Origin of the sequence: Nocardia amamiensis NBRC 102102, assembly GCF_001612745.1 — a bacterium.
In the GTDB taxonomy this organism is placed as follows: Bacteria; Actinomycetota; Actinomycetes; order Mycobacteriales; family Mycobacteriaceae; genus Nocardia; species Nocardia amamiensis.
Genome location: NZ_BDBA01000078.1, coordinates 1 through 57,337, shown reverse-complemented (window position 1 = coordinate 57,337; position 57,337 = coordinate 1). Strand labels below are relative to the sequence as shown.

Sequence of the window (57,337 nt, the reverse complement as noted above, 5' to 3'; positions counted from 1 at the left end):
TTCCTGCGGTGAGCCCGGCCTAGAAGACCAGACGCAGCACGTGGTCGTGGTGCGTCCGGTTGCCGACCGTGAACGTCCTGGTACCGACGACGGTGAAACCGTGTTTGGCGTAGAAGCGCTGCGCACGGACGTTTTCCTGGTTGACGCCCAGCCATACCCCCGGATAGCCCTCGGCCCGCGCCCACTCCAGCGCCGCCTGCATGAGCGCGGTGGACACCCCGGTGCCGTGATGGCCCGGCAGCACGTACATCTTGCTGATCTCGACCGCCGGACGCAGGCCGACCGCGCCGGCCACCGCCGCGTCCGCGGGATATCTCGCCACCAGCATCGCGTAGCCCACGATGTCGTCGCCTGCGAGAGCCTTCAGTACGATCCGCGCCGGATCGCTGAGGTATTCGCCGAAACGTTCGCCCGACAGCACGTCGGTGACGAAGATCTCGATGTCATCGGGCGTCGCGTCCGGGGGGCACGCGAGCGGAAAGGTCGCGGCCGCAACATCACTGAGGGCCTCCGCGTCCCACAGCCCGGCCCGGTCGACGATGACTGGGAACTTGCTCATGCCTTCATCAGAGCACACCCGCCGCAGATCCACGCTGCCGGCGGCGATCGACCACGACGATCGTACGGATGGCCCGGACGCGAGGGCTGGCCCCGCAGCGGTGACCGGTGTCACCATCGAAGGGCCGCACCGACATCGCGAATGCAGGGGAACCGATCGCATGAGAGAACTGCCAGCGGATTTCTTTCGCACGCCGTACGCCTTCTATGAGCAGTTGCGTGCCGAAGGCCCGGTTCACCTGATCCGGTTGCGCACCGGAGTACGTGCCTGGCTCGTGGTCGATTACGCCGCCGCCAAGGACGTCCTGCGCCATCCCGACGTGCGCAAGGACCCGCACACCGCGGCGGGCGCCCACGCGCGGCAGGCGGCGGCGGGCAGGAGCGGGGTCACCGCGGCCAACCAGCGTCTGAGCCACCATCTGCTCAACGCCGACCCGCCGCAGCATTCGCGGCTGCGCAAACTGGTCACTCCCGCCTTCGCGCCCGCGCGGATGGAGGCTCTCGTCCCTCGGGTCGCGGCGATCGCGGATGATTTGCTCGACGCGATCGATCGCGCCGCGGGCGCCACCGGGGAGGTGGACCTGCTGGCGGAATATGCGTTTCCGCTGCCGGTCACGGTGATCTGCGAACTGCTCGGCGTGCCCGTCGAGGACCGCGCACGGTTCCGGGAGTGGTCGGCGGCCGTGGTGGACACTCCGATGTCCACACCGGAAGGGATGCGCCGCGCCACCGACGCCATCGTCGACTACTTCGACGGCTTGGTCGCCCGGCGCCGCGCGGAGGGGCTGGGCGAGGATCTGATCTCGCAGTTGCTCCTGGCCAGCGACGCAGGAGACCGCCTCAGCCATGACGAGCTGATCTCCATGGCGTTCCTCATCCTGATCGCGGGCCACGAGACCACGGTGAACCTGATCGGCAATACCGTGCTCGAACTGCTGACCGATCCGTCCCGCTACCGCGCTCTGCACGACGACCCGGCGGGCGTCCCGGCGTTGGTGGAGGAGATGCTGCGCTACAACGGACCGGTCAACATGGCGACCCTGCGCTACACCACCGCCCCGGTCACGCTCGGCGGCCGCGTGATCCCCGAAGGGGAGTTGGTGCTCGTCGCGGTGTCCTCGGCGAACCGCGACGAACGGCACTTCACCGCGCCCGCGACGTTCGACCCGGATCGCGCGGCGAACGGCCATCTCGCCTTCGGTCACGGCATCCACTACTGCCTCGGCGCGGGACTGGCCAGGCTGGAGGCCCGCATCGCGCTGACCCGGCTGGTGCGCAGGTATCCGCTGCTGCGCCTGGCCGCTGCCGACGCGGATCCGCGGTGGCGGGAGAGCATCCTGATCCGCGGTCTGCTCGAGCTTCCCGTCGTTCCGGCGAGTGCGCCGGCAATACGCTGAAGAGCGGTTTCGGCCGGCCGACTTTGCTGTGCGGCGCTGGCGACGTAGTCTCCTGCGCATGACAAGCGGAAGCCGCATCGGGATCGTCGGTGCGGGTATCGCAGGTCTCGCCTGCGCGAAAGTGCTGAACCAGAGGGGTTTTTCGGTCGAGGTCTTCGACCGCGCACCCGATGTCGGTGGCGTGTGGAGCGCGACCCGGCGATACCCGGGGCTGCGGACGCAGAACTCCAAGGACACGTATCACTTCTCCGACTTCCCGATGCCCGCGGACTACCCGCGCATCCTCGACGGTCAGCAGATGCAGGCCTACCTGGCCGCCTACGCCGCGCACTTCGGGCTGACCGGGAATCTGCGGTTGCGGACCGAGGTCGTCGCCGCCGATCCGGTGGACAGCGGGTGGTTGCTGGAAATTCGCGACGAGAGTGGTGTGCATCGGACCTCGTGCGACCATCTGGTGATCGCCAACGGCGTGTTCAGCGAACCCGCGATGCCGGATTACCGCGGCGCCGACTGGTTCCGCGCGGCGGGCGGCCGGCTGTGCCACTCCTCGGAGTTCCTCGATCTGGAATCGGTGCGCGGCAAGTCGGTCGTCGTGGTCGGCTACGGCAAGTCCGCCTGCGACATCGCCACCGCGGTGAGCGAGGTCGCGGCATCCACCTCGGTGGTGGCCCGGCGGGTGTTCTGGAAGATGCCGCGCAAGCCGGCCCCGGTGATCGACTACGAACGGCTGATGCTGACCCGTTTCGGCGAGGCGCACTTCCACCATCTGCGGCCGGGCTGGATGGACCGGTTCCTGGACGGGCCGGGCGAATCGGTGCGGATCAGCAACTTCGATCTGATCCAGGAACTGGCCACCAAACGCCTACGCCTGCGCGAACTCGGCCTGGTGCCGAGCGGTCGATTCGAGGAGATCGCCGACAGCACCATCAGCCTCGCCACCGAGGGTTTCTTCGAGCAAGTTGCGGGCGGTCGCATCGTGGTGCACCGCGACACGACGATCACCGAGCTGGGTGGCGGCCCCAAGGCCGCGCCCGCGGTGCGGCTGTCCACCGGCCAGGTGTTGCACGCCGATGTCGTGGTGTGCGCCACCGGTTTCCATCAGCGCGTGCCGTTCCTGACGCCGTACGTGCAGCGCCGGTTGACCGACGAGCACGGCAACTTCCGCCTGCACCGGCAGGTCCTGCCGCTGGAGGTCCCCAATCTGACCTTCGCGGGCTACAACTCGTCGGTGATCAGCACGGTCGGCGCCGAAGTCGGGGCGCACTGGACCGCCGCGTTGCTCACCGGCCGGCTGAACCTGCCACCGGCCGAGACGATGAACGAGCAGATCGACGCCCGGTTGCGCTGGATGGAGGACCGCACGCACGGCCGTCACGCGCACGGCACCGCGGTCATCCCGTACTCCATCCGGAACATCGATGAGATGCTCGCCGACCTGAAGTTCCGCCTGCCGCTGCGCACCCGCGCGAGCCAGTGGTTCCGCCGGATCAAGCCTGAGTCCTACCGCGGCCTCGCGACCAGGCGAAAGCCCAGCGCCGGACCCGCGATTCCGCCCGCGGCCCCGATCGATGCGGAACTGCTTCCGTACGAGGGCGACAGCGGCCGGGTCAGCCACTAGGTGACCGACCTCAGAGGTTGGCACGCAGCGGGCAGTTGAGCGCGGCGTGAGACTGCTGCTGCGGCTCCGCCTGGGCGCCTCCGGTATCGGACGTCGTGCCCGGCGAGGTGATCTCGCGGCGTTTCGTGCACCGAGTGCAGGAATGATGTGACTCTTGCAGTCCGGAAGTCGCGCACGGCCGGTGCCCGGGCAACCAGACATCGAGAGCGGGCATCCGCGGCGTCCTCGATGACAGGGGATTGCCCCGCCGGTCAATGTCGAGGGGCAGTCCTTGCCTTGGCGATAATCCAAGGGTGGAAGCGCTGGACATGAACCTGCTCGTCGCCCTCGACGCCCTGCTGGACACCAACAGCGTCACGCTCGCCGCACAGCGCCTACACACCTCGCCGCCTGCGATGAGCCGGACGCTGGCTCGGCTGCGTATGGTGCTCGATGATCCATTGCTCGTGCGGGCGGGCCGCACGCTGGTGCCGACACCACGCGCACTGGAATTGCGCTACGAAGTCAGCACTCTGGTCGAACAGGGGCGCGCGCTGCTCACCGCGCGCGACGACCTCGATCCGGCGGCGCTGCGCCGGACCTTCGCGATACAGGCCGGCGACCTGGTGGTCACCGAACTGGCCGCGCCGCTGCTGGCGGCGGCGCGAGCACAGGCGCCGGGCGTGACGCTGCGCTTCGTGTCCGACACTCTCGAGGGCGCCGCCGCGCTGCGCGACGGACGCGTCGATCTCCAGGTCGGCGTGATCGACCACACCGATCCGGAGACCACGGTGCGCCGGGTGCTCGCCGACCGGGTGATCGGCGTGGCCGCCGCGGACCATCCCCTGGTCACCGACCGCGTCACCGTCGCGGCATACGCGGCCGCCCGGCATCTGACCATTTCACGCGACGGACGCGCGCACGGCCCGATCGACGACCGGCTCGCCTTGCACGGCCGTACCCGGCGTGTGGTGGCTACCGTCCCGACGCTGACCAGCGCCCTTTTCGCGGTGCGTGGCAGCGATCTGGTCTGCTCGGCGCCCGCCTTGCTGAGCGCCGCCACACTGCCCGCGATCGGATTGGGCGCCTTCGAGATTCCGCTGCCGCTGCCGGAGATCGCCGTCGGGCTGGCCTGGCATCCGCGCAACACCGCCGAGCGTGGGCATCGGTGGCTTCGCGATCTGGTCCAGGAAATCCTGCTGCGCTCGGCGGCCGCGGCGCATCCGCCGAAACGGCGGAGCAAGACCGCTCAGGACGTCGGAGGTGGAGTGGACAGCCGGTAGTCGGTCGGCCTGCGCTGCGCGTCGCCGCGGTCGGACTGATATCCGTTCGCGGTCGAATCACCCGCTGGTGGACCGAAGATGTCGGAGCGCCCGAGCGGAGCCGCCGCCGTGCGCTTGAGTTCGTCGAGCATCGCCTGCAGCTTGTCGACGTGGTTGTGCTCGACCGGCGTGTGCTCTTCCTCGGTGGCGTGGCGTGCGCCGGTGAGACCCGTGACGGGGGTGTCGGGCGCCGTCCCGTTCCGGGAACCGCTGCGGTCCGCGCCCGGATCGGCGCTGGTGGGAGACGCGACAATGCTTTCGTACGCGGCGTTTTCGTGCTGCGAATATGAGGACGACGACCTGCTGGGGCCCGCGGTCGGCGCGGTGAAGGATGCGGGTTCCCGCGACACCGGTGTGGTGAACCGCGAGGCCAGCTCCTGTGCGGGGGGCGCGGTGAAGTTCGATGTCTGCTCGCGCGGCGCGGGCGGGGTGAAGTCCTGCCCGGACGTGTCCTTCGGTTCCAGCGCGGTCATGACGGGTTCCCGGGGCGGCGTGAAACCCGTCTGTGCCGAGGCGTACGGCTCCGGGGCGGCGTGCACCGGTTCCCGGGGCACTTCCGGTAACCGCGTGCCGTTTCGGGAACCGGCGAGGGCCCGGGAATCGCTCTTCCGCGTAGCGGGTTCCGGTTCACCGGCCTCGCGCTCCGGCCGGCGTGCGTTCGACCGTCTCGCACCGCCCAGGGCCGGGCGGTCGGGCGCGGCCGGGTCATTCGCGGCCGGGGCGTCGCCGGACTCCAGTCGTTCCACCCGAGTGTCGATGCCGGAAATATCCCGCCTGGCCTGGGCAGCCCATGCCTCCAGTGCGGCCAACCGAGCCTCGATGGTCTGTTCGTCGGGAACGGCCGACGTGCCGTCGATCCGGGCCGCTACCGCGTCCAGCTTCTCGCTGACCTCTCGGAGAGTCGACGCGATACTCGACAACATCGCGCCGATCGACTCGCCGGTCTGCTGACCGTGCTCCATGCAGTACCCACTTCCCCGTATCGGCCCAGCTCGCACTCGGCCGGACGATTCTATCCGCCCAGTTGGACATCCGCGGCTCGCGAAGAACCGGCGATACGCCGATCCGTTGACCTGATCGAATCAGCGTAGGCCCACGGTGTTACGTCCACGCACGCGGAGTACGCGCCGATCCTGTTTGTCCGGAAGCGAATCGACCGATCCCAGGTGTGGCGCACCCGAGCGCGGGGTACACGGGACTGGCAAGGTAGGCCAGTCTGACGCACTCTTGATCTATGGCGTGGGTCGCCAGGCCTGCGGTGGTTCGTGCAGGGGAGTGGTCGCGTGAGAACGAAGCAGCGGGCGGAGATCGCCTGCGGGCGCCGAGCGCTTCTCGCCGAGTTGGGTATCGGGGACAGCTCCGGCCGGGTGCGCGGGTCGTCGAAGGGCTACGCCTGCGGGTGTCCGGACTGTTCCGCCGCGCAATGGGATATGCAGCGGTTGAAGTACTGGCTGTGTGGCAGGTTGCTGGCCTACGGGGCCGACGAGGCGGAAGTGGATCGGCGCATCGGAACATTGCCCGTGGACGTCCACTGGCGCAAGGGCGATCGTGTATATGCGATCGAGATCCGCAGCGGACCGTTGGAGCGCGCACTCGCTCAGGAGCACACCGCACGGTTGCGCGCCGCCGGCTGCACGGACGTGCTCTGGCTGTGCCCGCCCGGTTACTGGGTACCGTATCTGCACGCGCTGGGGATCGCGGACTTCGCTCCCGCCACCTGCGATTACCGCGCGGTCACCGGTGTGCTGGACACCGAGCACGCGATGGCGGCGCCACGGCGCGAGCCGGTCGAGCTGCGTGAGTTCATCGCGGGCTGGGTGCGCGGCGAGTTCGTCTGGGGCTATCGGGACGAGAGGACAGGAGGCTGGGCCACCGTGACCGACTGGGAACACCACACGAGGACACAGGCAACGGTGATCGCCCGGCAGCGCCAAGAGCTGGTCAATCAGCGCACCACGCTGGCAATGGCCCGGAAGGCATTGCGGGACAAGCAGAAACACGTGGTGAAGCTCACCACGCGACTGGAACGCGCGGAGTCGGCGGTGCAGGATCAGGCCGACACCTTGGCCGCCGCCCAGCGCACGCTCGCCGACCATGACCGGCTGGACAAAGCGCTGCGCAACACCATCGCCAACCTCGAGCAGTCCATCGAACGCTGGCAGCTGATCACGGTCTGCGCGATGCTGCTGATCGTCACGTTCCTGGCCGCGGCGATGGTGGTGCGCTGAGCCGGAAGGGCGCTCGATCCCATCGCCATTCGTTGCGCAGCACCAGCGCGAGGAAGTCCAGCAGGTCCAAGCCGGTCTTCGCGCGCACCTCGCGCAACCCGGCCCAGTGCACCGGCCCACGCTCGACCAGGTCACGCAGCATCCGTTCGGTCGCCGCCTCGACCGGACGCGCGCGCAGTTCCGGGACGCCGATGCGGCTGCCCGTCCAGACCAGCCAGCCCCAGCCGTTGGCGTGCGCGTACGCGCGGCTCGCGGCCGCCTTCCGCAGGTTGACGTGGAATCCGAGGTGGCCGAGGGGCTCGACGTCGACGAGGACCGTCCGGCCGTCGGTCAGCCGGGCGACGATGCTGGGATGGTGCGACCGCTCGGCGCCGTCGAACTCGTAGCTGACCGCCGCTGGATGTTCCCGGAACGTCTCGACCAGGTCGCTCGCGTTGAGAATCCATAGCAACCTGGCTTCCAGGCCGGAGTCGAACGGCACGTCGCGGCCGACCTTGTCCAAGTAGAAGCGACCGCGCCCGTCGTCGTCGCTGTCCACGGTGCGCGCGGAGGCCGCGGGGATCGCGGCCGAGGACCCGGGACCGGGCCACTCGACCTGATCCAACCAGGGATTCAGCTGACTGGTCGCGCGCGGCTGCGCGTCCTGCAGCTTGGCCAGGCGCCGGTTGGTCTTCTTCTGCCAGGCCGCGATGCGCTGGGTGACGAATCCGGCGATGCGCTTCGCGTCCTCGGCCGCGTGCCCAGCCAGCCGCAGCTTCACGTATGACAGTTCGGTGGCGGCGATGTCGGTGTCGGTCGCGTACGTCTCCACCAGCAGCGCGCGCACCAGTTGCCGGTCGCGCGCGTCGAGTGGATACCGCGCGCCCAGCACGGCCGCGGCGCGGTGCCCGGACTGCTGGGCCATCCGGATCATCTGGCCCACCGCTTTGGTGTGCAGTTGCCGCACCCGGTCGCGGGACAGGTCGTAGCGGGCGCCGATGCGCGCCAGCGTTTCCGGCCGCTCGCCGCCGATCCCGAGCCGAGCCGTCAGCAGTTCGCCGTCCTTGGCCTTGCGATCGGCTCGCAGCGCGATCAACTCGGCGAGCACCTCGTTGACCTCTTCGAGTTCGAAGGAGATGTCGTCGCGCAGGTCGAGCGACTCGGGATCAGCGTCGTCATCCGGCGTGACCGCCACGCTGATCGTCACGCGACAACCCCCTGACTCGGCTCCGGCACTGTGCGCCACAGCGTATCCCCACCCACCGACAACCGGCCTCCGCCGCGGCGGGTACTCGATGTACATCAGGTCCTGCTCGGCAGAGCCGGGGAGCCCTGCGCAGCACGCGGACGGCGCAGAAACAAGAAAACCCCGGTAAAAACCGGGGCTGACCTGCTATTTCGGTGGTGCGCGATACTGGGATTGAACCAGTGACCTCTTCCGTGTCAGGGAAGCGCTCTCCCGCTGAGCTAATCGCGCGAGGTGGAGACGGGAATCGAACCCGTGTGCACGGCTTTGCAGGCCGTTGCCTCACCACTCGGCCACTCCACCGCGCAAGGGGGACGGCGTAATGTTGCCTGGCCCTACCTCTCGAGCGGATGACGGGATTCGAACCCGCGACCCTCACCTTGGCAAGGTGATGCGCTACCAGCTGCGCTACATCCGCATTTCACATCCCGGCGGCTCGTTTCCGGCCTCCGTGGTGCGAGACAGAACATTAGCCGACGCCAGGTGAAAGGTACAAATCCGCTGGTAGAACGCAGGAAATCGAGAACGTTGCGTGCTGTGACGGCGGTGGCCCATGTGGTTGGTGGGGGAAGGGAGGTTTCTGTATGCCATCGTCGGTCCGGCTGGCTCCCGGTCTGCGGCGCGGGACTGTCTGCGGTGGGGCGCCGGCGCATCTCCCGATTGCTCGTCTGCGCGCACGAGCCCCTCCTGTCCCGGTGGCGATTTGGTGAACCGCCGGTGGCGCGTGCTAATGTTTCGTCTCGTCCGGAGGGCATCCCCGCACCACCAGACGCAGGTCAGGTCTCATAGCTCAGCGGGAGAGCGTCCGCCTCACACGCGGAAGGTCGCTGGTTCGATCCCAGCTGGGACCACTCGATTGGCGAGACCGGTGCAGTGCATGACCGGTCTTCTCTCTTTCTCCGGGCCTTCGGCGGCCATGGGCGCCGAGGTCGAGTGGTAGCCATGTGCGGTCCGTCAGCCTTACACTTTCGCTGTGACGCAGGTCACATTTTGATAGCAGTTGCGATCAGTGCGACCGGAAACCTTTCCAGGTGCTTTGCGAAGTCTTTACTATCAGTCCGAGCTCTGCGTCACGGGTCGCGTCTGCTGAACCGAGGACCGTCCCGAGCTTCGCCCGCTGCTCGATTTCGATGCCAAGAACATGTTTGACCGATGAACCGGGTGTGGACCCGGCGAAGGAGAGAATATGTCCACCGACACCGATCCCGCACGACGGACGTCGCCGTACGCAGGCACGGTCGATCGACCGGCTGGAAGCGGCCGTGCCGATCCATCCGTCTCCGTTGTGATTCCTCGTGTCGCCCTACCGGTTTCGCTGAGAACCGTTGGTGCCGCGTGTCACCGTCGTAGTCCACATCGTCGCCGGACCGATCGGTGGTTTCATGCCCCAGGTCGGCGGACCGTGCCCGAGCTGTACCACGGTCGCCGCCGAGAGTCGCGTATCGCTTCGACTGAGCCGCAACCTCTTTCGCTGTCCACAATGGTGACGTGCCCAATGTGTGCAAACCCGTCGGCATCGGCATGTCGCGAAAACCGTTCATCATCAGGGATATTCAGCGGCGGTCAGCGGATCTGGGGCGGTGGACCCGGCGGGCGTGGTCAACGTCGAGTGTGGCTGGAGACGCCGCGCGCACATCCCCTCGTCGGTCCGAGGATTCAGGATGACACCAGCCGTCGATCTCGCGGTAGTGCTCGTGATCGAGGTCGTGGTGTGCGGAATCTCGCGGGCCCCAGCGCTTCTCGGGCCATGATCCGCGTCACGTTCTGTGCGGTGGATCACTGTCATGTCGACCATCGAACAGTGGGAAGCAACACACAATCTACCCACTTTCTCAGCCTTTGCTAAGTCTTTACTAATACACTTGTCCTCGTTTACATCTCGACTCATCGCTGTGTCGGGACTGCTTCACCGCGAGATGCCGGTTCGCGGTCTTGTGCCCTGCTGGACATGTTGATCGTCAACCGACCTCGGCGAGACAGCCGAGTCGGCGAAGGAGAGTCATGGCTATCGATCAGGATGTGGCCCCGCCACCGTCACCGCCCGTAGCGACGGGCCCCGACCCGAAGTCCGGACCATTACCCGACCGCGTCACGGACATCCTGCGCCACGATCTGCCTGCCTCGATCGTGGTCTTCCTTGTCGCGCTGCCGCTTTCGCTCGGCATCGCGGTCGCCTCCGGAGCCCCGGTCGCCGCGGGGCTGATCGCCGCCGTGATCGGCGGCATCGTGGCCGGGCTGCTCGGCGGCTCGGTCCTACAGGTGAGCGGCCCCGCCGCGGGCCTCACCGTGGTGGTAGCCGAGACCATCAACCAATTCGGCTGGCGAACAACATGTTTCATCGTCCTCGCCGCCGGTGTGCTGCAAATCCTCTTGGGGCTCAGCCGCGTCGCCAGGGCCGCACTGGCGGTGGCGCCGGTCGTGGTGCACGCGATGCTCGCCGGTATCGGCATCACCATCGCGCTCCAGCAGGTCCATGTGCTGCTCGGCGGTTCCTCGCACAGCTCCGCCTGGCGCAACATCGTCGAGCTGCCTGGGCAGCTGACCTCGCTGCACGGCGGCGGTGCGCTCATCGGCGCGGTCGTGATCGCGATCATGGTCGGCTGGAAGTACATGCCCGCCAAGGTCCGCCTGGTTCCGGGCCCCTTGGTCGCGGTCCTCGCGGGCACCGCGCTCTCCCTGGCGCTGCCGACCGACGCCGAGCGCCTCGTGCTGAACGGCTCGCTGTTCGACGCGATCGGCCTGCCCGCGATGCCGAGCGGCAACTGGTCGGCCCTTGCGCTGGCCATCCTCACCATCGCGCTGATCGCCAGCGTGGAGAGCCTGCTGTCCGCGGTGGCCGTGGACAAGATGCACACGCGCAAGCGCACCAACTTCGACCGCGAGCTGATCGGCCAGGGCTCGGCCAACGTGCTCTCCGGCCTGCTCGGCGGCCTGCCGGTCACCGGCGTGATCGTGCGCAGTGCGACGAACGTGCAGGCGGGCGCGCACAGCAGGGCGTCCGCGGTGCTGCACGGCGCCTGGGTTCTGGTGTTCTCGGTGGCGCTGGTGTCCGTGGTGGAGCAGATTCCGAAGGCCGCGCTGGCCGGTCTGCTCATCGTGATCGGCACCCAGCTGGTCAAGCTGGCCCATATCAAACTGGCCCGGCGTACCGGTGATCTGCTCGTGTACGCGGTCACGGTGCTCGGTGTGGTGTTCTTGAACCTGCTCGAGGGCGTCCTGATCGGTCTCGGGCTCGCCTTCGGCCTGCTGCTGTGGCGGGTGGTCCGGGTGGCGATCAAGGCGGAGCCGGTCGCAGGCACGGGACGCTGGCTGGTCACCATCGACGGCTCGGCCACCTTCCTCGCGCTGCCGAAGCTGTCGGCGCAGTTCGCCAAGATCCCCGCGGGAGCCGACGTCACAGTGGAGATGACAGTCGACTTCCTCGATCACGCCGCCTTCGAGGCCATCGAGGAATTCGCACGGCAGCAGGAGAACCAGGGCGGCAGCGTCGATTTCGTGGAGATCGGCGGCGCCAGGATGATGCACGCCACGGCGAAGCCGCCCGCGCGGAGCTTCGCCCGATCGGTCTGGGACGACGTCCTCGGTCCATGGCGCCACGGCAAGGAGCACGAGAACCCGGTCGCGGCGGGCGTCGCGGCCTATCACCGCAGCCACGCGCACGTCGTCCGGCCGCACCTGGACGAGCTGCGCGACAAGCAGGACCCGGATTCGTTCTTCCTGACCTGTGCGGATTCGCGGATCGTGCCGAACATCATCACCAACAGCGGGCCCGGCGACCTGTTCACGGTGCGCAACGTGGGCAACCTCGCGCCCGCCGAAGGTGACGCGTCGGTCGAGGCCGCGCTCGTGTTCGCGCTGGAGAAGCTGAACGTCCGATCGGTTGTGGTGTGCGGGCACTCCTCGTGTGGGGCCATGGCCGCGCTGCACTCCGGGGCCGAGGTCCCTGGAGTGGACGCCTGGCTCACGCATGCCCAGCCCAGCCTGGAGCGGTTCCACGCGGGCCATCCGGTGGCGCTCGCGGCACAGGAGGCCGGGTTCGGAGACGTCGACCAGCTCGGCATGGTGAACGTCGCGGTGCAGTTGGAGACGCTGGAGCGGCACCCTGCGGTGCGCAAGGCGATCAACGAGCGCGGCATCACGGTGACGGGCCTGTTCTTCGATATCGCCAGCGCCCGGGTCGTCGAGGTGACCGTGAACGGGATCGCGCACATCGATGACGCGGGACGCCGGCCCGCGGCCGAACTCGTGTGACCGATCAGACGAGTGATCCCGCCCGGGCGCGCCACCCGGGCGGGATCGCCGTGTCCGGACAGGTGGGAGCGGAATTCCGGGGACCGGATTGCTCGTACCCTGGGGACGTGACCGCAGATCTGGAAACGAGCTCGACCGATCGGCCGACCGGCTGGCGTGCCTTCCGTGCCGGGCTCGGGCGACGACCTACGCTGTATCTCGCCTACCGGATCGGGGTCGCGGTGGTCGGTGTCGCCGTGCTCGCGGTCGGCCTCCTCGCGATCCCGTATCCCGGCCCCGGCTGGGCGATCGTGTTCGCCGGGCTCGGCATCCTCGCCACGGAATTCGCTTGGGCGCGTAGAGCGTTGGGGTGGTTGCGGGACCGGTACCGGCAGGGTATGGCCTGGTATTCCGCCCGTGGTCCGGCGATGCGGGTGTTCGCCGCGGCCGGCACCGCCGCATTGGTCGTCGCGACGCTGTGGGTATTGGGAACGTTCGGGCTTGTGGGTAGTTGGATCGGAGTCGAATGGGAATGGCTGCGCAGCCCCCTGCAACGGTGACCACCGTCGCGGGGCGCATGCTCACCCAGCCGGAGTGGCTGGCCGCGCGTATCGCGGAAATGGGTCACTCGTGGGGGACCACGTCGCCGCGCATCGCGGGCACGCTGTGGTGGTGCATGGTCGCGTCCGCGCTGGTGGAGCAGATCGCGCGGGCGTACGCGCACGACGAACCCGCCCCCGAAGCCGCGTTGGACCGGCTGGATTGCGAAGTGCGACCGGACGGCGGCATCGAGCGGGTGCGCATCCTCGCGGCCGGCGGCGCGCAGGCCGATTGCGCGGCGACCCTGCGCGACACCCTCGCCGCCGTGATCCCGCCGGTCGCCGAGGTGTCCGGGGCGGGCATTCCCTCGCTATGGGCGATTGCCACCGACGCGATCGGCAATCGTGCGCTGGACGCCGGTTCACCGGACGCGGGCGCACGGCTGGCCGCCGAGATCGGCGGCAAACTCCCGGCACCGCGGTTCGTCGAGATCGGCGGACGCACGTTCGTCCGGCGGATGTCCTGCTGTCTGGTATTCGAGGTCCCCGGCTGCCAGATGTGCACCAGCTGTCCCAAACGACCAGCCGCCGAACGCACCGCGCTACTCGCGAAACTCGCCGCCGAAACCTGAGGGGACCGGTACGGCCTGAAGACCCGCGGAGGCGGCACAGCACTCGACACAGAATCCGAACGGGAATCCCGCGCCCCTCAACCGGTACGGCCTGAATATCCGGCACGGCGGGGAGCGAGGCGGGGGAGCAGCGCGCAGCGGCGGGACAGTAGCATGGTCGCGCCGGAGCGAACACGCGATCGGCCACCATTCAGCGGGGACCCGCCCGCCCACGAGAACGCCAAGGAGAGCGCAGCCGTGACCACTTCAGCGCCCATCAGCCCAGTCGCCCTCGTCCGGGTGCCGGCCGGGACGACGGCGGGTGCCGCGGTGCGCGAGGCGGGTCTGCCGACCAAGGGGCCGGACACCGTCGTCGTCGTCCGGCTGGACGGCGAGTTGAAGGACCTGTCCTGGACCCCGGACACCGATGTCGACGTGCAGCCGGTGGCCGCGAACACCGAGGACGGCCGCAACGTCATCCGGCACTCCACCGCGCACGTCTTGGCCCAAGCCGTGCAACAGGAGTTTCCCGAGGCCAAGCTGGGCATCGGTCCTTACATCAAGGACGGCTTCTACTACGACTTCCGGGTCGAGCGGCCGTTCACCCCGGAGGACCTGGCCAAGCTGGAATCCCGGATGAAGAAGATCGTCAAAGGCGCGCAGCGGTTCTCGCGCCGGGTGGTCGAGGTCGAGGACGCCAGGGTCGAGCTGGCCAAGGAGCCGTTCAAGCTGGAGCTGATCAGCGACAAGTCCGGCATCGATGACCCGGAGGTCATGGAGGTCGGCGGCGCAGAGCTGACCATCTACGACAACCTGGACCCGCGCACCGGCGAGAAGATCTGGGGCGATCTGTGCCGCGGCCCGCACATCCCGACCACCAAGTTCATCCCGGCCTTCAAGCTGACCCGCAGCTCCGCCGCGTACTGGCGCGGCGACCAGAACCGCGAGGATCTGCAGCGCATCTACGGCACCGCGTGGGAGTCGCAGGAGGCGCTCGACGAGCACCTGCACCTGCTCGCCGAGGCCGAGCGCCGAGACCACCGCAAGCTCGGCCTGGAACTGGACCTGTTCAGCTTCCCCGACGAGCTCGGTTCCGGCCTTCCGGTCTTCCACCCCAAGGGCGGCATCATCCGCAAGGAGCTGGAGGAGTATTCGCGCCGCAGGCATGTGGCGGCCGGTTACGAGTTCGTCAACACCCCGCATATCACCAAGGGCCACCTCTTCGAGGTCTCCGGGCACTTGGACTGGTACCGCGACGGGATGTTCCCCCCGATGCACCTCGACGCGGAGCTCAATGAGGACGGGACCGTCCGCAAGCCAGGCCAGGACTACTACGTCAAGCCGATGAACTGCCCGATGCACAACCTGATCTTCCGCGCCCGCGGCCGGTCGTATCGGGAGCTGCCGCTGCGGCTGTTCGAGTTCGGCTCGGTGTACCGCTACGAGAAGTCCGGCGTGGTGCACGGCCTGACCAGGGTGCGCGGCATGACCCAGGACGACGCGCACATCTACTGCACCAAAGAGCAGATGCACAGCGAACTCACCGATACGCTGCGGTTCGTGCTGGACCTGCTGAAGGATTACGGCCTCGACGACTTCTACCTCGAACTGTCCACCAAGGACCCGAAGAAGTTCGTCGGTTCCGAGGAGATCTGGGAGGAGGCCACCGAGACCCTGTCCAAGGTCGCCTCCGCCTCCGGGCTGGAGCTGGTGCCCGATCCGGGCGGCGCCGCGTTCTACGGCCCGAAGATCTCGGTGCAGGCCAAGGACGCGCTCGGCCGTACCTGGCAGATGTCGACCATCCAGCTGGACTTCAACCTGCCGGAACGGTTCAACCTGGAATACACCGCCTCCGACGGCACCAAGCAGCGGCCGGTGATGATCCACCGTGCGCTGTTCGGCTCGATCGAGCGCTTCTTCGGCGTGCTCACCGAGCATTACGCGGGTGCCTTCCCGGCGTGGCTGTCGCCGGTGCAGGTCGTCGGCATCCCGGTGGCGGAAACGTTTGTGCCGCATCTGGATCGGGTGATCGAGCAACTGCGGGACGAGGGCGTCCGCGCGCAAGTGGATCGCAGCGACGACCGGATGCAAAAGAAGATCTTCAACAACAACGCGCAGAAGGTGCCGTTCATGCTGCTCGCCGGTGAGCGCGACGTGAACGCGAACGCCGTGAGCTTCCGGTTCCGGGACGGCACCCAGCTCAACACCGTGCCGGTGGAGGACGCGGTGGCCACCGTCGTCGCCTGGATCGCGCATCGGGAGAACGCGTCGCCGACGGCCGAGGGTTTCGAGATCCGGTCCGGGAACAAGGGCGGGGCATGAGCGAGCGCAGCGAGCGAACAAACGACACAGCCGAGCACTCGGTCGTGCCGGAGCCGAGCGCCAGCGAGGCGCAGGCATGACCGAGCGCAGCGAGCGAACAAACGACACAGCCGAGCACTCGGTCGTGCCGGAGCCGAGCGCCAGCGAGGCGCAGGCATGACCGAGCGCACGGTGCCGGACGGGCTCGCGGATCTGGACGAGACCGCGACCTCGGCCGACCAGAGAGCCATCGTGGACGCCGGCGCGGGTGAACCGGATCGGCTGCTTCGACTGTGGACGCCCTACCGCATGTCCTACATCGCGGAGGCGGCCACCGGTCCCAAGGATTCGACGGGTCATCCGTTCACGGACATCCCGAAGATGGCCGACGAGGACGGATTGGTGGTCGCCAGGGGCGAGTTGGTGTACGCGGTGCTCAACCTGTACCCGTACAACCCCGGGCACATGATGGTGGTGCCGTACCGCAAGGTGGCCGACTTGGAGGACCTCACCGAGGCCGAGAGCGCCGAACTGATGGCCTTCACCCAGCAGGCGATCCGGGTGATGAAGAAGGTCTCCCGGCCGCACGGCTTCAACGTCGGATTGAACCTCGGCGCAGTGGCCGGCGGTTCGCTGGCCGACCACCTGCACCAGCACATCGTGCCGCGCTGGGGCGGTGACGCGAACTTCATCACCGTGGTCGGCGGGGTGAAGGTGATGCCGCAATTGCTGCGGGAGACCAGGGCGCTGCTCGCGGCGGCCTGGAAGGAGGCATAGATGAGCGACCGGGCGGATCGGCCGTGCTGAGTTTCTTCGGCCGCGAGGCGTTCGCCAAGGCGACGGCGCCGCTGGGCCGGGCGCTGGTCGGCACCGGCCTCACACCCGATGCCGTGACGCTCATCGGTACCACCGCGTCCATCGTCGCCGCCGTCACGCTGTTCCCGACCGGACACCTGTTCTGGGGAACCATGGTGATCTGGTTGTTCGTCATGTTCGACATGCTCGACGGGGCCATGGCCAGGGCGCGCGGCGGCGGGACGAAATACGGCGCCGTGCTGGACGCCACCTGTGACCGCCTCGCCGACGGAGCCATCTTCGGTGGCCTCGCGTGGTGGGCGGTCTTCCACGAGCAGCACAAACCGCTGTTCGTCGCGACGCTCGTCGTCCTGGTGACCTCGCAGGTGATCTCCTACGCCAAGGCGCGCGCCGAAGCCAGCGGGCTGTCCGCGGACGGCGGTCTCATCGAACGGCCGGACCGCCTGGTCATCGTGCTGGTCGGGGCCGGATTCACCGGTATCGGCGGGTACTGGGGCATCGAATGGCTCACCTACGCGGTCCACGTGGCCATGTGGATTCTCGCGGTGCTCAGCATCGTCACCGTTGTCCAGCGGGTGCTGGCCGTGCGCAATTCGCCGGGGGCGCGAACCGTGATACCGGCCGCGCAGCCGCGGAATTCGAGCACGGGTACCGCCGACGCCACGGGGCTCCCGTCGTGACTCACTTGGTGCCGGACGCCGACCTGTCGACGGTGGCGTCCGGAGCATCCGTGCTGATGGATCGCGGACGAGGAGCGGGGAAGTGCGCATGAGTGGTCAAGCTCGGAGGCGGCAGCGCAGCGTGACCGTGGAGAGCTCCGCTCATGCACGAGAGGACACAGCATGAGCATCGGGGAGCAGCTCGGTGCCGCCGGATACGCGGCGGGCTGGCGGCTGGTGCGCGCGCTGCCGGAATCGACGGCCCGGCGTTTGTTCGACTGGGGCGGCGACCGGGTGGCCCGGCGCGCCAATCGGGAGTTCCACGCGGGTGGCGCGCCGAACCAATTGCGGCGCAACCTGGCCCGCGTGCTCGGCGTGCTTCCTGCCGACGTGCCGGACGAGCTGATTCGCGCCAGCATGCGGTCCTACGCCCGGTACTGGCGCGAGGCGTTCCGGCTGCCGGCGATGGATCATTCCGCGGTCGACTATTACGTCGAGGGATTGCCATTCCTCGACGCCGCCCTCGCCGAGGGCCGCGGCGTGATCTTCGTGCTGCCGCATTCCGGCAACTGGGATATGGCCGGTGTCTGGCTGATACAGCACTACGGCAATCTGACCACCGTGGCCGAGCGGCTGAAGCCGGAATCGCTGTTCGAGCGGTTCGTCGCCTACCGGGAGAGCCTCGGCTTCGAAGTGTTCCCGTTGACCGGCGGTGAGCAGCCGCCGTTCGGCCGGCTTGCGGCGCGCCTGCGACAGAACAAGATCGTGTGCCTGATGGGCGAACGCGACCTCACCGGCAAAGGCGTTCCCGTTCAGTTCTTCGGCGAGCGCACCTGGATGCCCGCGGGTGCGGCGAAGCTGGCCATCGAGACCGGCGCCGCGTTGATTCCGGTGCACGCGTGGTTCGAGGTCGATGCCGACGGGCGCGAGGACTGGGGCCTGAAAACCGAGGCGCCGCTGGACGTTTCCGGTGGTGTGGCCGTGGCTACCCAGCAATTGGCAGACCGCTTCGCGGCGAATATCGCCGAGCACCCGGCGGATTGGCACATGCTGCAACCGCTGTGGGAGAGCGACCTGTCGCCGCAGCGGCGCGCCATGATCGCCGCCACGCAGGCGAGCATCCAGGCCGAGCAGGGGGACGTCACGACATGAAGATCGGCATGGTCTGCCCCTATTCGTTCGACGTGCCGGGTGGAGTGCAGGCGCATGTCGTCGAGCTGGCGCGGGTGTTCATCGAACGCGGGCACAAGGTGAGCGTGCTGGCGCCCGCGTCGGACGGCACGCCGCTGCCGGAGTTCGTGGTGTCGGCGGGCCGCGCGGTCGCCATCCCGTACAACGGGTCGGTGGCGCGATTGTCGTTCGGGCCGATGTCCTACACCAGGATTCGCCGATGGATCGACGGCAACGATTTCGACGTGCTGCACATCCACGAGCCCAACGCGCCCAGTCTGTCGATGCTCGCGCTGAAGATCGCCGAGGGGCCGATCGTCGCCACCTTCCACACCTCGACGACGAAGTCATTGGTGCTGAGCACTTTCCAGGGCGTGTTGCGGCCGTATCACGAGAAGATCGCCGGCCGCATCGCGGTCTCGGAACTGGCGCGGCGCTGGCAGGTGGAGGCGTTGGGCTCGGACGCGGTGGAGATCCCCAACGGCGTCGATGTTCCCGCGTTCGCCAGGGCGCCGATGCTGCCCGGCTATCCCCGCGCCGGGGGGACGGTGCTGTTCCTGGGCCGTTACGACGAGCCGCGCAAGGGGATGGAGGTCTTGCTCGGCGCGCTGCCCGATCTGGTGCGCCGCCACCCCGATGTCGAGATCCTCATCGTGGGCCGGGGCGACGAAGACCGGCTGCGCCGTGAGGCGGGTGGGCTGTCCGGGCACCTGCGCTTTCTCGGGCAGGTGTCCGACGAGGAGAAGGCTTCGGCGATGCGGAGCGCGGACGTCTACGTCGCGCCCAACCTGGGTGGCGAGAGCTTCGGCATCATCCTGATCGAGGCGATGGCCGCGGGCACCCCCGTGGTGGCCAGCGAACTGGACGCGTTCCGCCGGGTCCTGCGCGACGGCACGGCAGGCATGCTCGTCCCGGTCGGTGACTCGGCGGCACTGGCCGCCGCACTGCACACCGTGCTCACCGACGAGGTGCGCAGGGAGGCCCTGGTGCACACCGCGGCGCAGGTGGTGAGCGAGTACGACTGGCCGGTGGTAGCCGAACAGATCCTGCGCGTGTACGAGACCGTGACCGTGGGCGACATCAGGGTGCGGGCCGCCGGATGATCACCTTCTCCGCGACGACCGTCCTCGTTCTCGCGCTGATCGCCGCGGTGGTCATCGCGATCGGGCTGTGGGCGTACTCCACCGCCAATCGGCTCGACCGGCTGCATGTGCGCTCCGATTTGTCCTGGCAGGCTCTCGACTCGGCGTTGGCGCGGCGCGCGGTGGTGGCCAGGGCGGTGGCGATGGCCATCGCGGGCCCGGTGTCCGATCCGAGGCTGGCGGAGCAGGCCCGGCAGCTGTCGGCGCTGGCGGACCGGGCCGAGCGGGCCGGTCGCGCCGACCGGGAGACGGTGGAGAACCAGCTGTCGTCGGCGCTGTCGGGCGTCGACATCGACATGCTGCGTCCGCAACTGGTCGCCGAGCTGGCCGACGCCGAGGCGAGGGTGCTGATCGCCCGCCGCTTCCACAACGACGCCGTGCGCGATACGCTCGCGCTGCGCACCCGCCGCCCGGTCCGCATCCTGCACCTCGGCGGCACCGCCCCGCTGCCGTCCTATTTCGAGATCACCGAACGGGCCACGCCCGCCGCGTCCACGGGCCTGGCGGTCGACACCATCCGCACCACCGCGCGCGTGGTTCTGTTCGACGAGCACGACCGGACTTTGCTGATGCGCGGCAACGACCCCAAGACGCCGGAGGTGTCGTTCTGGTTCACCGTCGGCGGCGGGGTGGAACCGGGGGAAAGCCTGCGCGTCGCGGCGGTGCGGGAGCTCTACGAGGAAACCGGGTACCGCGCCGACCCGGACGCTCTGCGCGGCCCGATCTGGCGGCGGGTGGCGGTATTCCCCTTCAACGGTGAGCTGATCCGTTCCGAAGAGCTGTTCTTCGCCCTGCGCGTGCGCGGTTTCGAACCGCACGCCGCGAACCAGACCGCGATCGAACGCCGCTCCATCACCGGTAACAAATGGTGCACGGCCGCCGACATCGTCGCGCTGGACCGCGGCTGTGAAACCGTGTACCCGTATCACCTGGATGAACTGCTCGCCGAAGCCGCCGAAGCCGCGTCGGGAACGACCGACCCCGAAGTCCGCTCCATCCGCTGACCGGATGTGTTGTGTTTCACGATCGTGATACCGTCGCGATGAATCAGGGCGCCGGAGGGTAGTGCTGTCGATGGACGCAGAGGAATTCGGCGTCGTGGTCCCGACAAGCGGGGCCGTTCCTGCTCGGTTGTGGAGGTAGTTGGTTCATGTCGTATCTGCTGTTCGATTTCCTGTTGCCGCTGCTCGGCCCCGCCGCCGCGGAGTACTGGGCGCAGTTGCTGGTGGTCGGCCCGCTGTGAGAAACGCCGCGCCGGGACGGCACGCTCGCCGAGCCCTCCCGGCGTAGGTCGCCGTCTGGCTGGATCACACCAGGCCAGTGCACTCCGACTGGCTATCAAGTGGCCTTTCGCGGCCGCCTAGAATCGTGGCGTTCGATTCCGAGCAACCAATTGGCGCACATGCCTGGAGGAGTTTGCCGTGACCACGCCCGAGACCACCCAGACCGTCGGCACCGCCCGCGTGAAGCGCGGCATGGCCGAGATGCTCAAGGGCGGGGTGATCATGGATGTCGTCACGCCGGAGCAGGCCAAGATCGCCGAGGACGCCGGAGCGGTCGCGGTGATGGCACTGGAGCGCGTTCCGGCCGACATCCGTGCGCAGGGCGGCGTGTCCCGGATGAGCGATCCGGACATGATCGAGGGCATCATCTCCGCGGTCTCCATCCCGGTCATGGCGAAGGCCCGCATCGGTCACTTCGTCGAGGCGCAGATCCTGCAGAGCCTCGGCGTCGACTACATCGACGAGTCCGAGGTGCTCACCCCCGCCGACTACGCCAACCACATCGACAAGTGGAACTTCACCGTGCCGTTCGTCTGCGGCGCGACGAATCTGGGTGAGGCGTTGCGCCGAATCACCGAGGGCGCGGCCATGATTCGCTCGAAGGGCGAGGCGGGCACCGGTGACGTGTCCAACGCGACCACGCATATGCGCCAGATCCGCCAGGAGATCCGCAGGCTGTCCTCGCTGCCCGAGGACGAGCTGTTCGTCGCGGCCAAGGAACTGCAGGCGCCGTACGAGCTGGTGCGCGAGATCGCCGGGACCGGCAAACTGCCGGTCGTGCTGTTCACCGCGGGCGGCATCGCGACCCCGGCCGACGCCGCGATGATGATGCAGCTCGGTGCCGAGGGCGTGTTCGTCGGTTCGGGCATCTTCAAGTCCGGCAACCCGGCGCAGCGCGCCGCCGCGATCGTCAAGGCCACCACGTTCTACGACGATCCGGACGTGCTGGCGAAGGTGTCGCGCGGCCTGGGCGAGGCCATGGTCGGCATCAACGTCGAGGAGATCGCGCAGCCGCACCGGTTGGCCGAGCGCGGCTGGTGATCGCGGGCCGGTAGCGTCTGCCGCGTGGAATTGCGGCAGCTGCGGTACTTCGTGGTGTTGGCGGAGGAGTTGCACTTCCGCCGCGCCGCGCAGCGATTGTTCATTTCGACACCCACACTCAGTCAGCAGATCAAGGTGCTGGAGCGGGGCGCGGTGGCCTAGCGAGCGGCCGCGTGCCATCCCGCGGTGCCGGGGTTGGTCGCCGCGCTGGCGGCGGAACTGTCCCCGGCGTAGCGCAACCCGCGTGTCGGAGCCGTCCGTCCAACTCTCACGGCGGCCAGAAAGTAGTCTCAGGGTTCCCACAAACATGCTCAGTAGCTTCGCCATTCGATTGCCCATGGCCGTTTCGTGTCCCCGCACCGCCGGGGATCCTCCGAACGCAAAGGACGAACAGTTGAAGCTTCGTAAGACCGGACGTATTGCCGTCGCGGGGTTGGCTATGGCTGCCGCCCTCAGCCTGGCTGCCTGCGGCAACGACGAATCGAGCGAGTCGGGTAAGCCGACGCGCACCACAACCGGCGTCGCGGCGACCGCCACCACGCCCGCCCCGCCCACCGTCGACGAACTCAATGCCCTGCTGCAGCGTGCGCTGGATCCCGCGGTGCCGAACGAGCAAAAGCTCGACAGCGTGCAGGGCATCGAGGCCGACCCCGGACTGCCGAACCGCTTGGCGGAGGCCTTCCGGCAGTCCAACGCCACGGTCGTGGTCACCGGAGTCACCGCCTTCGGCGACAGCGTCACCGCGCAGGCCAAGTTCACCATCAACGGCCAGGAGAACCTGGTCGACGTGCCCTTCGTGTTGGACGGCGGCAAATGGAAGGTCCAGAAGGCATGGGCCTGCCAGGCGCTGGCCAACCTGAACCAGCAGTCCCCGGCCTGCGCGCCCTGACCGTTCTCGGTACCAGGTCGCAGTGCGCTTCGCTCGACCGCTACGGCCCGGCAACGCCTCCGCGATTGCCGGGCCGAAACATTGTGCGACCTGCTGTGTTAGCCGCAAGCTAAGGCGTATTCGGCAGTGCGACATGGACAGTCAGCGCGACTACTGGTAGCCGCTCCGGATATGGATACGTCGACGTGCGCATCTATATATAGATCAACCTGAGTCGAGAACAACTCAGTCGGCTTGACGACAGTTGGCACGGACTGGGGAGGGCTACCTCCCGCGGGCGTCGTCGACTCGTAACGCGGGGCGATCGGGGTGATCCCATCGAACGAAGAACGTTGGTGTGTCCGGGTTCTCGGCATCGTGCCGCAGCAATGCCGGAATGGTCCACTGCGCCTCCGCCGGAGTGGTGCGGTGCAAGGCGGCCTCGGACAGGTCCAGGCGCACGGTCAGGTCGGCGTCGAGGCCACGGCCGGACAGCATCGGTCCCGCGACGATGATCGTGGCGGCGGGCGATGCCGTGCGGATCGCCGCACGTGCCGAGCGGTCGGCGGCTTCGTCCCAGAGGGCGGGCAGCCACCGGCCGTGGTCGCGCAGGGCGACGACCACCTCGCGACGCACCGCCGCATAGTCGAACCACGCTGTGCGATAGGACATCTCGTCGGTGCGGCCGAACTCCATGCGCAGCGAAGCGGGACGCACGTAGTCGTGCAGCGAGACCACGTCGGCGCTGCGGCCCGCGTCGCGCAGCGCGGCGGCGATCCGTGCGGCGAACCCGACGGGCCGGGCGGCGTCGGCGCCGTCGACGGCGATCACCGTGCAGGAGCGTGCGGTCAGGACGGGCCGGATCACCAGCTCGACGAGGCTGTCCACGGTGATCGGCAGAAAACGGGGCACCGGTCCATCTCAGCAAACCGCGACGTGCCGCGGGTCGGGGAGTCGCCGCTGTTGCCGGGTGTTCACCGGTGGCCGCGGCGCGCGCCGGGCGACGGCCGGGTTAGTCTCACCGCATGGCGACAATCGAAGAGGCGCTGGAGATAGAGCGGCTCGAGCGGGACATCTTCCGTGGCGCGTCCACCAAGACCCAGCTCCCGCGCACGTTCGGCGGACAGGTTGCCGGCCAGGCGCTGGTCTCCGCGGTCCGGACGGTGGAACCGCGATTCCAGGTGCACTCGCTGCACGGATACTTCCTGCGTCCGGGCAATCCGCAGGAGCGCACCGTCTACCAGGTCGAGCGCATCCGGGACGGCCGCTCCTTCTGCACCCGTCGGGTGACCGGCATCCAGGACGGCGCCGCCATCTTCACCATGTCGGCCTCCTTCCACGTCGGCGACCAGGGTCCCGTGCACCAGGACGTCATGCCCGAGGTGCAAGCGCCGGAGGATCTGCCCGACGCGGAGACGACGATGACCCCCGAGCGGCTGTGGTTGATGCGCGAATGGGAGCACTGGGATATCCGCATGGTGCCGCAGGAGAACGTGTCCCGCCGCGACGGTGTGGTCTCCCAGCAGCAGGTGTGGTTCCGCTACCGGCACCCGTTGCCCGACGATCCACTGGTGCACGTGTGCACCCTGGCCTACATGAGCGATATGACGCTGCTCGGTTCCTCGAAGGTAATCCACCCCGACGAGCCGACTCAGAACGCCTCGCTCGATCACGCGATGTGGTTCCTGCGCCCGTTCCGCGCCGACGAGTGGCTGCTGTACGACCAGTCCGCACCCTCGGCCGGTTTCGGGCGGGCACTGACCGGCGGCAAGATCTTCACCCGCGACGGCACACTGGTCGCCGCCGTGGTGCAGGAGGGGCTCATCCGCACGCTGCGCGAGAGCTGACCCTCGCGCGTCTCGCCGGATGCCGCGCCCGGCGTCCGCGATGCATGCCGCTAGCCGGCCCAGAGGTGCATGGTCACAACGTCTGCCCAGGTCGCCGTGATCTGCGGTGGCGGCATGTCGGCTGTTGCCGCTTTCGCGGATCGCCCTGTGCAGAGTCCGGACGGCAACCGTGAGCAGGCCCACATCGGCACGGCTCGTAAGCTTTCCGGCGTGAACGCTACCTCGGTCGCCGCACCCGCCGCCGACACCGGGCCGGTGCGGTCCGGTCCCACCATCGGTGTGCTTGCGTTGCAGGGCGACGTCCGGGAGCACGTCGCGGCCCTCGAACGGTGCGGTGCGCGACCCGTGCTGGTCCGTCGCGAGTCCGAACTCGCCGCGGTGGACGCCCTGGTGCTTCCCGGAGGCGAGTCGACCGCGATCAGCAAGCTGCTCGAGGCCTTCGAACTGCTGGAGCCGCTGCGCGCACGGCTGCGCGACGGGATGCCCGCCTTCGGTTCCTGCGCGGGCATGATCCTGCTCGCCTCGGAGGTGCTCGACACCCGTCCGGACGCGAAGCACCTGTCCGGTATCGATATGACGGTTCGCCGCAACGCATTCGGCCGACAAGTCGATTCATTCGAGACCGACCTGCCCTTCGCAGGACTCACCGGCGGTCCGGTGCGGGCGGTGTTCATCCGCGCGCCGTGGGTCGAGCGGGTGGGCGAGGGCGTCGAGGTGCTCGCCACCGTGCCGGATGGTCCGGCGGCGGGCCGGATCGTGGCGGTGCGGCAGGGCGCCGTCCTGGCGACGTCGTTCCATCCCGAGGTGACCGGCGACCTGCGGGTGCACCGGATGTTCGTCGACCTGGTCAGGGCGGCCTGAGCGGAGACCGCTTTGCGCGGTCGTCACGGACGCCCGAGTAGGCTGGGGAAGTTGTCCGCCCGGCCATGCCGGTACGGTACACACCACCAGACGTGCCATCGACCTGAAGGAAGTAGGGAATGAGCGGCCACTCCAAATGGGCCACCACCAAGCACAAGAAGGCTGCGATCGACGCGAAGCGCGGCAAGCTGTTCGCGAAGCTGATCAAGAACATCGAGGTGGCGGCCCGGACCGGTGGTGGTGACCCGGATGGCAACCCGACGCTGTACGACGCCATCCAGAAGGCGAAGAAGTCGTCGGTCCCCAACGACAACATCGAGCGCGCCCGCAAGCGCGGCGGCGGCGAGGAAGCCGGCGGCGCCGACTGGCAGACGATCATGTACGAGGGCTACGGCCCCAACGGTGTCGCCGTGCTGATCGAGTGCCTCACCGACAACCGCAATCGTGCCGCGGGCGAGGTCCGGGTCGCGATGACCCGCAACGGCGGCAACATGGCCGACCCGGGCTCGGTGGCCTACCTGTTCCACCGCAAGGGCATCGTCACCTTGGAGAAGAACGGTCTGTCCGAGGACGACGTGCTGATGGCGGTGCTCGACGCGGGGGCGGAAGAGGTCAACGACCTCGGCGAGTCGTTCGAGATCGTCAGCGAGCCCGGCGATCTGATCGCCGTGCGCACGGCGTTGCAGGGCGCCGGGATCGACTACGACTCGGCCGAGTCCGGTTTCCAGCCCTCGGTGTCGGTCGCGGTGGACGCCGACGGCGCCCGCAAGGTGATCAAGCTGGTCGACGCCCTCGAAGACAGCGACGACGTGCAGAACGTCTACACCAACGTCGACATCCCGGACGAGGTGCTCGCCGAGCTCGACGACTAGTCGAGCAGCCGCGCGTAGTAGTCCTGCATGGCGGGGTAGTACGCGCTGAAATCGGGGCGGTCGGTCTGCGCACGGGCCGCCCCGAGCATGTCCAGGTAGTACTCCCAGCCGGGACCGACCTGGGGGACCTGGGCGATCTCGGTGTCGGTCAGCAGGTGGTGGGTGAAGCGCAGTTCGGTGGTGCCGGCCGACTCGCTCAGTACCAGCTCCAGCCGCCACGAACCCTGGTCGTCGATCGCCGAGACGGCCAGCCGGTGCGGTGGTTCGCAAGCGTCGATGTGCATTTCCGTCCACGGTTGCTCGTCTTCGAAAGCCAACTGCACCTTGATGGTTCGTCCCGGTCCCGCTTCGCCCTGCCAGGGGCCGAACCACCGTGCGGTGCGGTCGGATTCGGTGACGCTGGCCCAGACGTCGTCGATCGGCGCCCGGTAGGTGCGGACCAGCACGAGATCCTTGCCGGTGCCCGCGGGGAAGAGTCGTCCGGTGGGTTGCTTGGTCATGCGGTGTTCTCCCTTGTCGCATCCTGGTCGCCGGAACGGCGCTCGCGCCTGGTCCGGTAGACCTCGGTTTCGAGTGCGTCGAGGTGGTGTGCCCAGGCGGTCTGCTGCTGCTCGAAGCGCGCGAGCCACTCGGTGAGTGCGGCCAGCGGTCCGGTGTCGAGCATGTAGAACCGCTCCCTGCCGACCAGTTCGTCACGCACCAGTCCGCTTTCGCGTAGCACACGGAGGTGTCGGCTGACGGCAGGGCGACTGATCGTGAAATGACCGGCGATCTCACCGGCGGTGCGCCGGGCGCCGAGCAGTAACTCCATGATCTCCCGCCGAACCGGATCGGCGATCGCCGCGGCCACCTCGTCCACGGACAAAAGTGTAACCACTTGGTTACGCTTTTGTCCAGCGGTGCACGTGATCAGCACTTCAGCGCCGGTCGGCGTGGTCGGCCGCCGCCGGGGAAGCGCGTGGTCTACTCCGCGATCTCGGTGCGCTCCCACCACTCGTATACGGGCAATTCCCCTTCGGGCGTTGCCAGGTGCCGCGGCGTGACTTTGAAATGTTCGTATCCGCCCCGATACGGGACCTTCAGCTCGACCCCCGGCGGGGTGATCGGCACGATGCGTTGGGGCAAGCCTTCCGGCCCGCCCTCGAGGAAAGCCTTGACCGCATTGCTCATCCTCGGATGGTAGAAGCGGAGCGGCATGGCTCGTGGCAGATTCAGGGGACGGTGAGTACCAATTTGCCCACGGTTCGCCCAGTATCGCCCAAAGCGTGCGCTTTTGCGGCTTCCGAGAGCGGGAATGTTCCGGCGATGGTCGGCCGCAGCGCTCCGGCCTCGACGAGTCCGGCGAGCGCAGTCATGCCCGCGTGGTCGTGTTCCACCAGCATCCGGACCGCCCGGACCCCGAGTGCGTCCGCCTCGGCCGCGAGGTCGCGCGGGCCCATGACGCGCAGTGTCACCAGCAGCCCGCCGGGACGCAGGGTGCGCAGCGAGCGAACGCTGTTGTCGTCATCAATCGAGTCCAGCACGACATCAACAGCACCGACCGCCTCGGCGATGTCGGTGCTGCGGTAGTCGATGACTTCGTCGGCGCCGATCCCGCGCAGGAACGCGTGGTTGGGCGCGCTGCCGGTGCCGATGACGTACGCGCCGCGCGCCTTGGCGATCTGCACTGCGAAGTGGCCGACGCCGCCCGCGGCCGCGTGGATCAGCACGCGTTGCCCCGCGCCCAACGCGGCGACGTCGACCAGCGCCTGCCACGCGGTCAGCGCGGCGAGCGGGATGGCCGCGGCCTGCACATGATCGAGCACGGCCGGTTTGCGTGCGAACGCGCGGGCGGGCCCGACGGTGTATTCCGCGCAGGCGCCGTGGCCGCCCGGGTAGGGGAGCATGCCGAAGACCTCGTCGCCGGGACGGAACAGCGTGACGCCGATGCCGACGGCGGCCACCTCGCCGGAGACGTCCCAGCCGAGAACGAACGGCGGCTCGGGCAGGAACAGTCCCGGGATGGCGCGGTGGAGCCAGTCGGTCGGATTGAGCCCGGCGGCGCGCACCCGGACCAGGATTTGGCCCGGACCCGGAACGGGTTGGGGGAGTTGCGCTTCGGTGAGCACCTCGGGGCCGCCGAGGACGTGCTGGTTGATCGCGCGCATGGTCGCGGTGGTGTCGATTTCGGTCATGGCTGCCAGCCTGCCGAGGCCGCCGGGCGAAGAAAATGGCATGATTGCCATTCTTCGATATGATCGTGCCATGCTGGTGGATGAAGCCGCACCCCATCGAGTGGTAGTGCTGGCATTGGACGGGGTGTATCCCTTCGAACTCGGCATCCCGACTCGGGTATTCGGCAGCGCCGCAGGCAGATACGAGGTGACCACCTGCTCGATCGACGGAGGCCCGGTGCGCAGTGCCGCGGATTTCACGATCGCCGTGGCGCGCGACAGCCGCGCACTGGAAGCCGCCGAAACGGTCGTGCTGCCCGCGTGTGACATCTCGACGGCCTTGTCCGGCACGCTGCCGCAGCCGGTGCTCGACGCGTTCGGGCGGATTCGACCTGGCACGAGGATCGTCGCGATCTGCACCGGCGCATTCATCGCCGCGGCCGCGGGACTGCTCGACGGTCGCCCGGCCACCACGCACTGGAATCAGGCCGAACGGTTCCGCCGCACCTTCCCCCGGGTCCGCCTCGACCCGGACGTGCTGTACGTCGACGACGGGGACGTCCTCACCTCGGCGGGCGCCGCGGCGGGGATCGACGTGTGTTTGCACTTGGTGCGCCGCGATCACGGCAGCGCCGTTGCGAACGCGGTCGCGCGCCGCTGCATCGTCCCGCCGTGGCGCGACGGCGGCCAGGCGCAGTACATCGAACAGCCGGTTCCGCCTGCGACGTCGGCCGGCACCGCGGCTGCCAGGCAGTGGGCCCTGGAGAACCTGCGCTCGCCGCTCACCGTCGAGGAGTTGGCCGAACGGGCCCGGATGAGCAAGCGCACTTTCGCGCGGCGGTTTCGCGACGAGGTGGGCATGAGCCCGGGGCGCTGGCTGATCCAGCAGCGTGTCTTCCGCGCCAGGCATCTGCTCGAGACCACCGACCTGACCGTCGACCGCATCGCGGGCGAGGTCGGATTCGCCACCGGTACCTCGCTGCGACAGCATCTGGTCGAGTCGATCGGCGTCTCACCGCAGGCCTATCGGCGCACGTTCCGTGCTGACGCCGCCGCGCCGCGGCGAACGGTGGCCTGATCTGGGCGTTTCTCTCGGGATCGGAGCAGAATACGGGCATGGCCGAACTGGTGCTCGTTCGCGGCGACATCACCGAGCAGGAGGTCGACGCGGTGGTCAACGCGGCGAATTCGTCGCTGCTCGGGGGCGGGGGCGTCGATGGGGCGATCCATCGGCGTGGCGGCCCCGAGATCGTGGCCGAATGTCGCCGACTGCGTGCTGCTCGGTACCGCGAGGGACTGCCGACGGGTGCGGCGGCGGCCACAACGGCCGGTCGCCTGCCTGCTCGCTGGGTGATTCACACGGTCGGCCCAGTGTGGTCGGCGGCCGAGGACCGCTCCGCGCTGCTGGCTTCCTGCTATCGCGAATCCTTGCGCGTGGCCGACGAATTGGGAGCGCGAACGGTCGCATTCCCGGCCATCTCCACCGGCATCTACGGCTGGCCCATGGACGACGGCGCCCGGATCGCCATCGAGACGGTGCGCGCGACCGAAACGGAGGTGGCGGAAGTCAGGTTCGTTCTCTTCGGCGAGCCCGCTTACACCGCGTTCGCGGAGCGGGCCTCGGCAGTCTGACAGCGCGAGCCGAACTTGTCGGTGCCCGCTGGCATAGTCGGGCCCGTGTCGTTCAGTACCCGCATCGAAGTCCGCGTGACCGATCTGGATCCGCAATTGCACGTCACCGGCGCGGCCTACCATCAGTTCGCCGACCACGCGCGTTTCGCGTGTGTCCAGGCGGCGGGCATCTCGCCCGACGAGTTGATCGCGGCGGGGCTCGGGCCGGTCAACCTGGAGACCATGCTTCGGTTCCACCGTGAATTGCGTGGTGGCGACGCCGTGGACGTGTCCTGTACCTGGCAGTGGGGCGAGGGCAAGACCTACCGGGTCGAGCACGTTCTCACGCGCGGCGACGGGGTGGTCGCCGCGACGGTGACCCACGTCAGCGGCCTGCTCGACTTGGCCGCGCGGCGCTTGGTCGCCGATCCCGCGCGGCAGTGGGCGGCATGGGCGAGCCGTCCCGAGTTGCTCGGGCTGCCGAACGCACTGCGGGACACCGCGGCACTCGGTGGGTAGCGGGTCGTGTCGTTCGACGGCGAAAGACCAAGCCTCCGCTAGACTCTCGAACAGTTGTTCGTGTTTGCGAGAGGGGTTGCCGTGCGAGTGATGGGCGTCGACCCCGGACTCACCCGGTGCGGCCTCAGCATCGTCGAGGGCGGGTCGGGGCGGCAGGTCACCGCCCTGGATGTCGGCGTGGTCCGCACTCCCGGCGACATGGATCTGGCCCAGCGCTTGCTCGCGGTCGCCGATGCCGCCGAACGCTGGATGGACGTGCACAAGCCAGAAGCCGTGGCGATCGAACGCGTCTTCGCCCAGCACAACGTCCGTACCGCCATGGGCACCGCACAGGCCGGGGGAGTGATCGCATTGTCCGCGGCGCGACGCGGCATCCCGGTCGCGTTCCACACCCCCAGCGAGGTGAAGGCGGCGGTCACCGGTAACGGCACCGCCGACAAGAAGCAGGTGACCGCCATGGTCACCCGCATCCTCGGCCTGCCTGCCGCCCCCACACCGGCGGACGCGGCGGATGCGCTCGCGCTGGCCATCTGCCATTGTTGGCGGGCGCCGCTGCTGGAGCGGATGGCGCAGGCCGAGGCCAAGGTGGCCGCGGCGCAGCGACGATACCGGGAACGGCTGGCCGAACAACGGAAGGCGGTGCACAGGTGATCGCGTCGGTTCGCGGTGAGGTGCTGGAGATCGCCCTCGACCACGCGGTGATCGAGGCGGCGGGAGTCGGCTACCGGCTCAACGCCACCCCGTCCACGCTGGCCGGGCTCACCCGTGGTGCCGAAGCCAGGCTCTACACCGCGATGATCGTGCGCGAGGACTCGATGACGCTCTACGGTTTCGCCGACACCGAGGCCCGCGATCTGTTCGGCTTGCTGCAAACGGTCTCCGGCGTCGGCCCGCGTCTCGCGATGGCGGTGCTGGCGGTGCTCGAGCCCGAAGCGCTGCGCAAGGCGCTCGCCGAGGGCAACGTGGCAGCGCTGACCAGGGTGCCCGGCATCGGCAAGCGCGGCGCCGAGCGGATGGTGGTCGAACTGCGCGACAAGGTGAACCTCGTTCCGGTGCCGTCCGGCCCGCCCGGTTCGACACCGGCCGCGGCGGTCACGCCGGTGCGCGATCAGGTCGTCGAGGCGCTGATCGGCCTCGGCTTCGCCGCCAGACAGGCCGAGCAGGCGATCGACGCGGTGCTGGCCGACCAGCCCGCCGCCGATACTTCCGTAGCCCTGCGCGCCGCGCTCGGCCTGCTCGGCAAGAACCGGTAAGGCGTCATGGACCATCAGGAGGAACCCACCGAATCCCAGGTCAGCGCGAGCTATTTGAGATCCGACGGGGAGATCGAGGCGAGCCTGCGCCCGAAGTCGCTGGACGATTTCATCGGCCAACTCCGGGTTCGCGAACAGCTCACGCTGGTGTTGCGCGGCGCCAAACAGCGCGGCGGCACGCCGGATCACGTCCTGCTGTCCGGACCGCCTGGACTCGGCAAGACCAGCATGGCGATGATCATCGCCGCTGAACTCGGCACCGCTCTGCGGATCACCTCGGGACCCGCGCTGGAGCGAGCCGGCGACCTCGCGGCCATGCTCAGCAACCTCGTCGAAGGCGACGTGTTGTTCATCGACGAGATCCACCGCATGGCACGGCCGGCCGAAGAGATGCTGTACCTGGCGATGGAGGACTTCCGGGTGGACGTGGTCGTCGGCAAAGGTCCCGGCGCAACCTCGATTCCCCTGGATATCGCACCGTTCACTCTGGTCGGCGCCACCACGAGGTCCGGAGCGCTGACCGGCCCGCTGCGCGACCGCTTCGGTTTCACCGGGCACATGGACTTCTACGAGCCCGGCGAGCTGTTGCGCATTCTGCTGCGTTCGGCTCACATCCTCGGCGTCGGCATCGAGGAGGACGCGGCCGCCGAGATCGCGGGCCGCTCCCGCGGTACGCCCCGGATCGCCAACCGCCTGCTGCGCCGGGTGCGCGACTACGCGGAGGTCCGCGCCGACGGCCGGATCACCCGTCCCATCGCGCAGGCCGCGCTGGAGGTCTACGACGTGGACGTACTCGGCCTCGACCGACTCGACCGCGCGGTGCTCGGCGCGCTGGTCCGCAGTTTCGGCGGCGGCCCCGTCGGCGTGTCCACCCTGGCGGTCGCGGTCGGCGAGGAGGCTGCCACCGTCGAGGAAGTATGCGAACCCTTCCTGGTTCGCGCGGGCATGATCGCCAGGACCCCGCGCGGCCGGGTCGCGACGGCCGCGGCGTGGGAGCACCTCGGCCTGGTTCCTCCCCCCGATCTGGTTTTCGGCTCGATCGAAGTGCGCGGCCGCGAGCCGCATCCCACCCTCGACCTCTTCGAATGACTCCGGGCTCCGGCGCCCGCGCCTGATGCGAGCGGGCGCGTGGTCAGCGGCGATTGCGCAGGGCCGCGGCGACCAGATCGAGGAATGCGTCGACCTCATCGGGTTGGTAGCCGCGGGTGCCGAGGCGGGCCTCGGTGAAGCGGACGGTGCAGACGTCGTCGATGGTGAGGCTGCCGGGCCCGCCGTGCGCAAGGGTCGCGGCGACCAGGTCGAGGAACGCGCCGACCTCTTCCTCGTTGTAACCGCGCTGGCCGACGGGAGCCAGGGTGAACCGCATCCGGTGCACGTCGTCGGGGGTGAGCAGGGTGTGTCCGTTGCCGCTCGCCGCCGGCACCGGCCGGACACCGCGCTGGCGGAATTCGAGCTCGACCTGGATCTGATCGAGGTACTCGTCCACCTGGTCGGCGTAGTAGCCGCGCTCGCCGAGCCGCGGCGAGTCGAAGCTGATGTGCCGCAGATCGTCGGCGGTGAGGACACCATGTCCGGCCAGGGTCGCGGCGACCAGTTCGAGGAAGGCGTCGACCTCGTTCGTGCGGTAGCCGCGATGCCCGAATGGCGGGGTCGCGAAACGGGTCCGGCGCACATCCTCGGGTGTCACGCGCGACATTCTGTCAGGCGGGGTGTGCTGCGCCGGTCGAAAGCGAAATTTCGGACTCTGCTGGCCTTTTGCGAACAACGGCCGTTCCTCTGGTGAAGCGTCGGATCGGTGCGCCTCACCCTAGCGCCGGCGATCCGGTCAGGGGGATTGGCACGTTGCTCAGTCCTTGCGGACGCCGTCGACGAGCAGGCGGCGGATCGCGTCGTTCAGCCGGGTGATCGACGCTTCGTCGGGTTCGCGCAGCGAGTACACGATGCCGGCGATGAGCATGCCGGTGACCGCCCGTGCGGTGTTGACAGTGTCCAGGTCCGCACGCAGGTAGCCGAGTTCCACACCGTGGTCCAGATACCCTGCCGTCAGCGCGTCGGCGGTGTCGAGCAGGCCGTACAACCGCTGGGTGAGCTCGTCGTCGATGCCGGTGGCGTGGAACAGCAGCAGCTGGGCCACCCGGCGATCGGCGAGCAGGATCTCGGTGAGGGCGACCCCGATGCGGTCGATCTGCGCGCGGTATTCGTCCAGCGTGCTGGCGGCGTCCGGGGCGTTCTCGGTGCCGAGCGCGGCGATGATGCGCGCGGACAGGTCGTCGATGACGTGGTCGATGATGTCGCGCTTGTTGCTGAAGTAGCGGTAGAAGGTGCCGTGCCCAATGCCCAGCTGGCCTGCGATGTCGGCGATGCCGGTGGCGTGATAGCCCTTCTCCGCGAAGCAGACGAAGGCCGTGTCGATGATCTCCTGGCGCAGTTCGGCCTTGCGTCGCTCCGCACGTGTGGGTGGCTTCGTCACCAGGCTGATGATACAGTCGTCCGAAACGGAATGATATGTCATTCCGTGATAAGAGGTTCAGTTAGCAGGAGGTTCGGCGTGGCGCCTCAATACGACGCGGTTGTGGTCGGTGCGGGGTTCGGGGGAATGGGAGCGGGCATTCAGCTCGACCGGCTCGGCCTGAGCAATTACGTCATCCTCGAACGCGAGGATGATCTCGGCGGTACCTGGCACGTCAACCACTATCCAGGCCTCGCGGTCGACATCGCCTCGGTCACCTACTCCTACTCGTTCGAGCCGAATCCGCATTGGTCGCGGCTGTTCGCGCCCGGCGCGGAGCTGAAGAAATACGCCGAGCACGTCGCCGACAAGTACGGTCTGCGCCGCCGGATGCGCTTCCGCACCGTCGTCGACGGCGCGCGCTGGGACTCCGAACACGAGCAGTGGGTGGTCTCGCTCGCGGGCGGGGAAACCGTCACCGGTCGGTACCTGCTCACCGCGACCGGGTTCCTCTCCCAGCCCTACACGCCGCCGTTCCCCGGCATCGACTCGTTCTCGGGCAAGATCATCCACACCACCGCGTGGGAGGACGACTTCGACCTCACCGGCCGCAAGGCCGCGATCATCGGCACCGGCGCCACCGCCGTGCAGCTGGTACCGGAGGTGGCCAAGAAGGCGCAGGAGCTCACCGTCTTCCAACGCACCCCGATCTGGGTGGTCCCGAAGGTCGACACCGCCATCCCCGCGCCGGTGCGGAAGCTGTTCGAGCGGCTGCCCGCGACGCAGAAGGCGGCGCGAGTGATCAACACCAGCCTGCTGGAGGCGCTGATGGTGGTGGGCGTGCTGCACTTCAGGCAGGCCAAGCTGATGAACAAAGGCGCGGGCGCGCTGGCCAAGGCGCATCTGCGTGCGTCGGTGCGGGACAAGGAGACGCGCAGGCGGCTCACGCCGCACTACGACTTCGGGTGCAAGCGGCCCACCTTCTCCAACCACTACTTCACCACGTTCAATCAGCCGCACGTGCGGCTGGAGACGAACTCGATCGACCACATCGAGCCGGACGGCATCGTCACCGCCGACGGGCACAAGACCGAGATCGACACACTGATCCTGGCCACCGGCTTCAATCTGTGGGACGTGAACTTCCCGGCCATCGAGATCATCGGCCGTGACGGGGTGAACCTCGGAAAGTTCTGGCGGGACAACCGTTTCCAGGCCTACGAGGGCATCACGGTGCCGAAGTTCCCCAACTTCCTCAGCCTCAACAGCCCGTACTCCTACAGCGGCCTGTCCTACTTCACCACCATCGAGGCGCAGATGAAGCACATGGGCAGGCTGTTCGGCGAACTGCGCCGCCGCGGCGAGACCACCTTCGAGGTCACCGAGCGGGCCAACGCCGAGTTCCTGGACCGGGTCACCGACAAGCTCGGTTCCTCGGTCTTCTATGGCGGCGACTGCGCCACCGCGCGCAGCTACTACTTCAATCCGCACGGCGAGGCCGCCCTGCTGCGTCCCACCAGCACGCTCAATGCGCACCGCGAGGCGGTGAGCTTCCCGCTGGACGACTACCTCTACGGCGAGACCGCCTGAGCCGCGTCTCGTCGCCCGTGTCACACACTCGTCGTCGCCCGCCGGCCGCGTGTTGCGGCGGCGGGTCGCCGTGTGACGAAGCTGTTGTAGCTGCCCAGCGGGTGTGCGGGTGTGGCACCCGCGCAGCGAACTGGCAGACTGTGTGGGTACCTGTCCATCCCCACCCACAACACTAGGGACTGACTTCGACGATGGAACTGCTGTTTCCGCTGCTACTGGTAGCCCTGCTCGTACCGATGTTCCTCGGTGTCCGCCGCCAGAAGCGGGAGGCCGAGAAGGTCGCGAGCATGCAGGACAACCTGAAGATCGGCGATCAGGTCATCACCACGTCGGGTCTGTACGGCACCGTGGTCGAACTCGACGACACCACGGTCGACCTCGAGATCGCCGAAGAGGTGGTCACCACGTGGCTGCGCCAGGCCATCCGTGAGGTGCGCGCCGATGACGCGGTGAGCACCGAGGAGACCGGCTCGGACGCCCCCGGCTCCGAGGACTCGGCCGCGACCGACGCCATCGAGGAATCCACCGAGCAGACCGAGACCCGGCTGACCAAGGACTGATCCTTCCGGTCCTGCCGCAACGCGCCGGATGTCGCCGCGGCTCGCCGTCCGCGCACCCGGCGTCGCTGGGGCATGCCCGCTTGTTCCATCCTCGACTTCCTGCCTAGGAGATGACCTACTGTGCCACCTTCCCAGGGATCGGCGCACCCGCTGCGGCTGCTCGGCGCCTATACCGCGCTGCTGGCCGTGGTCTATGCGCTGGTGTTCTTCACCGGTGACAAGTCCCCGACACCGAAGCTCGGCATCGACCTGCAGGGTGGTACCCGGGTCACGCTGTCCGCACGCACGCCGGACGGCAGCAAACCGAGCCAGGACAGCCTGAAGAAGGCGCAGGACATCATCGAGAACCGAGTCAACGGGCTCGGCGTCTCCGGGTCCGAGGTCGTCATCGACGGCGACAACATCGTGATCACGGTGCCCGGCGACGACGGGCAGCAGGCGCGCGCGCTGGCGACGACGGCCAAGCTGTATATCCGTCCGGTGCTGCAGGCCGTGCCCGCGACGGGACGCGGCGCGACACCGCAGCCGTCGCCAGGGCAACCAGCACCCGCGGCCCAGCCCACCACGCCGGAGACGCCGGAGACGCCGGGAACGCCGGAGACGCCGGAGGACAGCCCGGCTCCGCAGCAGCGGGTGTTCCCCGCGCAAGCGCCGACCCAGCCGCCGGCCGACCCGAACCTGACGCCCACCGAAGCGGCCACCAAGGAGATCCAGGCGGCCAAGGCGCTGCGGCAGAGCACCGACCCGGCGGTGCAGCAGACCGCGCTGGCCATGCTGGACTGCACGAAGGCCGATCCGCTCGCGGGCAACGACGATCCGACCCTTCCGCTGGTGACCTGCTCGACCGACGGCACCGAGGTCTTCCTGCTGGACAAGAGCCGCATCGACGGCCAGGAGATCAAGGACGCGACCTCGGGGCTGAACCAGCAGCAGGCCAGGCACGAGGTCTATCTGGACTTCAAGTCCGGCGGCAGCGACGCGTGGGCCGCGCTCACCGGCGAGTACGTCTACAAGCGGGTCGCGTTCGTGCTCGACTCCAAGGTGGTCAGCGCGCCCGTCGTGCAGCAGGGACCGCAGCAGGGCGGCCGCACCCAGATCTCGGGCAATTTCACCGCGACGACGGCCAAGGAGCTGGCCAACACGCTGAAGTACGGTTCGCTGCCGCTGTCGTTCCAGACCTCCGAGGCCGAGACGGTGTCGGCGACCCTCGGCTTGTCCTCGCTGAAGGCCGGCCTGTTCGCCGGCGCGATCGGATTGGCGGTGGTGTTGCTCTACTGCCTCGCCTACTACCGCATGCTGGGTTTGGTCACCGGCCTGTCCCTGCTGATGTCCGGCTTGGCGGTCTACGGCATCATGGTGCTGCTCGGCCGCTGGATCGGCTTCACGCTCGACCTCGCCGGGATCGCCGGTCTGATCATCGGTATCGGCATGACCGCCGACTCCTTCGTGGTGTTCTTCGAGCGCATCAAGGACGAGATGCGCGAGGGCCGTAGCTTCCGTTCCGCGGCGCCGCGCGGCTGGCAGCGCGCCCGCCGGACCGTCTTGTCCGGCAACGCGGTCAGCTTCCTCGCCGCTGCCGTGCTGTACATCCTGGCCGTGGGTCAGGTGAAGGGCTTCGCGTTCACCCTCGGCCTCACCACCATCCTCGACGTCGTCGTGGTCTTCCTGGTGACTTCGCCGCTGGTGTTGCTCGCCTCGCGGACGGCGTTCTGGTCCAGACCGTCGGTGAACGGCCTCGGCGCGATCCAGCAGATCGCCCGCGAGCGGAAGGCGGCCGAGGCCGCCCTCGGGAAGGCGTGAGGACGCGATGACCAACAGTCACACCACCCGGTCGCTCGACAAAGCGAGCCCGGCCGAGGTCACCGACGTATTCGAGGCGGTCACGGAGCCGCAGCCGCCCGAGCACGGCTTCTTCAGCCGCCTCTACACCGGTACCGGCGCCGTCGACGTCATCGGCAAGCGGCGGATGTGGTACCTCATCACCGCCGTCATCGTGCTGATCTCGCTGGGCAGCATGATTTTCCGCGGCTTCAATTTCGGCATCGACTTCGAGGGCGGTTCGCGCATCCAGTTCCCGGCGGGGAACGCGACCACCAGCCAGGTCGAGGACGTCTACCGCGGAGCGATCGGCACCGAGCCGGTCTCGGTGCAGACCGTGGGCACCGGCGGCTCGGCCACCATGCTGATCCGTTCCGAGGCGCTGAACCAGCAGCAGGTGGAGGCGCTGAACAACGCGCTGTTCACCGAGTTCCAGCCGAAGGACTCCACCGGCAAGCCGAGCCCGGCCGCGATCAGCACTTCCGACGTCAGCGAGACCTGGGGCAGCCAGATCACCCGCAAGGCGTTGATCGCGCTGGCGGTCTTCCTCGTGCTCGTGGCCGTCTACATCGCGGTCCGCTTCGAGCCGCACATGGCCATCGCTGCGCTGGCCGCGCTGGTCTTCGACGTCGCCGTCACCGCGGGCGTGTACTCGCTCGTCGGGTTCGAGGTCACCCCGGCCACGGTGATCGGCATCCTGACCATTCTCGGCTTCTCGCTCTACGACTCGGTGGTCGTGTTCGACAAAGTCGAGGAGAACACGCGGGGAATCCTGCACCTGACCAGGCGCACCTACGGGGAGCAAGCCAATCTCGCGGTGAATCAGACGCTGATGCGCTCGATCAACACCGCGCTGATCGGTATTCTGCCGATCGTCGGCCTGATGGTGATCGCGGTCTGGATGCTCGGCGTCGGCACGCTCAAGGACTTGGCGCTGGTGCAGCTGGTCGGCCTGCTGGTCGGCACGTACTCCTCGATCTTCTTCGCGACACCGCTGCTGGTGTCGATCAAGGAGCGCCGGGGACCGGTTGCGGCACATACGAAGAAGGTCTTGGCCAAGCGAGCCGGGGCGGCGGGCGTCCGCGCCGGCGCCGCGGCCGAGCGCAGGGCGAGCATGGCGGCGGGCCGGAACTTCGAGGAGACGCCGCGCAGACAGCGTCCGGCCGGGCAGGCGCCGCGGCCGGGGGCGCGACCGAGCGGAAAACGGCACAAGAGGCGGCACTGACCACCACGAGGCAGGGGGTTTCATGCGACAGCCACGCACGGCGGTACGACTGATCGGGGCACTCGCCGCGGGCACGCTGGCCGCCGGGCTGGTGGCGGGCTGCTCCAGCAAGCACCAGGTGCCGTCGATCGGCTACGCGACCGACGCCACCATCGCCAGCTACAACGGCGGCAGCACGCTCGGCGCGAGTTCCGGCTCCACCGCGGTGTTCTCCCGGGTGCTCACCGGGTTCTTCTACACCGGTCCGGACGGTCAGCAGGTTGCCGATACCGACCTGGGCACCGCCAAGGAGGTACCCGGCGAGTCGCAGACCATCCAGTACCGCCTGAATCCCGACGGGGTGTACTCCGACGGCGTGCCGACCTCGTGCGACGACTTGGTGCTGGTCTGGGCCGCCCGCAGCGGGCGGTTCACCAAGCCCGGTGACCGAGGGCCGGTTCCGCTTTTCGACGCCGCGAGCACCGCCGGTTACGACGACATCGAGCGGGTCGAGTGCCAGCCCGGCTCGCGAGATGCCACCGTCGTATTTCGGCCCGGCAGGCATTACCTGCCGTGGCGCACGCTGTTCGCGGCGGGGGAGTTGATGCCCGCGCACGTCGCGGCCCGGGCGGCAAACGTGCCCAACGTGGTGTCGGCGTTGCAGGCAGGCGATCCGAACGCCGTCGGCAGGCTCGCGGAGTTCTGGAACACCGGCTGGACCATCCCGGCCGACGGCGGGCTCGATAAGGCCCGATTCCCGTCGTCGGGGCCCTACCGCATCGAATCCTTCAGCAGGGAAGAGGGTTTGGTGCTGGTCGCCAACGAGCGCTGGTGGGGCAACAAGCCGGCGACCGGACGTATCGTGGTGTGGCCCAAGAACTTCGATTTGAAGCAGAAGATCGGACAGAACGCCGTCGGCGTGGTCGATATCGGCACCGGCTCGGTGAAAGACGTGAACCTGAGCGGTTTTTCGGTGCACACCGTACCGGGACGCGGCGCCGAGCAGTTGGTGCTGGCGACCGGGGGAGTGTTCTCCTCGGTGCAGGCGCGCCGGGCGTTCGCGCTGTGCCTGCCGCGGCAGGCCCTGTTCGACAGACTCGGGAAGGTCCCGGACGCGCCGAAGTCCGGGCTCGGCTCCGGTCCGCTGAACGCGCATATCATCCAGCAGGATTCGCTGTTGTATCCGGCGGTCATCGGTGCGGCGGACAAGTACTCCGGCGGTGATGTGGCGAACGCGACCAAGGCGGTCGCCGCATCCGGTGCGCCGAACCCGACCGTCCGCATCGGCTACCTGGGTCCGGACGACCGCCGCGCCCAGACTGTCACGATGATCGCCGACGCCTGCAAACCGGCGGGGATCACCGTGGTGGACGCCGGTGCGCCCGATTTCACCCCGTCCCGGCTCACCGAGGGCAAAGTCGACGCGGTCCTCGGCGGCACCGCCTCGGCGCCGGGTCCGGCCGGCTCGATCGAGGCAGTGGCCGCGACCAGCGCGTTGCGTACCGGTAACGGGCTCAATGTCGGACGATTCGGCAACGGCCGTTACGATGCGATCACCGAGCAGCTTGCGGCCGACGGCAATTCGGCCGTACAGCTGAGTCTGCTCACCGAGGCCGAGAACCTGCTGTGGGCGGAGCTGCCGAGCATCCCGTTGTTCGCCACCCCGCGCACGATCGCCTTCGGCAAGGGGCTGCGCAACGGAATCGCCGGCCCCACCCAGGCCGGGTCGGGCTGGAACATGGATCGGTGGGTGCTCGAGCGGTGACAGATGGTGTGGGTGAAAGTGATCATGGAGAGGTGTCGATGAGCAAGCACGCGGCGATCGAGTCCGAAGACGTAGCCACCGAACGGACCACCAAAGCCGCCAAGGCGGTCGATCGTTTGACCCGCTGGCACGACGACTTTCCCACCGCCGGTGTGCGTTTCGCGGATCTGACACCGGTGTTCGCCGACGCCGAGGGCTTCCGTGCCGTGATCGACTGCCTGGCGGCGTGCGCACCTGATGCCGATCTCGTGGCCGGTGTCGACGCCCGCGGTTTCCTGCTGGGAGCCGGTGTCGCGGCGACCCTGGGCACCGGTGTGCTCGCGGTCCGCAAGGCGGGCAAGTTGCCACCGCCGGTGATCAGCCGGGAATTCAGCCTCGAGTACGGCACGGCAGCGTTGGAGATTCCCGCGAACGGCGTCGAGCTGCGCGGTCGCCGCATTCTGCTGCTCGACGACGTGCTCGCCACCGGTGGCACCCTCGCCGCCGCGGCCGAGCTGTTCACAGAGGCGGGGGCCGAGGTCGTCGCCGCGGCGGTGGTGCTGGAACTGAGCTTCCTCGGCGGCCGCGAACGGCAAGGTGACTACTCGCTGACCTCCATCGTGCGGGTCTAGCGCCACGAATCGGCCGGACATCCGCAAGGCGAACGGATTCCGTCGCCTGTGTCCTCGACGGCGGCCGTCATCGGCGGCCCGGTAACGCTGCGGTGCGTCCATAGCAGGCAGCGCGTTCGCTGCCTTGGTCGGCTGCTTCCGATGTCGAGCCGTGGGTTACGGATGGCGGTCGTCGGGACGGGCGACCGGCCTGATATGTGGGACCGCCGATTGATGTGATCCGAATTTCACTGGCGCATCCGCCGTCACTGCGTTTAACCTAGGCAGGTCTTATTCCCGTTGATCGGAGTCATGCCGTTGCTCATCTGAGGTAGCCACTCGGGCGGTCCGCATTCGCGCGCCGCACATCCGTCGCAACCTCTGGGAGTTGGCATGACCAATCTGTCCTTTTCCGATCTCACGTTCTCCTGGCCGGACGGCACCCCCGTCTTCGACGGGCTCGACGCCGTACTCGGACCCGGCCACATCGGCTTGGTCGGCGGAAACGGTGCGGGCAAGTCCACTCTGCTGCGGTTGATCACCGGTCAACTGAAGCCCGCGCGCGGATCCATCACGGTGACCGGGCATCTCGGGTATCTGCGCCAGGACCTCGGTCTGGCCACCGGGCAGCGAGTGGACACCGTGCTCGGCATCGCGGAGATTCGAAAAGCATTGCACCGCATCGAATCAGGCGTCGGCAGCGAAACCGACTTCGACGTGGTCGGCAATCACTGGGACGTGGAGGAACGGGCGCTGGCGCTACTGGCCAGGCTCGGCCTGCACTACGTCGCCGAGTCGGCGCAGCAGCTCGACCGCACGCTCGACACCCTGTCGGGTGGCGAGACCGTCCTGCTCGGACTGGTCGCCGAGCTGCTCGCCGAGCCCGACGTGCTACTGCTGGACGAACCGACGAACAATCTGGACCGGGTGGCCCGCGCACGGCTCTACGACGTGGTCGGGCAGTTCTCCGGCACGGTGCTCACGGTCAGTCACGATCGTGAGCTGCTGGAGCGGATGTCGGCCATCGCGGAGCTGCGCAACGGTGAATTGCGCTTGTTCGGCGGCAATTTCAGCGAGTACGAGCGCATCGTCGCCGCGGAGCAGGAAACCGCCCGCGCGGCCATCCGGGACGCGCGCAGCGACGTGCGCAAGCAGGCGCGAGAGCTCGTCGAGGCACGCATCAAACTCGATCGCCGAGTGCGCTACGGGCAGAAGATGTGGGACCAGAAGCGGGAGCCGAAAATCGTGATGGGCGAACGCAAACGGCAGGCGCAAGTGGCGGCGGGCAAGCTGCGCAACAACCACATCGAGAAGCTGGACACCGCCAAGGAGCAGCTCGAGCAGGCCAAGGAGCTGCTGCGTGACGACCGGGAGATCCGGGTGGACCTGCCGGACACGCGGCTGTATCCGGGCCAGGACGTGATCGAGCTGGATCGGGTGGAGCTGGCCTGTGGTCCGACGGTGTCGTTGCGGGTGTCCGGTCCGGAGCGAATCGCGCTGACCGGCCGTAATGGTGTCGGCAAGACGACGCTGCTGCGCCGCATCGCGCAGCAGGGTCCGAAAGTCCCGTGGCGCATGCTGCCGCAGCGGCTGGATGTGTTCGACGAGCGGCTATCGGTGTTCGAGAACGTCGTGTCGACGGCGCCGCACGCGTCCGCGGAACGGATCCGGGCCCAGCTGGCCCGCTTCCTGTTCCGCGGAGCGGACGCGGACCTGGCCGCCGGGGCGCTGTCCGGCGGCGAACGGTTGCGCGCCGCGCTGGCCATGCTGTTGCTGGCCGACCCGGCGCCGAAGCTGCTGCTGCTGGACGAGCCGACCAACAACCTCGACCTGCCCAGCCTGGAGCACCTCACCCAGGCGCTGGCGGGCTTCGAGGGCGCGTTGATCGTGGTCAGTCACGACCCGCGCTTCCTCGACGACATCGGGGTGACCCGGCGGCTGGAGCTCACCGCCGACGGACTGGCCGAGTCGCTGATGACGTAGGGGCGGCAACATCGTCCGACAGATGGCTCGCAGGCGCCGATGGACCATCTGCCGTCGTGGTCCATCGCGAACGCGGGGGAGTTGGCATTGCCCGGCGTGCTGCTCGCCCGCGTGGAGCGGCTGGCGGCTGCGGCGCGCCGGGCGGTGTGCGTGAAGCTGGGCGTGCCGGATGCCGCGGTCGGTGCGGTAGGGCAGTTGATCACGTTCGATGAGCCGAACCGTGACCCGCGTGGGCACCGACACTCTCGATCGCGATGTGGGCGGTGGTGGGGCCGCAGGGGGATCGGCGCGGTGGGTCGAGTTCGACGAGGTACCCGAATTGGCGTTCGACCACAACCGAATCACCGAGGTAGCCCGCCGCGTGCTGACGCGGTTGCTGTGGAAAGACCTGGCGTTCACCCGGGCTGGCCGAGCACCGGATAGGAGACATTGCGGACCGCCAGGGAGGGCGTAGTTCGGACCGCAGACCGTTGCATACCAACCTTGGGTTTGGACGGACCGTTCCGTTGCAGGTGCCGGCCTGCGGACGCTCGCTGGCGCAATGCGTGTCAAGGCAGGCTCCCGGCATGAGGCTGTCGCGGGCCCGGCGGCCGAGCCGGTCGCGTGCCGGAAATCCGGCGTTCACGGGTCGGACACTCCCAGGGGGCCTTGGATATAGCTGTCCGCTATGCCCTGTTTCTGGCATGTTCAGTGGGGCAACGGGCGGTTGGGGCGCCGATGAAACGTCCATGAACACTCCCACGAACGGCTATCGCGGACCGCGGTCGCACCCGCATGGTTCGCGGTATGAGCCGAACGCAGCTGCTGTCGAAAGCCGTTGCCGTCCTGGCTGCTTCGGTCCTTGCGATGACCGTCGCGGCGGGCGTCGGCGCGGCGGAGGCGCCGGTGGCCAAGGTCGTCGTGATCGGCTTGGACGGGCTGATGTACAGCAAGGTCGAACAGGCGCGGGCGCCGAATCTGTTGCGGCTCAGCGGCGAGGGCCTGCTGAGCCGCTCCTCGATCGCGCCGCATATCACCATTTCCGGTCCGTCCTGGGCCAGCGTGCTCACCGGGGTGTGGGACCGCAAGCACGGCATCACGAACAACCAATTCACCGCCGCGCCGTTCGCGCGGTATCCGACGGTCTTCACCCAGCTCGAACGCGCCCGCCCCCGACTGAAGACCCACTCGATCGCGACCTGGGACCAGATCGCCACCATGACGGGCAGCGGAATCCCGCGCGCCGACGTGGTGGTCTCCACCGCACCCATTCCGGACGACCAGGACGAATCCAGGACCGACGCCGCCACCGCCGCGGCAGTGGCCGGCGCCATCGGCAAGTTCGCGCCTGACCTGGTCTTCACGCACCTGGACCAAGTGGACCGCGCCGGTCACGAGTTCGGCGGCGCGTCACGCGCCTACCTCGACGCCGTGACGCGCGTAGACGCCCTGGTGGGCCGGATCGTCGCCGCCGTCGACGCCCGCGCCGCCGCGCACCCGGCCGAGCGGTGGACCATACTCGTCACGGCCGATCACGGTCACACGCCGAAAGGCGGGCACGGCGCCCAATCGCCAGATGAGACAACAAATTTCGTCATCGCCCGAGGGCCCGATTTCCGGTCCGGCACCACGAGCACCCGGGCAACCCTGGTCGACATCACCCCGACGGTGCTCGACATCCTCGAGGTGGCCCAGCCCTCCGACCTGGACGGCCGCTCCCTCCGGCCCGACCCGGCAGCTACCAGGTCGCCGGCGACCGAACCCGAGCCCGCCGAGGTTCGCTGATCACACCACCGACCGGTCCCGGAATACCAGAGTGCTGAGCGCCGGCGACGTCGCTGAACGCGGCGGGATCGCCCAAGCGGCCGATCGGTGCACTCCGCCTCGGATTGTTCGACAGCACGCGTCGGCACGTTCGGAGCAGAGTTCGTCTTCGACGCGCCGCGTCGCGCCCGCGACGTGTCTCGGACCGAACTGCGTGTCCCGGCGTTGACCGGCCTCGACGCCGGGACCGCGGCGATCCCTGGCCCACGCGGCGACCCGTACCGGCGAACAGTCCTGTTCACGCTGGTAGAGCGCAGTCGGACAGCCGCGTTGGCAGCGCACACAGGGGACGGGCGGCCCCGGGCGTGTCTGTTACGTGACGATTGGTGCGCGTGCCTGGACCTGCACCGAGAGCATGTCCGCTACTGGTCCGGAGACCGCCGCGGGCGCGCCACGTCAGCTGTGCGGCACGTTCGCCCTTCGGCCGGACTAAAGTGGTGGTCCGGGAGGTTGCACCGGTCGGATAGGGTGTTCCGATCGAGGCGCGGAGAGGTGGTGGCATGACTCAGCATCTGGGCGAGGCGAAGGTCGAGCAATCGACATCGGGCCCCCAGCCGAACGGTGCCTCGGCCGCCTCCGACGGCGCGCAGCCCACGAAGCAACCGGCAGCCGCGAACACGTCGCCTGTGCGTCAGCCCGGCACCACCGCCGCCGTCCCGACCTCGGCTTCGCGCCGGGTACGGGCCCGCCTGGCCCGCCGCATGACCGGTCAGCGCGGCATCGCGGCGGTCAAGCCGGTGCTGGAACCGCTGGCCACCGTGCACCGCGAGCTCTACCCGAAGGCGAACCTCACGCTGCTGCAGCGCGCGTTCGACGTGGCCGACGAGCGGCACAAGCATCAGTTCCGCAAATCCGGCGACCCCTACATCACCCATCCGCTCGCCGTGGCCAACATCCTGGCCGAACTCGGGATGGACACCACCACGCTGGTGGCCGCGCTGCTGCACGACACCGTCGAGGACACCGGCTACAGCCTGGAGCAGCTCACCCAGGATTTCGGCTCCGAGGTCGCACACCTGGTCGACGGTGTCACCAAACTGGACAAGGTCAACCTGGGCGCGGCCGCCGAGGCGGAGACCATCCGCAAGATGATCATCGCGATGGCGCGCGACCCGCGCGTGCTGGTGATCAAGGTCGCCGACCGGTTGCACAACATGCGCACCATGCGTTTCCTGCCGCCGGAGAAGCAGGCCAAGAAGGCCAAGGAGACCTTGGAGGTCATCGCGCCGCTGGCCCATCGCCTCGGCATGGCGACGGTGAAGTGGGAGCTGGAGGACCTCGCCTTCGCGATTCTGCATCCGAAGAAGTACGACGAAATCGTCCGACTTGTCGCCGACCGTGCGCCCTCACGCGATACCTACCTGGCGAAGGTGCGCGCCGAGATCGTGAACACGCTGGCCGCCTCCCGGATCAACGCGATCGTCGAGGGCCGCCCGAAGCACTACTGGTCGATCTACCAGAAGATGATCGTCAAGGGGAAGGACTTCGACGACATCCACGACCTGGTCGGCATTCGCATCCTCTGCGACGAGGTGCGCGACTGCTACGCGGCCGTCGGCGTCGTGCACTCGCTGTGGCAGCCGATGGCGGGCCGGTTCAAGGACTACATCGCCCAGCCGCGCTACGGCGTCTACCAGTCCCTGCACACCACGGTGGTCGGGCCGGACGGCAAGCCGCTGGAAGTGCAGATTCGCACCCAGGACATGCACCGCACCGCGGAGTTCGGCATCGCCGCGCACTGGCGCTACAAGGAGACCCGCGGTAAGCACTCCAACGACACCGCCGAGGTCGACGACATGGCGTGGATGCGTCAGTTGCTGGACTGGCAGCGTGAGGCCGCCGACCCGGCCGAGTTCCTGGAGTCGCTGCGCTTCGACCTGAAGTCGCCGGAGATCTTCGTCTTCACACCGAAGGGCGACGTCATCACGCTGCCGCAGAAGTCGACGCCGGTCGACTTCGCCTACGCCGTGCACACCGAGGTCGGGCACCGCTGCATCGGCGCCCGGGTGAACGGGCGCTTGGTCGCGCTGGAGCGCCAGCTGGAGAACGGCGAGGTCGTGGAGGTGTTCACCTCCAAGGCGCAGAACGCGGGACCCAGTCGCGACTGGCAGAACTTCGTGGTGTCCCCACGCGCCAAGGCGAAGATTCGCCAATGGTTCGCCAAGGAGCGGCGTGAGGAGGCCCTGGAAAGCGGCAAGGAGCAGATCTCCAAGGAGGTCCGCCGCGTCGGGCTGCCGCTGCAGCGGTTGATGAGTGTCGACGCGATGACCGCGGTGGCGCATGAACTGCACTACAGCGACATTTCCACGCTCTACACCGCGGTCGGCGAGCACCAGGTCTCCGCGCACCACGTGGTGCAGCGGCTGATGGCCCAGCTCGGCGGCATCGGCGACGTGGAGAACGAGCTGGCCGAGCGCTCCACGCCGTCGACGACGCCGAGCAGGCAGCGGGTCACCGGCGACGCGGGCGTGCTGATCCCCGGTGCGTCCGGCACGGTCGCCAAGCTGGCGAAATGCTGCACTCCGGTGCCCGGTGACGAGATCATGGGCTTCGTGACCCGCGGTGGCGCGGTGAGCGTGCACCGCACCGACTGCACCAATGCCGGGTCGCTGCGTGAGCAGGCCGAACGCATCATCGACGTGTCCTGGGCGCCGTCGCCGTCCTCGGTGTTCCTGGTCGCCATCCAGATCGAGGCACTGGATCGCACCCGCCTGCTGTCCGACGTGACGAAGGTGCTGGCCGACGAGAAAGTGAACATCCTGTCCGCATCGGTGGCCACGCACGGCGACCGGGTGGCGATCAGCAAGTTCACCTTCGAGATGGGCGACCCGAAACATCTGGGGCACTTGCTCAATGTGGTGCGCAACGTCGAAGGCGTCTACGACGTCTATCGCGTCACGTCCGCGGCCTGACCGGTCGGTGTAGTTCTCCCGAGTATTGCTGTCGATCAGCCAATGCCCCAAGCCGTTTCGGGTGGCGGTGGTCGGCCGATTTTCCGGCGTTGTCCTACACTGCGGGCCATCGGAAACTTGCCGGGTCGTTCCCAGGGGCGCGCCACGGCGTGTCTCGTACAAATCGGTGTTTCGCGGAAGATTTCCGCCGATGCGGCGGTAATAGCCGGAATCTGTTACGGTCTATGGCGTTTCATGGCGTTGAGGGTAGTGCGGCAAACGACTTGATTGCGGATCGCTATGACTGGATACACGGCACGAGTCACGGGGATGCTGGTCGCATTCGCCGTGGCTGTGGCGACCGCCGGAGTCGCTGCGGCGCAGCCGCCGAATCCCGCCGGCCCCTCCACGAACATCTCGATCGCGACCTGTCCTGCCTTGTACGCCTTGGGGATTCAAGGCACCGGTGAATCCTCGCCGGACGCCGCGCCCAGCACCGACACCGGCATGCTCTCGACGGTCTTCCGGCCCATGCTGGCCAAAGCGCCCGACGCCGGTCTGGTCGACCGCGCTTACGTGCCATACGAATCCGGCTTCGGTGGTGCGACAGCCGGTGGCGCCGTGCCGTACTCGGAGTCGGTAGCCGGCGGCCTCGCCCGTTTGCGGAACATGGCCGCGACCGTCGCCGACACCTGCCCGAACACCCGCTTCGCGATCGTCGGCTACTCCCAGGGCGCCCACGTCGCGTCGGTGTTCGCCCAGGAGATCGGCCACGGCCAGGGCGTGCTGTCCGCCGAGAAGGTCGCCGCGGTGGCCTTGTTCGGCGATCCGACCCGCAACCCGGGCGCGCCGCTGTTTCCGGGCGCACCGGGCAAGGCGACGCCGGACGCCGCGCCGGGAACCTCGGGCGATCGGCTCGTGTCCCTCGCGGCTCTTCCGCTGACGCCGGCCAGCGGCGGCGGCATCGGACCGGAGCGAGACCAAGCCGCCAACTTCGGCGCGCTCACCGGTCGCGTCGCGAGCTTTTGCGCGGCGGGCGATCTCGCCTGCGACGCCCCGGAGGGCGCACCCGTCCTGAAGGCGGTCGCCAACCTCGTCGGCCAGTCCAAGCTCAGCGGCGGCGACCCGATCGCCTCGCTGGTGTCGATCGCGCAGGCGCTGGCGTTCAGCTCGATCAAGACCGCTACCGAGGTGGTCAACGAGGACGTGCAGGGCAATTCGCTGGCGACCCTGTCGATCTCGCCGAAGAAGTCGATCTCCCAGCGCCTCGCCGACGCCTCGGATCCGCGCACCCCCCTGGATCTGCCCGGCGCGCTGCAGGCCGTGCTCAAGATCGGCATGATCGGGTTGAACGCCGTGGTCACGGTGGTCAGGACGATCATCAGTCCGGCGGCCATCTCCGAGCTGGCCACCGCGGGCCTGTCCAACCCGCCGGTCGCGCTGCTGTCGCTCGGCGCGAAGCTGCTCGGCGCCATCCCGCAGCTTGTTCCGCCGACGACCGGCGCCCGGTTGGTCACGCAGGCGTTCGACGCGGTGGTGCAGAACATCACCGACAACAGCGAGCTGCTGAACACGACCACGTGGGTGCGCTACTGGGACACCATCCAGCGACACACCGCTTACAACAGTGCGACCGTCTCGGCGAACGGTGCCGCTCCCACTCACTTCGTCGCCGAGTGGTTCGCGGCCGTCGCGCGCGACATCGCCGACGCTTTCGGCAGCAGTGCCACGCCGCGTGCGGTGCTGGAGAAGCAGCCGACCGGATTCTTCGGCGACAGCTCCGGCGCGTCGCCCACGCCGAGTTCGTCCGGTACGGGACAATTTCCGTTCGGGACAGGAGCCGATGGCGCCTCATCCGGCGGCGTGACATCGATTCCGCCCACCGACCGACCCGGCACACCCAACACCTACCCGTTCTCCACGAACTGATCGCCGAGAGGGTCCGACGATGCGATACTGCGTGCCCTGCTCTGCGGGAATGGGGGAATGTTGAAGTCGTACAAACAGCTTTCCCGCTGGTACGGCGCATTGGAGCCGGAAGCCGGTGCCCCGGAAGCCCGAGACCGCAGTGCGGGGAACACCATCCTCCCTGCGGAGGACGACGGCCCCGCTCGGCGCTACATCCGCGACGAGGACGAAACGCCGCAGCGCAGGACCGACGACGCCCCGGCGGACCTACCCGCGCAGCGCAGCGAATTCACCGGGGGCTGGTCGGATTGGGTGGTCAGCGGTCGGGCGCCCGGTCCCGACGACGACTACGTCGCGCCGCGGCAGGCCGATCCGGCACGGATCCCGTGGGCCGGCGACGAGACCGATGAGGTCGACCGACCGCGTCCACGCGTGTCGCGGGCACTGCGCCAAGCCGCCCGCGACCATCCCGCCATGCGCAGGGCCCGCATCCTGATCATCGTGATCGCGGCGGTGCTGGTGCTGGCCGTGGCCGCCGTGTGCGTGCTGGTCGTGGTGCGTGCGGCGGCCGATCGCGCAGCAGCGTCGCGAGACTCGCGCGGGCCCGCATCGGTGCAGCTCACCGTCGGCAGTGCGCAGGCGGCCGGCGCGGGCGCTTGCCCGACCGAACGCAGCGAGGCGATCGTGCGCAGCGCGGAGGCGGGTGGGACGACCTCCGGGCCGGACGCGGTGCTGCTGTTCCAGTACGCGTATTACGTCGAGCGTTCCGGGGAGCGCGCCAGGACGGCGGTCGCGCCGGACGCCGGCGTCCAGCCCGCGTGGGTCATCCAACGGGGTATCGATACCGTCCCGGCAGGCACCACGCATTGCGTGCGGATCGTGACGATCGGTGACAACCGGTATTCGGTGGAGATCACCGAATACCGGCCCGGCGGTGTACCCGCCACGTACAACAGGCAGATGGTCACCACCGCGGTGATCGGCGGTCGCACCCTCATCACGGGTATCGCGGCCGGATAAAAGGAGAGCAGAGGCGATGGGAGAGGACTGGAGCCGCTGGCTCGACGAGGCGCCCGGGGCGGGCGAATCGTCGGGTCGGCCGGTGCGCTCCAAGGCTCCGGTGGTGCGGTTGCGGCGCGACAGGGATGAGGGGTCAGGGGCGGATCGTTCCGCGCAGCGGTCGATTCTGGTGGTCGGCGGGTGCGGTGGCGCGGGCACCACCACGACGGCATTGGGTCTGGCGGGTGAGCTCGGCACGGGTGGGACGCCGACGGTCGCGGTGGACGCGACCTCGGCGGGCAGCGATCTCGCACTGCGCGGGGCGGACGAGCATCTGCACCCGATCAGCCTGCAGTCCTGGTTGTACGGTCGCGGTGGCGACGAGCCCGCGCCGTTGAAGGAATGCCTGTCGCGCGCGACGTCGGGCATCGGACTGCTGTGGCGCGATGCCGAGCCGCTGCGCAGGCGTGCGACGTATCTCACGGTCGCCCGCGCGGTGCGCGACGCGGGATACACCGCGGTCTACGACGGAGGGCATCCGATTGCCGCTAGGCAACTGCTGCCCTTGCTCGACGACGCGGATGTGGCTCTGGTGCTGACGATTCCGGCGCGCAACGACGCGGCCAACCGGTTGCGGGTCGCACTGGAATGGCTCGACGACCAGTTCGGCGACACCGCCGAGGGAGATGGCGGCGTCGTGGGCGACGCGACCATCGTCGTCTCGCACCAGTATCCGGACGGGGACTCGCGGGTAGCGGATCATTTGCGCGAGCACCTCTCCGGATGGGTTCGCGACATCAGGGAGATTCCGTACGATCCACACCTGGCCCGTGGTGAACTCGTGCGGCACGCCTCACTGGCCGCCGAGACGCGCCGGGCATATGCGCGTCTGCTCGCCGGGGTGGCATCATGACCGCCGCCATGATTTTTCCGCGTCAGCCCGACCCCGATCCCGCGCCCGCCGGTGTGATCGCCCCGCCGGAGGGGCGTCGTGCCGCCATCTGGGACCGACCGGTGCCCGGCGTCGGCCGCGCGCCGCTGGTCTGGCTGCTGGGTGTGCACGGCGGGGCCGGAGCCAGTACCCTCGCGCATGTGCTTGCGCCCGCGGCGGATTCGGGCCGCCGCTGGCCCGGCGTCTTCGACCGCGAGAGCCCGTTCGTCGTCCTCGTCGCCAGAGAGACCATCGGCGGGCTGTCCCGTGCGCACGACCTGCTGCGCCAACATCTTTCGGGCTTCGCGGGCCCTTCCGAGGTGCTCGGCCTGATCACGGTCGCCGCGCGTCCCGGCAGGATGGCTCCGGAGATCCGGCGTTACCGCGACGTGGTCGGCTCGCTGGCCGGACAGGTGTGGCAGGTGCCGTGGTACGAGGAATGGACACTGGTCGAGCCGGAGCAGCTGCCGGTGTGGTCGCCCGGCGATCCGCTGCCACCGAAGAAGCGCAAGCTCGATCTGCTGGAGGAAGTCCCGCTCGACGTCCGGGAGCTCGGCGCCGACATCGTCGCGGCCGCTCGGACGGCACTGGAGGAGGCCACCTTCGATCGCCGGGGTCCAGATCTGCGGAAGCCGCCAGATCAGTGAACGTACGCATCGAATCGGCGACAGCACACCACTATTCGAGAAAGGCACCCGATGAGCATGATCCTCCTCGCCGTGCAGGACACGTACGGCACCGTACTCGCGCAAGTCGGTAATCCGACGCCCGAGGCGCCTCCCGGCTCGGAGAAGATCCTGCAGCTGGTGCGGTATCTCACCTGGTTCGTCCTGCTGTCGGGGATCTGCGGCATCACCTACGCGGGCGGCAAGTTCGCGTGGGAGAAGTGGACCGGCGGCGGTCTGGAATCGCCGAAGATGGTGGCCGGAGCGATGATCGGCGGCGTGGTCGCCACCAGCGCAGGCACCATCATGAACGCCGTGATCGGCACCTGAGGTCCGCGATGAGTACCGTGCGCATGACGGCCGCCGAATCGCTGGCCTACAAACGGATGCCCGCCGAAGTCCTCGCACCGCTGATGCAGTTGCTGAACTGGCTGTTGTGGTTCGTGCTGCTGGTGTGCCTGGCCTGGATGATCGTGTCGGCAGGGAAGCTGTGGCTGACCTTCCGCAGCGATCTGGCCATGAACGACGCCTCGCACGGTGTGCTGATGAGCCTGCTTGGTGCTGTGGTGGCGAGCACGGCGTCGGGGATCGCCCTGGCGTTCCTGCCCGCGTGAGCCGCAACGGGATGGGGACGACGCGGGAATGACTTCCACGGTAATGCGGCCGGCGGACGGCACCGGGTGGCGGTGCGACATCCGCCTGCCCGCGGCCGGATTCGTCGGTGCCGCGCTGCTGGCGGCGGCGGTCGGCTGCGGCGGTGGCGACGACACGGGCGGACCGGATCTGGCCGCGTCTCCGACCAACGTGCGCTGGCAGCCGTTCCAGGGCGTGCCACTGCCGGTCACCGACCAGGGCCCGAAGTCGACGGCTGACGGCGCGGCAACCGGTTTCGAGCATTCGCCGCGCGGCGCCGGCATCGCCGCGGTCACCCACTCCGTTCGGCTGGCGGTGGCCGCCGATACCCAGTGGGCGAAAGTGGCTGCGCGGGAAGTGGTTCCGGGCCCGGCCAAGGACGAGTGGGCGATCAATCGGGTGCAGCTGTCGATCACCGGCCCGGCGAGCCCCGAGTTCGCGCCAAGGCTGCTCGGCTACAAGATCACCGGATACACCGAGCAGAACTCCACCGTCGATGTGTACACCGAGTATTCCGACCGGTCCACGGCGGTGCACCACACCGCCGTCGAGTGGTTCGGCGAGGACTGGAGATTACGACTGCCCGACCCCGGCTCGACCGCACGACCCATCGACTCGATCGACGCATTACCCACGGACATCGTGAAATTGGAGGCACCGACGTGAGCGACAACGAGTCGTACACGCGCGATCGTGTCTCCTTCGGTGTCGTCGCGTCCGCCGCCGTGCTGGCGCTCATCGTGGTCGTCGGCATCTTCGTGTTCGTCGGCCGCGACGACGAAGGCGTTGGCGGCGCTCCGGCCGTCACGGCAGGTTCCGGGGGCACCGGTTTCGCCAGCCCCGATGTGGACATCTTCGGCAGGCGCGTCGATGTACCGAACAGCGGGCCGGGACAACCGCTTCCGCAGGATCCGGCGCGGCAGCGCAAGCCGACCGACCCGGACTGGCTGACCGCGGCGCCGGAAGGCACCACCGAGCCGCACGGCTGGCAGCGGGTGTACGGCGCCTCGGTGCCCTTCTCCACCTCCGACGGGCCCACCCGCATCGAGGACGACCTGGCCGTCGGGTACTCGCACACCCCCCAGGGTGCGGTGCTGGCGGCGGCGCAGATCACCTACCGGCTCAACGCTCGCCCCGCCCACCGTGACCTGTATGTGCGCCAGGTCCGGGTCTCCGCGCAGCAGATCGCCGCCTATGACAAGGCGCTGGCCGACGACCGCCTGCCCGAGCAGCAGCCGGAGACGGTCACGCAGTACTTCGTCGCCTCCGACGCGTTCAAAGTCGATGATTACGCCGACGATCTCGCCATCGTCCGCCTCGCCACCAGGGGGCCGGTGGTGGACGGCAAACAGCTGTGGGCGGCGACCCGCCTGGTCATGGTGTGGGACGCGGGTGACTGGCGCCTCAAGCCCGCGACCACCACCAATGCCCAGACCGAGTACGTCGAGTCGTTGCAGGGGTGGACGAAATGGTGAGCCGTAGAAGGTCTTCGGATCGCATGCCGCCGGCTGTGCTCGGCGCGGTTGCGGTACTCGCGGTGGCGGTGGCCGCAGTCGTAACGGTGGTTGCTGTTCGGGACGACGCCGCGCCGCAGGGGCCGCAGACGACAACCGCATCGGAGAACAGTTCTGGAGGGCCGACTTTCGCGTCCTCATTCGTAGGTTCTGATAAGGACTCCTTCGGGCATCGTTTCGATATTCCGAACGATCCAGCCGGGCAGGCGCTGTCGCAGTCGGGCTCGCCACGCACGCCGACCGATCCGGAGTGGCAGACCGGCGCGCCGGGCGGGACGAACCAGCCCGGCGGCTGGCAGCAGGTATACGGCGGGCCGATCATTCCTTTCTCGACGACCGATGGACCGGTGCGTATCGACAACGGCGTGCCGTCGGGATTCGCCAAGACCCCGCAGGGCGCCGCGCTGGCCGCCGAGCAGATCTACTGGCGGACCGTGGCCCGGCCGACTGACAACGCACTGTGGCAGCAGTTGGTGATCCTCACTCCCGAGGAGCTCGCCGATCGGGAGCGCAAGATCGCCGGGGGAAAGGTTCCCAACGTCTTGCCGGAGAGTGTCAAACCGCTGTTGTACGCATCCCACGCATTTCGAATCGAAAGCTATGGTGACGATTTCGCTGTTGTTCGTATCGCTCGCAAGACCCGGGAGTTTCTGCACGGCGGGCGAAGTTGGGTGGCCATGAGACTCAACGTGGTATGGCGTGACGGTGGCTGGAGACTGAAGTCGTCCGCGGGCGACGCACAGCCGCTCGAGACGATCGGTTCGATCGATGGGTGGACACAATGGTGAGGCGGCTAGTCACAATCCTCGCGGTCATCTTCACAGTGATGGTCGCGACTCCGACCGTGGCCTACGGCCAGACGTACGGCTTCGACGATACGTGCAACGAAATCCACGACTCTCTGGACGGCCTCGGGCTGCCGGGCTTCACTCTCGGTGACGCAGCCTCCGCCGCGTGCAAGGCGGGCAATGTCGCCGCGCATCCCGACCAGGCGGCGGGGGCGGTCAAGGACAAGGCCTGGGACTCGACGTTCGGCAAGGTGGTCGACTCGCTGATGAACGGCCTCGGCGAGGCCATCATCCTGGCGTTGACCTTCTGGATGAAGGTGCCCAACGAGGCGGTCAGCGATTCGGGCTCGCTGTTCACGAAGATCAACGACTACACCTATCAGGCGCAGATCTTGCTGCTGATCGCGTCGGTGATCATTTCCGGCGCGCGATTGGCCGAGGCGAGACGCGGAGCCGTGATGAACGAGGCGGCCGAGTCGTTCCGGATGTTCACCCGCGTGGTGTTCAGCTCCTGGATGCTCGGCGCCGTGATCGTGGCCGGCACGCAGGCCTCGGATCGGTTCGCGGAGTGGATCATCAGCGACTCGACCAACGGCAATGCCAAAGACCTCGCCGAGCTGATGGTGAAAACCAGTAAGCTGCAGGCCTTTTCGCCCGGGTTGGTGCTGATCATCGCGATCGTCGGCCTGCTCGGCGCGCTGGCGCAGATCGTGCTCGCCATTGTCCGCCAAGGCCTGCTGGTGATCGCGGCTGGAGTGCTGCCGCTGGCGGCGGCGGCCTCGGGCATGAACGTGGGCAAGCAGTCCTATCAGAAGCTGATCGGCTGGATCATCGCCTTCATGCTGTGGAAACCGGTGGCGGCGATCGTCTACATGATCGCCTTCACCACCGCGGGCCACGTCGACACGCTCACCCCGACCGGTGGCCTGCCCGACGGCGAGCAGGCCCAGCGCATGCTGGTCGCGATCGTGCTGCTGTGCAGTGTGGCGTTCGTGCTGCCCGCGCTGATGCGGCTGGTCACCCCGGCCGTCGCGATCGTCGGCAGCGGTGGTTCCGGTCTCACCGCCACCGGCGGCACCTTGCTCGCGGTGGCGGGCCTGGGTGCCATGGGTACCAAGGCCGTTGGGGTCAAGGGCGCCGCGG

Annotated in this window: 54 protein-coding genes, 4 tRNA genes and 2 pseudogenes (1 of these 60 cut by a window edge); 47 read left to right on the top strand and 13 right to left on the bottom strand. The window is 68.4% G+C overall.

Annotation, left to right across the window (positions count from 1 at the left end; translation table 11 throughout):
* On the top strand, positions 1-12 hold the end of the coding sequence (locus tag NA4_RS16440) for an alpha/beta fold hydrolase (protein ID WP_067470495.1). 741 nt of this gene lie to the left of the window's left edge; the window shows 12 of its 753 coding nt (coding positions 742-753); the start codon falls outside the window, past its left edge; its stop codon occupies positions 10-12.
* Between the two features lie 7 nt (positions 13-19).
* On the opposite strand, the gene NA4_RS16435 is transcribed toward NA4_RS16440, so the two are convergent.
* A complete protein-coding gene (locus NA4_RS16435) occupies positions 20-559 on the bottom strand; it encodes a GNAT family N-acetyltransferase (RefSeq protein WP_067470513.1) in 540 nt (179 codons plus the stop codon).
* A 160-nt stretch (positions 560-719) separates the two neighbouring features.
* Between NA4_RS16435 and NA4_RS16430 the strand changes: the two genes are divergently transcribed.
* From NA4_RS16430 to NA4_RS16420, 3 genes are all read left to right on the top strand, one after another.
* Positions 720-1,955 (top strand): cytochrome P450 family protein, encoded by a 1,236-nt coding sequence (locus tag NA4_RS16430; RefSeq protein ID WP_067470494.1) that lies wholly within the window; start codon positions 720-722, stop codon positions 1,953-1,955.
* Positions 1,956-2,013: 58 nt separating this feature from the next.
* A complete protein-coding gene (locus NA4_RS16425) occupies positions 2,014-3,573 on the top strand; it encodes a flavin-containing monooxygenase (protein ID WP_084497149.1) in 1,560 nt (519 codons plus the stop codon).
* Between the two features lie 293 nt (positions 3,574-3,866).
* On the top strand, positions 3,867-4,835 hold the full coding sequence (locus NA4_RS16420) for a LysR family transcriptional regulator (RefSeq protein WP_174552956.1): 969 nt from the start codon (positions 3,867-3,869) through the stop codon (positions 4,833-4,835).
* On the opposite strand, the gene NA4_RS16415 is transcribed toward NA4_RS16420, so the two are convergent.
* Positions 4,802-5,836, bottom strand: coding sequence for a hypothetical protein (locus NA4_RS16415; protein WP_067470492.1), 1,035 nt, complete (start codon positions 5,834-5,836; stop codon positions 4,802-4,804). The genes NA4_RS16420 and NA4_RS16415 overlap by 34 nt on opposite strands.
* A 321-nt stretch (positions 5,837-6,157) precedes the next feature.
* On the opposite strand from NA4_RS16415, the gene NA4_RS16410 reads away from it, so the two are divergent.
* A complete protein-coding gene (locus NA4_RS16410; RefSeq protein ID WP_245671418.1) occupies positions 6,158-7,102 on the top strand; it encodes a hypothetical protein in 945 nt (314 codons plus the stop codon).
* Here NA4_RS16410 and NA4_RS16405 read toward each other — a convergent pair.
* From NA4_RS16405 to NA4_RS16390, 4 genes are all read right to left on the bottom strand, one after another.
* Positions 7,068-8,288 (bottom strand): sigma factor-like helix-turn-helix DNA-binding protein, encoded by a 1,221-nt coding sequence (locus NA4_RS16405; protein ID WP_084497148.1) that lies wholly within the window; start codon positions 8,286-8,288, stop codon positions 7,068-7,070. The genes NA4_RS16410 and NA4_RS16405 overlap by 35 nt on opposite strands.
* 195 nt (positions 8,289-8,483) lie before the next feature.
* Positions 8,484-8,558 (bottom strand) — tRNA-Val (locus NA4_RS16400).
* A gap of 1 nt (position 8,559) precedes the next feature.
* Positions 8,560-8,630 (bottom strand) — tRNA-Cys (locus NA4_RS16395).
* Between the two features lie 42 nt (positions 8,631-8,672).
* Positions 8,673-8,745 (bottom strand) — tRNA-Gly (locus NA4_RS16390).
* A 361-nt stretch (positions 8,746-9,106) separates the two neighbouring features.
* Here NA4_RS16390 and NA4_RS16385 point away from each other — a divergent pair.
* The 13 genes and pseudogenes from NA4_RS16385 (at position 9,107) to NA4_RS16330 (ending at position 23,008) form a co-directional block, all read left to right on the top strand.
* Positions 9,107-9,178, top strand: a tRNA-Val gene (locus NA4_RS16385).
* Positions 9,179-10,328: 1,150 nt separating this feature from the next.
* A complete protein-coding gene (locus NA4_RS16380) occupies positions 10,329-12,578 on the top strand; it encodes a SulP family inorganic anion transporter (RefSeq protein ID WP_067470490.1) in 2,250 nt (749 codons plus the stop codon).
* A 107-nt stretch (positions 12,579-12,685) separates the two neighbouring features.
* On the top strand, positions 12,686-13,117 hold the full coding sequence (locus NA4_RS16375) for a TIGR02611 family protein (RefSeq protein WP_067470510.1): 432 nt from the start codon (positions 12,686-12,688) through the stop codon (positions 13,115-13,117).
* Positions 13,114-13,728, top strand: coding sequence for a (2Fe-2S)-binding protein (locus NA4_RS16370; protein ID WP_245671416.1), 615 nt, complete (start codon positions 13,114-13,116; stop codon positions 13,726-13,728). Before NA4_RS16375 ends, NA4_RS16370 begins: the two co-directional genes overlap by 4 nt.
* A 237-nt stretch (positions 13,729-13,965) precedes the next feature.
* The gene (gene thrS / locus NA4_RS16365; protein ID WP_067470509.1) at positions 13,966-16,029 is read left to right on the top strand and encodes a threonine--tRNA ligase; all 2,064 of its coding nucleotides are present in this window, start codon (positions 13,966-13,968) and stop codon (positions 16,027-16,029) included.
* A gap of 156 nt (positions 16,030-16,185) precedes the next feature.
* The gene (locus NA4_RS16360) at positions 16,186-16,785 is read left to right on the top strand and encodes an ATP adenylyltransferase (protein WP_157129056.1); all 600 of its coding nucleotides are present in this window, start codon (positions 16,186-16,188) and stop codon (positions 16,783-16,785) included.
* Between the two features lie 23 nt (positions 16,786-16,808).
* The gene (gene pgsA, locus NA4_RS16355; RefSeq protein WP_067470488.1) at positions 16,809-17,504 is read left to right on the top strand and encodes a phosphatidylinositol phosphate synthase; all 696 of its coding nucleotides are present in this window, start codon (positions 16,809-16,811) and stop codon (positions 17,502-17,504) included.
* 162 nt (positions 17,505-17,666) lie between these two features.
* Positions 17,667-18,635: a phosphatidylinositol mannoside acyltransferase gene (locus tag NA4_RS16350; protein WP_067470487.1), complete on the top strand. Its 969-nt coding sequence runs from the start codon at positions 17,667-17,669 to the stop codon at positions 18,633-18,635.
* Positions 18,632-19,756, top strand: a complete 1,125-nt coding sequence (locus NA4_RS16345) for a glycosyltransferase family 4 protein (protein ID WP_067470486.1) — start codon at positions 18,632-18,634, stop codon at positions 19,754-19,756. The genes NA4_RS16350 and NA4_RS16345 overlap by 4 nt, the downstream gene beginning before the upstream one ends.
* Positions 19,756-20,799, top strand: a complete 1,044-nt coding sequence (locus NA4_RS16340; RefSeq protein WP_067470507.1) for an NUDIX hydrolase — start codon at positions 19,756-19,758, stop codon at positions 20,797-20,799. The genes NA4_RS16345 and NA4_RS16340 overlap by 1 nt, the downstream gene beginning before the upstream one ends.
* A gap of 417 nt (positions 20,800-21,216) precedes the next feature.
* Entirely contained in the window at positions 21,217-22,119 is a 903-nt protein-coding gene (gene pdxS / locus NA4_RS16335) for a pyridoxal 5'-phosphate synthase lyase subunit PdxS (protein WP_067470485.1), read from the top strand.
* 24 nt (positions 22,120-22,143) lie between these two features.
* Positions 22,144-22,266, top strand: a pseudogene (locus NA4_RS39170) (LysR family transcriptional regulator); the annotation flags it as partial.
* A gap of 247 nt (positions 22,267-22,513) precedes the next feature.
* Positions 22,514-23,008 (top strand): WKL family lipoprotein, encoded by a 495-nt coding sequence (locus tag NA4_RS16330; protein WP_067470506.1) that lies wholly within the window; start codon positions 22,514-22,516, stop codon positions 23,006-23,008.
* A gap of 264 nt (positions 23,009-23,272) precedes the next feature.
* On the opposite strand, the gene NA4_RS16325 is transcribed toward NA4_RS16330, so the two are convergent.
* Positions 23,273-23,899 carry a nucleoside/nucleotide kinase family protein gene (locus tag NA4_RS16325; protein WP_067470484.1) on the bottom strand — a complete coding sequence of 209 codons (627 nt, stop codon included), beginning with the start codon at positions 23,897-23,899 and terminating at the stop codon, positions 23,273-23,275.
* Between the two features lie 113 nt (positions 23,900-24,012).
* Here NA4_RS16325 and NA4_RS16320 point away from each other — a divergent pair, with 113 nt between their 5' ends.
* The 3 genes from NA4_RS16320 (at position 24,013) to NA4_RS16310 (ending at position 26,567) form a co-directional block, all read left to right on the top strand.
* Positions 24,013-24,834, top strand: coding sequence for an acyl-CoA thioesterase (locus tag NA4_RS16320; protein ID WP_067470483.1), 822 nt, complete (start codon positions 24,013-24,015; stop codon positions 24,832-24,834).
* Positions 24,835-25,044: 210 nt separating this feature from the next.
* The gene (gene pdxT / locus NA4_RS16315) at positions 25,045-25,695 is read left to right on the top strand and encodes a pyridoxal 5'-phosphate synthase glutaminase subunit PdxT (protein WP_373862797.1); all 651 of its coding nucleotides are present in this window, start codon (positions 25,045-25,047) and stop codon (positions 25,693-25,695) included.
* A gap of 119 nt (positions 25,696-25,814) precedes the next feature.
* Positions 25,815-26,567, top strand: a complete 753-nt coding sequence (locus NA4_RS16310; protein WP_067470482.1) for a YebC/PmpR family DNA-binding transcriptional regulator — start codon at positions 25,815-25,817, stop codon at positions 26,565-26,567.
* Here NA4_RS16310 and NA4_RS16305 read toward each other — a convergent pair.
* The 4 genes from NA4_RS16305 to NA4_RS16290 all read right to left on the bottom strand — a co-directional run bounded on the left by NA4_RS16305 (position 26,564) and on the right by NA4_RS16290 (position 28,783).
* Positions 26,564-27,067, bottom strand: coding sequence for an SRPBCC family protein (locus tag NA4_RS16305; protein WP_067470481.1), 504 nt, complete (start codon positions 27,065-27,067; stop codon positions 26,564-26,566). The genes NA4_RS16310 and NA4_RS16305 overlap by 4 nt on opposite strands.
* Positions 27,064-27,426 (bottom strand): metalloregulator ArsR/SmtB family transcription factor, encoded by a 363-nt coding sequence (locus tag NA4_RS16300; RefSeq protein ID WP_067470504.1) that lies wholly within the window; start codon positions 27,424-27,426, stop codon positions 27,064-27,066. The genes NA4_RS16305 and NA4_RS16300 overlap by 4 nt, the downstream gene beginning before the upstream one ends.
* 104 nt (positions 27,427-27,530) lie before the next feature.
* A complete protein-coding gene (locus tag NA4_RS16295) occupies positions 27,531-27,737 on the bottom strand; it encodes a DUF5988 family protein (protein ID WP_040780179.1) in 207 nt (68 codons plus the stop codon).
* 41 nt (positions 27,738-27,778) lie between these two features.
* Positions 27,779-28,783 (bottom strand): NADP-dependent oxidoreductase, encoded by a 1,005-nt coding sequence (locus NA4_RS16290; RefSeq protein WP_245671414.1) that lies wholly within the window; start codon positions 28,781-28,783, stop codon positions 27,779-27,781.
* A gap of 28 nt (positions 28,784-28,811) precedes the next feature.
* Between NA4_RS16290 and NA4_RS16285 the strand changes: the two genes are divergently transcribed.
* The 6 genes from NA4_RS16285 (at position 28,812) to ruvB (ending at position 33,192) form a co-directional block, all read left to right on the top strand.
* Complete coding sequence (locus NA4_RS16285) at positions 28,812-29,798, top strand: GlxA family transcriptional regulator (protein WP_174552955.1); 987 nt, start codon at positions 28,812-28,814, stop codon at positions 29,796-29,798.
* A 38-nt stretch (positions 29,799-29,836) separates the two neighbouring features.
* On the top strand, positions 29,837-30,352 hold the full coding sequence (locus NA4_RS16280) for an O-acetyl-ADP-ribose deacetylase (protein WP_067470480.1): 516 nt from the start codon (positions 29,837-29,839) through the stop codon (positions 30,350-30,352).
* Positions 30,353-30,397: 45 nt separating this feature from the next.
* A complete protein-coding gene (locus tag NA4_RS16275; protein ID WP_067470479.1) occupies positions 30,398-30,850 on the top strand; it encodes an acyl-CoA thioesterase in 453 nt (150 codons plus the stop codon).
* An 81-nt stretch (positions 30,851-30,931) separates the two neighbouring features.
* Positions 30,932-31,501, top strand: coding sequence for a crossover junction endodeoxyribonuclease RuvC (ruvC, locus tag NA4_RS16270; RefSeq protein ID WP_067470478.1), 570 nt, complete (start codon positions 30,932-30,934; stop codon positions 31,499-31,501).
* Positions 31,498-32,103: a Holliday junction branch migration protein RuvA gene (ruvA, locus tag NA4_RS16265; protein WP_067470477.1), complete on the top strand. Its 606-nt coding sequence runs from the start codon at positions 31,498-31,500 to the stop codon at positions 32,101-32,103. The genes ruvC and ruvA overlap by 4 nt, the downstream gene beginning before the upstream one ends.
* Positions 32,104-32,109: 6 nt before the next feature.
* Positions 32,110-33,192 carry a Holliday junction branch migration DNA helicase RuvB gene (gene ruvB / locus NA4_RS16260; RefSeq protein WP_067470476.1) on the top strand — a complete coding sequence of 361 codons (1,083 nt, stop codon included), beginning with the start codon at positions 32,110-32,112 and terminating at the stop codon, positions 33,190-33,192.
* 43 nt (positions 33,193-33,235) lie between these two features.
* Here ruvB and NA4_RS43255 read toward each other — a convergent pair whose 3' ends face one another.
* Together NA4_RS43255 and NA4_RS16250 are read right to left on the bottom strand one after the other, a co-directional pair.
* On the bottom strand, positions 33,236-33,799 hold the full coding sequence (locus NA4_RS43255; protein WP_067470475.1) for a DivIVA domain-containing protein: 564 nt from the start codon (positions 33,797-33,799) through the stop codon (positions 33,236-33,238).
* 150 nt (positions 33,800-33,949) lie between these two features.
* Entirely contained in the window at positions 33,950-34,615 is a 666-nt protein-coding gene (locus tag NA4_RS16250) for a TetR/AcrR family transcriptional regulator (protein ID WP_084497145.1), read from the bottom strand.
* Positions 34,616-34,651: 36 nt separating this feature from the next.
* Between NA4_RS16250 and NA4_RS16245 the strand changes: the two genes are divergently transcribed.
* From NA4_RS16245 to NA4_RS16155, 20 genes and pseudogenes are all read left to right on the top strand, one after another.
* Complete coding sequence (locus NA4_RS16245) at positions 34,652-36,142, top strand: flavin-containing monooxygenase (protein WP_067470474.1); 1,491 nt, start codon at positions 34,652-34,654, stop codon at positions 36,140-36,142.
* Between the two features lie 191 nt (positions 36,143-36,333).
* Entirely contained in the window at positions 36,334-36,702 is a 369-nt protein-coding gene (gene yajC, locus NA4_RS16240) for a preprotein translocase subunit YajC (RefSeq protein WP_067470473.1), read from the top strand.
* 120 nt (positions 36,703-36,822) lie between these two features.
* The gene (gene secD, locus NA4_RS16235) at positions 36,823-38,502 is read left to right on the top strand and encodes a protein translocase subunit SecD (protein WP_067470472.1); all 1,680 of its coding nucleotides are present in this window, start codon (positions 36,823-36,825) and stop codon (positions 38,500-38,502) included.
* A 7-nt stretch (positions 38,503-38,509) separates the two neighbouring features.
* Positions 38,510-39,745, top strand: coding sequence for a protein translocase subunit SecF (gene secF / locus NA4_RS16230; RefSeq protein ID WP_067470471.1), 1,236 nt, complete (start codon positions 38,510-38,512; stop codon positions 39,743-39,745).
* Positions 39,746-39,767: 22 nt separating this feature from the next.
* Positions 39,768-41,489 (top strand): ABC transporter substrate-binding protein, encoded by a 1,722-nt coding sequence (locus tag NA4_RS16225; RefSeq protein WP_067470470.1) that lies wholly within the window; start codon positions 39,768-39,770, stop codon positions 41,487-41,489.
* 38 nt (positions 41,490-41,527) lie between these two features.
* Positions 41,528-42,100 (top strand): adenine phosphoribosyltransferase, encoded by a 573-nt coding sequence (locus tag NA4_RS16220; protein WP_067470500.1) that lies wholly within the window; start codon positions 41,528-41,530, stop codon positions 42,098-42,100.
* 372 nt (positions 42,101-42,472) lie between these two features.
* Positions 42,473-44,062, top strand: a complete 1,590-nt coding sequence (locus NA4_RS16215) for an ATP-binding cassette domain-containing protein (protein ID WP_067470469.1) — start codon at positions 42,473-42,475, stop codon at positions 44,060-44,062.
* 75 nt (positions 44,063-44,137) lie between these two features.
* Positions 44,138-44,468: pseudogene (locus NA4_RS42615) on the top strand (NUDIX hydrolase); the annotation flags it as partial.
* Positions 44,469-44,848: 380 nt separating this feature from the next.
* Entirely contained in the window at positions 44,849-45,826 is a 978-nt protein-coding gene (locus NA4_RS16210) for an alkaline phosphatase family protein (RefSeq protein WP_245671413.1), read from the top strand.
* 539 nt (positions 45,827-46,365) lie between these two features.
* A complete protein-coding gene (locus tag NA4_RS16205) occupies positions 46,366-48,777 on the top strand; it encodes a RelA/SpoT family protein (protein WP_067470467.1) in 2,412 nt (803 codons plus the stop codon).
* Positions 48,778-49,056: 279 nt separating this feature from the next.
* Complete coding sequence (locus NA4_RS16200; RefSeq protein ID WP_067470466.1) at positions 49,057-50,685, top strand: cutinase family protein; 1,629 nt, start codon at positions 49,057-49,059, stop codon at positions 50,683-50,685.
* 57 nt (positions 50,686-50,742) lie between these two features.
* Positions 50,743-51,684, top strand: a complete 942-nt coding sequence (locus NA4_RS16195) for a DUF8176 domain-containing protein (RefSeq protein ID WP_067470465.1) — start codon at positions 50,743-50,745, stop codon at positions 51,682-51,684.
* 16 nt (positions 51,685-51,700) lie between these two features.
* Positions 51,701-52,576: a MinD/ParA family ATP-binding protein gene (locus tag NA4_RS16190; RefSeq protein ID WP_067470464.1), complete on the top strand. Its 876-nt coding sequence runs from the start codon at positions 51,701-51,703 to the stop codon at positions 52,574-52,576.
* Positions 52,573-53,241: a hypothetical protein gene (locus NA4_RS16185; RefSeq protein WP_067470463.1), complete on the top strand. Its 669-nt coding sequence runs from the start codon at positions 52,573-52,575 to the stop codon at positions 53,239-53,241. The genes NA4_RS16190 and NA4_RS16185 overlap by 4 nt, the downstream gene beginning before the upstream one ends.
* A gap of 51 nt (positions 53,242-53,292) precedes the next feature.
* On the top strand, positions 53,293-53,589 hold the full coding sequence (locus tag NA4_RS16180; protein WP_040692318.1) for a hypothetical protein: 297 nt from the start codon (positions 53,293-53,295) through the stop codon (positions 53,587-53,589).
* 8 nt (positions 53,590-53,597) lie between these two features.
* Positions 53,598-53,873 (top strand): hypothetical protein, encoded by a 276-nt coding sequence (locus tag NA4_RS16175; protein WP_084497143.1) that lies wholly within the window; start codon positions 53,598-53,600, stop codon positions 53,871-53,873.
* Positions 53,874-53,901: 28 nt separating this feature from the next.
* Positions 53,902-54,558, top strand: coding sequence for a DUF8175 domain-containg protein (locus tag NA4_RS16170; RefSeq protein ID WP_245671412.1), 657 nt, complete (start codon positions 53,902-53,904; stop codon positions 54,556-54,558).
* Positions 54,555-55,367 (top strand): DUF8175 domain-containg protein, encoded by an 813-nt coding sequence (locus NA4_RS16165; protein ID WP_067470462.1) that lies wholly within the window; start codon positions 54,555-54,557, stop codon positions 55,365-55,367. The genes NA4_RS16170 and NA4_RS16165 overlap by 4 nt, the downstream gene beginning before the upstream one ends.
* 62 nt (positions 55,368-55,429) lie before the next feature.
* Entirely contained in the window at positions 55,430-56,194 is a 765-nt protein-coding gene (locus NA4_RS16160; protein WP_157129055.1) for a DUF8175 domain-containg protein, read from the top strand.
* On the top strand, positions 56,188-57,337 hold a 1,150-nt coding region (locus tag NA4_RS16155; protein WP_067470460.1), incomplete at its 3' end, for a hypothetical protein. The genes NA4_RS16160 and NA4_RS16155, both read left to right, overlap by 7 nt.

What these genes read in the sequence shown, in the direction of transcription:
- NA4_RS16195 (WP_067470465.1), top strand. Translation starts at nt 50,743, where the DNA reads ATGTTGAAGTCGTACAAACAGCTTTCCCGCTGGTACGGCGCATTGGAG.
- NA4_RS16380 (WP_067470490.1), top strand. Translation starts at nt 10,329, where the DNA reads ATGGCTATCGATCAGGATGTGGCCCCGCCACCGTCACCGCCCGTAGCG.
- NA4_RS16415 (WP_067470492.1), bottom strand. Translation starts at nt 5,836, where the DNA reads ATGGAGCACGGTCAGCAGACCGGCGAGTCGATCGGCGCGATGTTGTCG.
- NA4_RS16345 (WP_067470486.1), top strand. Translation starts at nt 18,632, where the DNA reads ATGAAGATCGGCATGGTCTGCCCCTATTCGTTCGACGTGCCGGGTGGA.
- NA4_RS16220 (WP_067470500.1), top strand. Translation starts at nt 41,528, where the DNA reads ATGAGCAAGCACGCGGCGATCGAGTCCGAAGACGTAGCCACCGAACGG.
- NA4_RS43255 (WP_067470475.1), bottom strand. Translation starts at nt 33,799, where the DNA reads ATGTCGCGCGTGACACCCGAGGATGTGCGCCGGACCCGTTTCGCGACC.
- NA4_RS16295 (WP_040780179.1), bottom strand. Translation starts at nt 27,737, where the DNA reads ATGAGCAATGCGGTCAAGGCTTTCCTCGAGGGCGGGCCGGAAGGCTTG.
- NA4_RS16175 (WP_084497143.1), top strand. Translation starts at nt 53,598, where the DNA reads ATGAGTACCGTGCGCATGACGGCCGCCGAATCGCTGGCCTACAAACGG.
- NA4_RS16180 (WP_040692318.1), top strand. Translation starts at nt 53,293, where the DNA reads ATGAGCATGATCCTCCTCGCCGTGCAGGACACGTACGGCACCGTACTC.
- NA4_RS16310 (WP_067470482.1), top strand. Translation starts at nt 25,815, where the DNA reads ATGAGCGGCCACTCCAAATGGGCCACCACCAAGCACAAGAAGGCTGCG.
- NA4_RS16290 (WP_245671414.1), bottom strand. Translation starts at nt 28,783, where the DNA reads ATGCCATTTTCTTCGCCCGGCGGCCTCGGCAGGCTGGCAGCCATGACC.
- NA4_RS16205 (WP_067470467.1), top strand. Translation starts at nt 46,366, where the DNA reads ATGACTCAGCATCTGGGCGAGGCGAAGGTCGAGCAATCGACATCGGGC.
- NA4_RS16215 (WP_067470469.1), top strand. Translation starts at nt 42,473, where the DNA reads ATGACCAATCTGTCCTTTTCCGATCTCACGTTCTCCTGGCCGGACGGC.
- NA4_RS16185 (WP_067470463.1), top strand. Translation starts at nt 52,573, where the DNA reads ATGACCGCCGCCATGATTTTTCCGCGTCAGCCCGACCCCGATCCCGCG.
- NA4_RS16170 (WP_245671412.1), top strand. Translation starts at nt 53,902, where the DNA reads ATGACTTCCACGGTAATGCGGCCGGCGGACGGCACCGGGTGGCGGTGC.
- NA4_RS16430 (WP_067470494.1), top strand. Translation starts at nt 720, where the DNA reads ATGAGAGAACTGCCAGCGGATTTCTTTCGCACGCCGTACGCCTTCTAT.
- NA4_RS16190 (WP_067470464.1), top strand. Translation starts at nt 51,701, where the DNA reads ATGGGAGAGGACTGGAGCCGCTGGCTCGACGAGGCGCCCGGGGCGGGC.
- NA4_RS16280 (WP_067470480.1), top strand. Translation starts at nt 29,837, where the DNA reads ATGGCCGAACTGGTGCTCGTTCGCGGCGACATCACCGAGCAGGAGGTC.
- NA4_RS16225 (WP_067470470.1), top strand. Translation starts at nt 39,768, where the DNA reads ATGCGACAGCCACGCACGGCGGTACGACTGATCGGGGCACTCGCCGCG.
- ruvB (WP_067470476.1), top strand. Translation starts at nt 32,110, where the DNA reads ATGGACCATCAGGAGGAACCCACCGAATCCCAGGTCAGCGCGAGCTAT.
- NA4_RS16360 (WP_157129056.1), top strand. Translation starts at nt 16,186, where the DNA reads ATGACCGAGCGCACGGTGCCGGACGGGCTCGCGGATCTGGACGAGACC.
- NA4_RS16435 (WP_067470513.1), bottom strand. Translation starts at nt 559, where the DNA reads ATGAGCAAGTTCCCAGTCATCGTCGACCGGGCCGGGCTGTGGGACGCG.
- NA4_RS16305 (WP_067470481.1), bottom strand. Translation starts at nt 27,067, where the DNA reads ATGACCAAGCAACCCACCGGACGACTCTTCCCCGCGGGCACCGGCAAG.
- NA4_RS16425 (WP_084497149.1), top strand. Translation starts at nt 2,014, where the DNA reads ATGACAAGCGGAAGCCGCATCGGGATCGTCGGTGCGGGTATCGCAGGT.
- NA4_RS16350 (WP_067470487.1), top strand. Translation starts at nt 17,667, where the DNA reads ATGAGCATCGGGGAGCAGCTCGGTGCCGCCGGATACGCGGCGGGCTGG.
- NA4_RS16320 (WP_067470483.1), top strand. Translation starts at nt 24,013, where the DNA reads ATGGCGACAATCGAAGAGGCGCTGGAGATAGAGCGGCTCGAGCGGGAC.
- NA4_RS16250 (WP_084497145.1), bottom strand. Translation starts at nt 34,615, where the DNA reads ATGACATATCATTCCGTTTCGGACGACTGTATCATCAGCCTGGTGACG.
- secF (WP_067470471.1), top strand. Translation starts at nt 38,510, where the DNA reads ATGACCAACAGTCACACCACCCGGTCGCTCGACAAAGCGAGCCCGGCC.
- NA4_RS16285 (WP_174552955.1), top strand. Translation starts at nt 28,812, where the DNA reads ATGCTGGTGGATGAAGCCGCACCCCATCGAGTGGTAGTGCTGGCATTG.
- yajC (WP_067470473.1), top strand. Translation starts at nt 36,334, where the DNA reads ATGGAACTGCTGTTTCCGCTGCTACTGGTAGCCCTGCTCGTACCGATG.
- NA4_RS16210 (WP_245671413.1), top strand. Translation starts at nt 44,849, where the DNA reads ATGAGCCGAACGCAGCTGCTGTCGAAAGCCGTTGCCGTCCTGGCTGCT.
- NA4_RS16200 (WP_067470466.1), top strand. Translation starts at nt 49,057, where the DNA reads ATGACTGGATACACGGCACGAGTCACGGGGATGCTGGTCGCATTCGCC.